The sequence below is a fragment of the Teichococcus aestuarii genome (genome assembly GCF_042651065.1).
In the GTDB taxonomy this organism is placed as follows: Bacteria; Pseudomonadota; Alphaproteobacteria; order Acetobacterales; family Acetobacteraceae; genus Pseudoroseomonas; species Pseudoroseomonas aestuarii.
Genome location: NZ_JBHSCH010000035.1, coordinates 1 through 44,665 on the forward strand (window position 1 = coordinate 1; position 44,665 = coordinate 44,665).

The following is a 44,665-nucleotide window of genomic DNA, read 5'->3' on the forward strand; positions in this document are numbered from 1 at the left end:
CGCGGCGCTGGCCGCCGCCATCGCCCGCGCGCTGGCCCTGCCGGCCGGGGCGCGCGCGGCGGTGGGCGAGGCCGCCCGCGCCATGGTGCGCGCCCGCTACACCACCGCGGCGATGCAGGACGCGACGCTCGCCGTGTACCGGGAGCTGCTCTGAATGGCGCCGCGCATCCTCGTCATCAAGCTGGCGGCGCTGGGCGACTTCGTGCAGGCCTTCGGCCCCTTCGCCGCCATCCGCGCGCACCATCCCGGCGCCCGCATCACGCTGCTGACCACGCCGCCCTTCGCGGGCTTGGCCCGCCGCGCCCCCTGGTTCGACGAGATCTGGGCCGATGGCCGGCCCGACTGGACCGACCTCGCCGGCGTGGCGCGCCTCGCCTGGCGGCTGCGCCGCGCCGGCTTCGACCGGGTCTATGACCTGCAGACCTCCCGCCGCTCCTCGCGCTACCGCCTGTTCACGGGCGGGCGGCCCGAATGGTCCGGCATCGCGCGCGGCGCCAGCCACCGCCACGCCAATCCGGCGCGCGATTCCCTGCACACGCTGGAGCGCCAGCGCGAGCAGCTCGCCATCGCCGGCATCACGCATTTCCCGCCGCCCGCGCTGGACTGGCTGGAGGACGATCTCTCGGCCTTCGCCCTGCCACCCCGCTTCGTCCTGCTGATCCCTGGCGCCTCGCCGGGGCGGCCGGGCAAGCGCTGGCCGGCGGAGCGATTCGCCGCCCTGGCTGCCAGCCTCGGGCGCCCCGTGGCGGTGCTGGGCGGCCCGGCCGAGGCGCCGCTCGCCACCACCATCCTGGCCGCCGCGGCGCCCGGGAGCCTCGACCTCACCGGCCGCACCAGCCTGGCGCAGATCGGCGCCCTGGCGCGGGCGGCGGTGGCGGCGGTGGGCAACGACACCGGCCCCACGCATCTGGTGGCCGCCGCCGGCTGCCCCACCCTGTCGCTGTTCGGCGCCGAGAGCGACCCCGCGCTCTGCGCCCCGCGCGGCCCGGCCACGGCCTTCCTGCGGCACCTGCCGCTGGCGGAGCTGCCCGAGGCGGCGGTGCGCGCGGCGCTGGAGCGGCTGGCGCCGTCCTGAGCGCCCCGGCCGTCAGGGGGTGGGCGAGATCGCCCGCTTCAGGCAGCGCAGGGTGAAGGCCGAGCGGGTGTGGCGCACGCCGGGCAGGCGGTAGAGCTTCTCGCGCAGCAGCGTCTCGTAGCCCGCCGTGCCGCCCACCGCCGCCTTGATCAGGTAGTCGTAGGCGCCGGTGGTCAGGTGGCATTCCAGCACCTCCGGCATGTCCTGCACCGCGCGCTCGAACTGCGCCAGCGCCGCCTCGTCATGCTTCTCGACCATCACCTCGACGAAGACGATGTCGGGCAGGCCGAGCTTCGCCGGGTCCAGCAGCGCCACATAGCCCTGGATCACGCCGGCCTGCTCCAGCCGCTTCACCCGGCTCCAGCAGGGGGAGGGGGAGAGGCCCACCTCCTCGGCCAGCTCGGCATTCGTCAACCGGGCGTTGCGCGCCAGGGCGCGGAGGATGCGGCGGTCGGTCTGGTCCACGGGGCCCTCCCAGGATGGCCTGACCTGAATAGCCGCTGCCGCGCCGGCTGCCACAGTTCGATTCCTGCGCGAAAATCCAAATTCCCGCCATATTTGTCCGGAAATCATGTCGTCATTATCGTAAAAGAGACAAATGGTGGGCCTGGGAGCAATCCCGGGTGCCGTCAGCGTCCAGCGGATTGACAAGTCGTGCGGCCGGGCCGCACGATCACGTAAAGGAGAGGACGGCATGCGCCTGCATGGCTACATCCCGTCAAGCGTCACCTGGCGCGTCCGCATCGCGCTCGCGCTGAAGGGGGTCGAGGTCGAGACCCTGCTGCATGACCTGCCGCAGGATGGCCCCCGCAACCTCGGCCATGTCTCCCTCAATCCGCAGGGGCTGATGCCGATCCTGGAGCTGCCGGAGGGCGGGTCGCTGACGCAGTCCCTGGCCATCGTGGAATGGCTGGAGGAGATGTGGCCGAGCCCGCCGCTGCTGCCACCCGAGCCGGCCCAGCGCGCGCGGATGCGCGCCTTCACCCTGGCCATCGCCTGCGAGACGCAGCCGCTGCACGCCGCGGGCGTGCTGGCGCGGCTGCGCGCCGCCGGCCTGACGGAAGGGCAGGTGCAGGGCTGGGCGCGCCATGCCATCAGCGAGGGGCTGGAGGCCTGCGAGGGGCTGCTGGCCGACAGCCCCGGCCCGTTCTGCTTCGGCGCCCGGGTCAGCCTCGCCGATGTGTTCCTGGTGCCGCAGCTCTACGCCGCGCGGCGCTTCGGCGTGCAGCTGGCCTTCCCCCGCCTGCTTTCCGCCGAGGCCGCCAGCATGACGCTGCCGGCCTTCCGCGACACGATGCCGGAGACACCCGATGCCGCCTGAACCCCGCATCGCCGCCCCCCGCGCGGCGCTGGCGATGGCCGCCCTGCTGCCGGCCCTGCTGGCCGCCGCCACCCCCGCCTCGGCCCAGCTGCGCAGCCTGTCCGTGCCGGCCGAGGCCGGGGTGGTGGTGCCGCCGCGCGGCCAGCCCATGCCCCGGCTGGTGGCGCCGCCCGCCAGGCCGTCCGCCACCCTGGCGCCGCCGGAGGAGGAGTCGCCCGCGCCCGTGCAGCTCCCCGCCGGCGGGCAGGGGCTGGCGGCGCCGCTGATGGGGGCCGCGCTGCCCATGGCCGCCGCCGCGCTGCTCGGCGCCGGCCTCGGCGGGGGCGGCCAGTCCGGGGGCGCACCGGCCCGCACCCGTTGACGGCGTGGCGCCGCGGCGCCAAAGCCTTGCGCATTGCGGCATGGCCCGGGCCATGCGCCGATGGTGACGGAAGGATGGCAGGGCATGGCAACGCGGGACGGCGCGCTGGAACGCGCGGGGCGCTTCTTCGATCAGGGAGGGTTCCAGGATCTGCTGGCGCGGCTGGTCGCCATCCCCTCCACCTCGCAGGAGGCGGAGCATGCGCCGGCGCTGCGCCGCTACCTGGAGGAGGCCATCTCCCCCTGGCTGGAGCGGATGGGCTTCGCCATCAGCCTGCATGAGAACCCCGAGCCCGGCTTCGGCCCGATCCTGATGGCCACCCGCATCGAGGACCCGGCGCTGCCGACCGCGCTGCTCTACGGCCATGGCGACACGGTGGCGGGGCTGGACGCGCAGTGGTCCCCCGGCCTCACCCCCTGGGCGCTGACCGACAAGGGCGACCGCTGGTACGGCCGCGGCACCGCCGACAACAAGGGTCAGCACGCGCTCAACCTCGCCGCGCTGGAGGCCGTGCTGGCCGAGCGCGGCGGCCGCCTCGGCGCCAATGTGAAGCTGGTGCTGGAGATGGCCGAGGAGCGCGGCAGCAAGGGGCTGCGCGCCTTCGTCGCCGCCCAGGCCGAGGCGCTGAAGGCGGACGCGCTGATCGCCTCGGACGGGCCGCGCGTCGAGCCGGGCCTGCCCACCATCGCCACCGGCACGCGCGGCACCTGGCATTGCGACCTGGTGGTGAAGCTGCGCGAGGGCGGCGTGCATTCCGGCCATTGGGGCGGCCTGACCACCGACCCGGCGGTGGTGCTGGCGCATGCCCTCTCCACCATCATGGACCGCGACGGCAAGATCCTGGTGCGCGGCTGGCTGCCCCAGGGTGGCGCGCAGGGCGGCGTGCCGGCGGCGGTGCGCGCGGTGCTGGAAGGCTGCCCGGTGGGCGGCGGCGACGGCGCCGCGACGATCGACGAGGGTTGGGGCGAGCCCGGCCTGACCCCGGCCGAGAAGATCTATGGCTGGAACAGCTTCATCGTGCTGGCCATGACCAGCGGCGTGCCGGCCAACCCGGTGAACGCCGTGGCGCCCGACGCCCGCGCCCATTGCCAGATCCGCTACACGGTGGACAGCGACCCGGCCACCTTCGAGGCCACGCTGCGCGCCCATCTCGACGCGCACGGGCTGCAGCAGGTGCGCATCGAGAACGCCTTCGTCCGCATGCCCGCCAGCCGCACCGCGCCGGACCACCCCTGGGTGCGCTGGGCGCAGGCCAGCATGGAGCGGAGCCTCGGCGGCCGCGTGCAGATCATCCCCAACAGCAGCGGCGGCCTGCCGGGCGACGTGTTCGTCGACCATCTCGGCGTGCCGCTGGTCTGGGTGCCGCACAGCTACAATGGCTGCAAGCAGCACGGGCCGGACGAGCACCTGCTGAAGGCCCCGGCGCGCGAGGGGCTGCTGGCCTTCGCCGGCATGTGGTGGGATTTGGGCGAGCCGGGCACGCCGCCGCGCGGCTGAGGCCGCTCAGGCGGGGCGGCCCGCCGCCCCGCTACGGGTGCAGCTCGACATTGGCGGTGTCGCCCTCCGTCTGGTCGATCACCAGCAGGCGCACCGCCTCGGTGCCCAGGGTCTCGCCGGAATGCCAGTGGTCGAGCATCTCCACCACGATCTCGCCCGGCCCATATTCCCAGCCGCGCCCCTCCGGCGTGCCGACGCGCAGCCGCCCCGCCAGCACATAGGCGAGGCGCTGCTGCGGGTGGCGGTGCACCGGCAGCCGGGCACCGGGCGGGATCTCGTAGATCGAGGCCACCAGCGTCCCGTCCTGCCGCGGAAAGCGCAGCTTCTGGCCGAGCGCGGTGGTGCTGCCGCGATAGATCTCCGTCACCTTCGGCTTCGGCGGGTCGGCCGGCGCCTGCGCGCAGGCCGACAGGGCCAGGGCGGGCAGCAGGGTGGCGGCCACCAGGGCGAGGCCGCGAATCGAAGCAGGGCGCATGCGTTTCCTCCGGGCCGGTGATCCGGCCCTTGCAGCCCAGGCTAGAGCGTTTCTCCGCCCGCGTCCCCCCCCCGGTGTCGTCCCTGGCCCCGTCCCTGGCCTCGCCCCTGGGGCGTCAGCCCGCCGCCTGCTCCATCAGCCAGAACTGGAAGGCCCGCAGCGCCGGCCCCGGCGGGCGGGAGCGCAGCCAGGTGAGCCAGTAGGCGCCGAGCGCCACCTCGGCCGCGAAGGGCCGCGCCAGCCGCCCCTCCCGCAGCTCCAGCGCAAAGAGCCGCAGCGGCAGCAGCGCCACCCCCGCGCCCTGCGCCGCCGCCTCGGCCAGCACCAGCGAGCTGTCCGCCACCAGCCCGCGCGCCGGCGGGCAGGGCAGCTCCTGCGCCGCGAACCAGCGGGACCACTCATCGGCGCGGTAGGAGCGCAGCAGCGTCTCGCCCGCCAGATCCTCCGGCCGCCGCAACCGCGCGGCGATGCCGGGGGCGCAGGCGGGCGAGAAGGGGGCGGCGAAGAGATGCACGGCCTCGGTGCCGTGCCAGGCGCCGTCGCCGAAGCGTATGGCGCAGTCCAGCCCCTCGCCGGCGAGGTCCACCCGGTTGTTGTTGGCCAGCAGCCGCAGGTCGATGAAGGGGTGCGAGGCGCGGAAGGCCGCCAGCCGCGGCAGCAGCCAGCCCACCGCGAAGCTGCCCACCACCCCCACCGTCAGCACCTCCCGCACCTGCCCGGCCTCGAAGCGGTCGAGGCTGCGGGCGATGCGGCGGAAGCCCTCGGCGATCTCGGGCAGCAGGGCGGCGCCCTCATCGGTCAGGGCCAGGCCGCGCGGCAGGCGCCGGAACAGGGCGATGCCCAAGTTTTCCTCAAGGCTCTTCACCTGATGGCTTATGGCCGCCTGGGTGACGTGCAGCTCCAGCCCCGCCTTGGTGAAGCTGAGATGCCGGGCCGAGGCCTCGAAGGCGCGCAGGGCGTTGAGGGGGAGGTGGGTGCGCATGCCGTTTCATGCCCTAGTTTTCCTGGGGTTTCGCCCCAGAACTCCCCGTTTGTCGAGGGGGCATGGCGCCGCCACTGTGCGCCCGCAACGAAAGGAGCCGGGCCAATGACGATCGGGCGGCGGATGATGATGGTGGCGGGGCTGGGCGCGGGCGCGCTGTGGGGCGCGATGCCCTGGCGGGCGGCGGCGGCGGAAGGCCGGCAGGCGGCGCTGGAGGCGCGGCTGCGGGCGATCGAGGCGGAGATCGCCGGGCGGCTCGGCGTGGCGCTGCCGGAGGGGGCCCCCGGCGGGCTGCGCGCCGGGCACCGCGCGGCGGAGCGCTTCCCGCTGACCAGCACCTTCAAGCTGCTGGCCGCCGCCGCCGTGCTGCGCCGTGTCGATGCCGGGCAGGAGCGGCTGGACCGCGTGCTGCGCTTCTCCAGCGCCGACCTCGTCACCTACTCGCCGGTGACCAAGCCGCAGGCCGATGGCCCCGGCATGACGCTGGAGGCGCTCTGCGCGGCGACGGTGACGCTGAGCGACAACACCGCCGGCAACCTGGTGCTCGGCACGCTGGGCGGCCCGGCCGGCCTCACCGCCTTCGCCCGCGACCTCGGCGACCCGGTGACGCGGCTGGACCGCTGGGAGACGGCGCTGAACGAGGCCACCCCCGGCGACCCGCGCGACACCACCAGCCCCGAGGCGATGCTGGGGCTGATCGGGGCGCTGACGCTGGGCGAGGCGCTCTCCGCCGCCTCCCGCGAGCGGCTGATGGGCTGGCTGCTGGGCAACCGGACCGGCGACAGGCGGCTGCGCGCCGGCCTGCCCGCGGGCTGGCGCGCCGCCGAGAAGACCGGCAGCGGCGGGCGCAACACCGCCAACGATGTCGGCCTGCTGCTGCCGCCGGGCGGCCGGGCACCGATCCTGGTGACGGTCTACCTCACCGGCGCCACCGTGCCGGCCGAGGGGCGGGACGCTGCCATCGCGGCGGTGGCGGAGGCGGTGGTGCGGGCCACCGCCTGAAGGGCGGGGGGCACCGCCCCCGCCGGCCTCAGCGCAGGGGCGGGGCGAACATCAGCCCGCCCTGGTCCCACAGGCGGTTGTTGCCGCGCTCCAGCCCCATCGGCCGCACGTTGCGTTCCCACATCTCGCCATAGTTGCCGACGGCGCGGATGGCGGCCAGCGCCCAGCCCTTCTCCAGCCCCATGCTGGGGCCGACCTCGCCCTCCGACCCCAGCAGGCGGCGGATGTCGGGGTTGGCCGAGGCCGCCTGATCCGCGGCATTGCCGGCGGTGACGCCCATCTGCTCCGCCGCCACCAGGGCGAGCTGGGTCCAGCGGACGATGTCCAGCCAGCCATCGTCGCCCTTGCGGATGAAGGCGCCGAGCGGCTCCATCGAGATGAACTCGGGCAGCAGCGTGTACGCCTCCGGCTTGCCCTGGCGGGAGCGGAAGCCGGAGAGGCCGGTCAGGTCGCGGGTGAAGGCGTCGCAGCGGCCGCTGAGGAAGGTGGACTGGATCTGGTTCGGGTCGTCGATCACCACGGGCTGGAAGCTGACGCCGTTCTTGCGTGCCCAGTCCTGCATGATCAGCTCGGTGGTCGAGCCGGGCGGCACGCAGACCGAGGCGCCGTCCAGTTCCTTCAGCGTCTTCACGCCGAGCCTGGAATGCACCAGGAAGCCCTGGCCGCTGTAGTAGTTGGCGCCGGCGAAGACGAGGCCGAGCGCGCTCTCGCGCGTCGTCGTCCAGGTGGTGCTGCCGAACAGCACGTCCACCTCGCCGCTCTGCAGCGAGGGGAAGCGCGTCAGCCCGGTGATGGGGCGGATGGTGACCTTCGCGGCATCGCCCAGCGTGGCGGCGGCGAGCGCCCGGCAGGAATCGACATCCATCCCGCGCCACTGGCCCTGGCTGTCGGGCAGGGAGAAGGGCGGATTGTCGTTCTGCACGCCGCAGACGACGCTGCTGCGGGCGCGGATGCCGGCGAGCGTGCGGGAAGCGGTGGGCGGGTCGGCCGCCGGCGCCGGACCGGCCGCCAGCATCCCGAAACACAGGCCCGCCAGGGCCAGGGCCGTCTTGCGCAGCGTCATGACCAGCCATTCTCCGTGGAAAGAAGGGCAGGCTAGGCCGCGCTCCTCCGGCTGTGAAGCCGGCGCCGCCTCAGGCCTTGCGCAGGCCGAGCAGGGTGATGTCGTCCGCCTGCGGCGCCCCGGCGGCGAAGCCCTCCACCGCCCGCAGCACCGCCTCCACCGCCTGCCGGGCCGGCGCCGTGGCGTGCGGGGCAAGCAGGCCGTGCAGGCGCTCGCGGCCAAAGAATTCGCCCCCGCCATCCTCCGCCTCGGTCACGCCGTCGGTGTAGAGCAGCAGCCCTTCGCCGGGGGCGAGGGCCAGCGCGTCGCTGGCGTAGGCGAAGCCCTCCAGCACGCCCAGGGCGGGCTGCCGGGTCAGCCCCGGCAGCGGCGCCACGCCGCCGGCGGCGGAGAGATGGAAGGGCGGCTCGTGCCCGGCCAGGCACAGCCGGCCCGCGCCGCTGGCCGGGTCGATGATGGCGAGCACAAGGGTGACGAAGGTCTGGTCCTCATTGCCGCGCGCCAGGTCGTCATTGGCGCAGGCGACGATGGCGGCGGGGTCGGGCAGCGCGCCGCCGGCCGAGAGCAGCAGCGCGGTGGCGCGGATCAGCCCGAGGCTGCGCGCCATGGTCAGGCCGGCCGGCGCGCCCTTGCCGGCCACGTCGCCCACCGTCACCAGCAGGGCGCCGGAGGGCAGGCGGAAGGCGTCGTACAGGTCGCCGCCCACCTGCCGCGCCGGCACCATCGCCGCCCAGAGGTCGAGGCCGGGGGGCGCGATGGCGGCGAAGTCGCGCGGCACCAGGGAGAGCTGGGCGGCGCGGGCGCTCTCCAGCTCCGCCTCCAGCAGGGCCAGGCGCTGCTCGGCGAGGCCGCGCAGCCGCTTCTTCTCCAGCACCGCGCCGAGGCGGGCGCGCAGCAGCGGCGGGTCGAAGGATTTCGGCAGGAAATCCTCGGCACCCAGCTCGATGCAGCGGACGATCTTGTCCATCTCAGTCAGCGCCGAGATGACGATGACGGGCGGCGCCGTCCCGCGCCCGGCATGCAGCCGCTCCAGCACGCCGATGCCGTCGAGATTGGGCATCTCGAGGTCGAGCAGCACCACGTCGAAGCGCTGCGCGGCGATGGCGGCGAGCCCCTGCGTGCCGTCCTCGGCCATGGTGACGTTGAGGTAGCCCAGCGCCTGCAGCCGGCGCTGCAGCATCAGCCGGTTGAACGGGCTGTCATCGACCACCAGCAGCGCCACGCCGGCGGCGCCTCCCGCCTCGCCGCTCATGCGCCGCGCCCCGCCATGCTCTCCACCACGCTGCGCGTCTCCGAGGCGAGCTTCGCCAGGTCGATCATGGTCACGGTGATCTCCTCCGCCGCCGTGGCGTTGGACTGGCCGATGCGCGCCAGCGTGTCGACGCGGGCATTGATCTCGACCACCGTCGCCTGCTGCTGCTCCATCGCCACGGCGATGACGCCGGAGAGGCGGGCGCTCTCCGCCACGAAGCGCTCCAGCGTGTCCATGTCCTCGCCCACCGCGGCGGCGGTGCCGCTGCCCTCGCGCGTGCGCCGGCCGGCGACGCGCACGACATCGGCGATCTCCTGCGCCATCTGCTCGGTGCTGGCGGCCAGCGCCCGCACCTCCTCGGCCACCACGGCGAGGCCGCGGCCATGCTCGCCGGCGCGCGCCGCCTCGATCGCGGCGTTGATCGCCAGGATGTTGGTCTGCGTCGCGATCTTGGCGATGGTGGCGGCGATGCGCGTCACCCGCTCGGTGTCGTCGCCCACCGCGTCCACCAGCCCGATCAGGCTGCGCACCTTGGCCAGGTTGGCGGCGAGCAGCGCCTGCGCGTCCTGCGCCCGGTCGTTGGAGAGGGCGGTGGTGCGCGCCACCTCGCCGATCGCCTCCCGCGTCTGGGAGAGCGCCTCGCCCACCTGGCGCAGCTCGGTGAGCTGGGTCAGCGCGCCGTCGCTCACCTGGCCGATGGCGTCCGAGGCCTGGGTGGTGGCGATGGCGGTGCGGCGCGCATTCTCCGCCGCCTGCTCGGTCAGCCGCCGCGTCGCCAGCAGGCTGTCCTTGAACACCAGCACGGCGCGGGCCATGTCGCCGAGCTGGTCGGCACGGCCGGTCTCGGGCACCTCGGCCTCCAGCTGGCCGTGCGAGAGCGCGTCCATCGCGGCGGCGATGCGGGTGACGGGGCGGGCGATCAGCCGCACCAGCACCACCAGCACCAGCAAGCTGACGGCCAGCCCGGCGATGGCCACGGCCAGCACGATGCGCCGGGCCTGCGCCGCCAGCGCCTGCGCCTCCTCCACGCTGCGCGCCCCGCGTTCCTGCACCAGCGCGCGGGCGGCCTGGGCGACGCGGCCATAGGTTGTCATGTGGTCCAGCCATTCCTCGTGCAGCGGGCCGAGCGGCTCGCCGGACGGGCCGAGCAGGGCGGCGCGGATGCGCGCCACCAGCGCCGGCAGGCGGGCGGCCATGTCGCGGCCGCCGCCCAGCAGGGCGGGGTCCAGCTCCTGCCGCAGCAGCGCATCGACGCGGGCGAAGCTTTGCAGGACGGCCGCGCTGCCCTCCTCGACGCGTGGCGCCGCCTCGCGGGGGCGCAGCATGCCGGCCAGCACGCCGGCGAAGCGGGCGGAGAAATCGGCCACGTCGTGCGAGAGGGCGTCCACCGCCGCATCGGCCTGCCGGTCACGCACGCCGATCTGCTCGATCAGGGCGGCCTGGTGCCGGCTGGTGAACAGGGCGGTGCCGCTGAGCAGCAGCACGACGGCCAGCACCAGGGCGGCGATCACCATGGCGCGCGCGCCGATGCGGCCGAACCAGATCGACAGGCGGTCGGGCCCGGCCGCGCCGCCACGCACCGCCCATTGCGGCTGCGGAGCGGCGGGTTGCGGCGCGGAGCCGGCTGACGAGGGTGGCGTGGCGGCCGGCCGGCTGGCGTCCATGCTGCTCCAGGTGGTGGAAAGGCGGTGGATGGAAAGGCGGGGTTGCGTGCGCCCGCCACGCTACTCTCTCGGGCCCCGGGGCGCCAAGCCACGGGCCGGAATTCGGCCGCCGCGGGTTTGACCCGGGGCCTGCACGGGGCGAAGCTTCCCGCAGAGCCAGGGAGGAAACACATGGCCGGATACCCCTTCACCGCCGCCGATCTCGAGGCGCTGCGGGCCTGGGACACCCCCACCATCTGCAACGCGCTGGAGCTGGTGGCGCCGCAGCGGCGCGGCCATGGCTACACGGTGCGGCCGCTGGTGGCGGCCGATGTGACGCTGCGGCCGGTCTGCGGCCTGGCGCGCACCGGCACGATTCGCGCCGCCGCCCCCTCCGGCCGTCCGGCGGAGGTGGACCACGCCGTGCGCACGGGCTGGTACGAATACGTCGCCGAGGCGGCGATGCCGACCATCGTGGTGCTGCAGGACCTGGACGACACGCCGGGCTACGGCGCCTTCTGGGGCGAGGTGCATTCCGCCGTGCACAAGGCGCTGGGCGCGCAAGGCTGCGTCACCAACGGCTCCTTCCGCGACATCGACGCGCTGGCGCCGGAGTTCCAGATTCTCGGCGGGGTGGTGAACCCGAGCCATGCCTATGTCCACATGGTGGCCTATGGCCAGGACGTGTCGGTGCATGGCATGGCCTGCGTGCATGACGCCGTGGTGCATGCCGACCGGCACGGCGCGGTGGTCATCCCGCACGAGGCGGTGCGCCAGATCCTGCCCGCCATCGAGCTGGGGGCACGGCGAGAGAAGGTGATCCTCGACCTGTGCAAGTCCGGCGACTTCTCCGTGGCGAAGCTGCGGGAGGCGCTGGCGCGATCGAAGGAGATCCACTGAGCCATGCCCGCCGCCCTCTGCCGCCTTGGATTCGCACTGTTGATCGCGGGCGCCATGCCCGCCCTGGCGCAGGAGGGGGAGGGCGGCTTCGCCCGCCTTCCGCAGATGGCGCCGGCCCTGGTGGCCTGCCTGCAGGCGGCGCCCGGGAGCGCGGCAACGGCGGCGCTGCCGATGAACCATGGCAGGGCGCTGGTGCGGCTGGAGCGGCCGGATGGCGAGCGGCGGGAATGTGTGGCGGAGCTGGGCCCGGCGGGGCGGCCCGCGCGGGTGGAGAGCGACCGCCCGGTGGGGGCGGCGCCGCCGCTGCCGGGCGAGGGGGAGCGGCGCTTCACGCTGCGCCCCCTCTGCGGGGGCGCGGCCGCCGTGCGGGACGAGGCCGGCACGGCGGCGGGCTGGCTGAACCCTTCCGCCTGCCGCTGAGTGGGAGCGGCGGGCGGGCGGGGTTCGGCCTCCCCTAACTCGGCCCCTTATTCAGCCGGCTGCACCAGGCGCAGCAGGCGGCTGTCGTCGTTCTCCTCGTCCATCTCGATGTCTTCCTCGACCGGCGCGCAGCCGAGGGACATCAGCCGCTCGGCCGCGTCCACTTCCATCAGCGCCTCGAGGATGGTGGACCGGCTGGGCGCGGGGCGCTCCTGCAGGGCGTCCAACAGCAGCGCCTGCGCTGCCTGGATGCGCAGATGCGCCAGAGTCTGAGGATGCTCCATGTCGATCATGTTCGGGACGCCTATGGGGGGGGGAAAGGATGCGAATTCATCCTATGCGCGCTTTCGGGTAACGCACATGCTCCGTTCACGCTTAACACCTAATGTTGATGCGATTGCGTTACGCTTTCTTACAAGGGAAAGTCTTCGCGAGGAGCGGCCAAATTTTTGTGCGTAGCCACATCTTGGAAAGGAAAAAATGAATTCACGGAGTCGGGAGAGGCCCTGTGGTTTTCTCAGTACTTGCGGGGGCTTCTTCTACCGTTTTCTGTGATCAAGGCCGCCGGGCCGCCCACCGCCGGACCGGAGCGCGCCCGGCCAGGGCCACGCTCCGTCGCTCGCCCCGGCCCGTGCCGCTTCAGTCGAGCAGATTGCCGTAGATCCAGCCCAGCTCCGTTCCGTTCGGCAGGAAGACGTGCTGCCAGCCATATTCCTCGCCGGCGATCCGGACCTCGGCGCCCGTCTGCACGGTGCGCACCACCGGCGCCGATCCGGAGGGTGCCGCGCGGACATTCGCATCCATCCGCACCCGTGCAACCCGGCCCATGGCGGGCGCTGGCGCCGCGGGAGCCGTGGCCGCCGGCGGTTCCGGCGCGGCCGGGGGCGGCAGCGGCAGGGGTGGGGGCAGATCGATGGTCGGCACCGGCTCCAGCGCCAGCGGGGCCGCGGGCACGGCGCCGGAGGGTGGCGCGGCGGCCGATGGAGCCGCGCTGGCGGCCGGTGGCGCGGAAGCCGGGGCGGGGGGCGCGGCGCGCTGGGGCTCGGCCACCCGCGCTGGGGCTTCCGCCGTCTGCTGCTGCGGCGCCACCAGCAGATTCACCAGCAGCCAGGCGCCACCCAGGGCCGGGATGACCCCGAGCCAGGCCCATTTCAGCCCGCCCTGGCGCCGGGCGCGCGCCGGGGAGCCTGCGGCCGGAAGCGCCGGGGCGCTCGCCAGCGGGCCCGCCGCACGACGCACGATCCGCGCTCTCTGGTTGCGCGGCGGCGGGGGCGGCGGTGTGGCGGGGGCGCTGAGCTGACGATACGGGTGCAGGCTGCGGTAGGGCCGCTCCGCCAGCACCTCCAGATAGTTCCGGTATGCCGCCACGAAGGCGCCGCCCAGCGCCGTGTTGCTCACCGCGATGGATTTCTCCAGCCCTTCGCCGCTGATGTCGATGCGCAGGTACTGGGCCAGCGGCCGGCCATCCTCATGCCCGACGATCTCCGCATCGCCGGAGGGCGTGTTCTCGACGAAGCGGAAGGAGCCGACATCCATCGCCAGGCGCGTGGCATCCAGCACCCGCTCGCTGCCCTGGAAGCGGCCGGGCAGGAATTCCCAGAAGCCGACGCCCATGAGCAGGACGGTGCTCTCATCCTCGCCGAGGCCAGGCTCAGGGCGCGTTGTGATGGTCAGGTGGCGGGGCAGATGCCGGAAGGCACTGCCGCCGGCATCCGGCCGCGTCACGACCTCGAACACCAGCCCGGCCTTGGCAAGGTCGGCGGCGGTGCGGACGAACTGCCGGAAGGCCTCACGCAGGCCAGGCCGCTCCAGATAGGCGCGCGCATCCTGCAGCAGGGCGATCCGGGCCTCATCCGGCGCATCCGGGGTTCCGGATCTCGCTGTTTCCTTCGCCGGAGCCGGGGTGCGGCCCAGGGGGCGTGGGGAGGGGCTGGGCGGGGGAGGTGCTGCCGCCGGGCCGGGCCGGGCCAGGCCGGGGGCCGGGCCTTGCCCGGCTGGCATGCGCAGGAAAGGCTGCGCCCGATCGCCCTGAGCGAGATCCGCCCTCTCGGGGGAAGTGTTGAGGCGGGGTGACATGCCGTGGAACCTCGCACAGCGCGAGAGCCGGTCAAGTCAATAGGAGGGAACAGAACGAGGATACTGGGGTGTGCAAGGTCACAATTAAGAGGAAACGTAAAGTAGAATAAGGCACGTTCTCTGCACCTCCTCTCGACCGGCAAACGAGAACCTCACGGGGGCGTTATTATTTTAATTTCCTTTCTGGTTGAGGCTTTGCGCGTTTTGCGGGACGCCCGGGATTCCTCCCTGTGGGTTTGACAAGACAATGAAGATAAAGGGTTTTCGCTGGTTTTTCTGCCTCGCCCTCCGCCTCTTTCTTCTTGAGCGATGATGCGGCAGATCCGACGGACGACCAAATATTGAGACGCTCTCGTATTTCTGAACACCCGTGGAGGCGCCGCGAGGCATCACGGGGTTTGAACCGGAAGTGGAGTGTCTGTTAAGGAAAAGTCATGAGGAGTTCGTGCTTCCCGCACGGCGCGATCATGACGATCACGCCGCCATAATCTTCCGGACTGGCCCGTGGTGCCAGGCCCGCCGTCGCGTGCGTCTCCGGGGCAGTTCCTGCCCGGCCGGAAGCGTCCGATGTGCCGTGCCGCGCAGACCAGGGCATCCGCCAGGCCATCCGGCCTGACAGCACTCCCGATTCTTCCGACCTGAATTCCCCCACGGGGCCTGCCTGCGCAGGCCGCGCGCGATGAGGAATGGCCGCATTGTCGAACGAGATCCCCCGTGCCCCGACGGGTGCCCCCGATTCCTCGCCGCATCGTACCGCCGCGCCCTCGCCGGCACCCGCCGCGGGCATCTCGGCGCCACATCCCCCACCCCCGCGGGACGGCGGGACGGACCCCTCGGAGCGCCGTGCCGCGCGCCGCTTCCTGCTCACGGTCCTGGCGCTGATCCTGGCCGGGGCCGGCGTGCTGGCCGGCGGGCACATGGCTCTCGCCCGGATCGGCCGGCTGCCGGACCCGCCGCTGACCGCCACCTGGTGCATCGACGAGAAGCTCGCCGCGCTGCGCGACGTGGCGCTGGAGGACCGCGTCCTGCTCGCCCTCGGCTCCTCCGCCACCTGGCGCAACCTCGACATGCCGCTGATCGCCAGGCAGCTGGGGGATGAGCGCGTCTACAACGCCGCACCCTGCTATCTGCACATCGACCAGACCGCCTTCCTGGCCAGCTTCCTGCTGGACCGGGCGCCCCAGGTGCGGACGGTGATGGTGGTGCTGGCCCCGCGCGACTTCGAATCCTGCCCCGCCGAGGCCACCGCCTTCTTCGACACCGCCCTGGGCGATGCCTACCTCTCCGGCCTGGTGCCGTCCTGGCTGCCCTATGTCACCGGCTTCCGGCCGCTCTACCTGGCCCGCGCCGCCGCCGGCGCTGTCGATGGCGCGCCGCTCAGCCCCGAGGCGGTGGCGGAGGACGGGCTGGGCTCCAGCATCCTGCGCAACCCGCATTCCTGGCGCCCCGCCCCCGCCTTCGACGAGGCCTGCTACGCCGGCCTGGCGGAGCTGGAGCGGGTGGTGGCGTCGCACGGCGCGCGGCTGGTTCTGGCCACCCTGCCGGTGATGCCGGAATGGCGCGACAGCTTCGACCCCGATGGCCGGCTGATCGAGACCTGGATGCGCCGCATGCGCGAGACGCTGCGCCAGCCCGACACGCTGCTGGTCGATGGCCGCGGGCTGCGCTGGACGGATGAGCACTTCGCCGACCCGGTGCACCTGCGCTACCCGCACCACACCGCCTTCACCGCGCTGATCCTGCGCGCCATGGCCGCTTCTCCCCACCAGGGCGCCCCCGCGCCGCAGGCCGGGAGCTGAGGCGCCCATGCTGTTCAACTCGCATGTCTTCGTGCTGGCCTTCCTGCCCATCACCATGCTGGGCTTCTTCCTGCTCGGCCGGCTGCACAGCACCCGGGCGGCGCGGCTCTGGCTCGTTGCCGCCTCGCTGGTGTTCTACGGCTGGTGGAGCTGGCTCTATCTCGGCCTGCTGCTGCTCTCCATGCTGGCCAACTTCACCCTGGGCAACGCCATCCTCTCGGCGCGGGAAGGGGCGCCGGGGCGCGCGCGCGCGCTGGTGGCGGGCGGCGTCGCGGCCAATGTCGCGCTGCTTGGCTGGTACAAATACGCCACCTTCGTGGCCGAGAACGTCACGGCCCTCACCGGCATCGAGTTCGCCGTCGGCGGCGTGGTGCTGCCGCTGGCCATCTCCTTTTACACCTTCCTGCAGATCGCCTATCTGGTCGATTGCGGGCGCGGCCGGGCGGAGCGCTACAGCTTCCTCGACTACGTGCTGTTCGTCTCCTTCTTCCCGCACCTGATCGCCGGGCCGATCGTCCACCACCACGAGCTGATCCCGCAATTCCAGCAGCGGGAGAATTTCCGCTTCCGCGCGCCGGACGTGGCGGCGGGGCTGGCCTTCTTCGCCATCGGCCTGATGAAGAAGCTGCTGATCGCCGACCCGGTGGGGGCGCTGGCCACGCCGGTCTTCGCCGGGGCGGCGCTGGAGGGGGCCGCGCCTGGCCTGGTGGAGTCCTGGACCGCCGCCACCGCCTTCTCGGTCGGCCTCTACTACGATTTCTCCGCCTATTCGGACATGGCGGTCGGCCTGGCGCGGATGTTCGGCATCCGCTTCCCCTACAATTTCAACTCCCCCTACAAGGCCGTCTCGATCATCGATTTCTGGCGCCGCTGGCACATGACCCTGTCGCGCTTCCTGCGCGACTACGTCTACATCCCGCTCGGCGGCAACCGCCGCGGCGCCTCCCGCCGGCACATGAACCTGATGGCCACCATGCTGCTCGGCGGGCTGTGGCACGGCGCCGGCTGGACCTTCGTCATCTGGGGCGGGCTGCACGGCTTCTACCTGCTGGTCAACCATGCCTGGAGCGGCGCCGCGGCACGTGCCCGGGCCGAGGGCCGCAGCCTCGGACTCGGCGCCGCCCCGGCCCGGGTGCTGACGCTGCTGGCGGTGGTGGTGGCCTGGGTGTTCTTCGCCGCGCCCAGCCTCGGCTCGGCGCTGGCGGTGCTGGGCGGCATGGCGGGGCTGAACGGCTTCGCCCAGCCGGAGACGGCGCTGCTGCTGGCCACCGCCCTGCGCGGCCCCGGCGCGCTGGCCGGCGCGATCGGCGGCATGGCCACGCTGAGCTGGGCCATCAGCCTCGGCATGCTGGGCCTGGCGCTGCTGATCATCGCCCTCGCGCCGAACTCGCAGCAGATCGTGGACGGCCGCGCCGCCGAGATCGACGAGCCGCGCCGCTGGCCGCGCCTGCACTTCCGCCCGCGCCTGGTCTCCGCCTGCGCCACGGCCGGCGCCTTCCTCCTCGCCCTGGCACTGATGGCGGACGTCAAGGAATTCGTTTACTTCCAGTTCTGAAGGCGCGCGGTCCCGGTTCTGGCCGTCCGCCGGCCAGGGCGGCAACCGGACCGGGATCAAGGCGTGATGAAGGCAGGGCGAGACGGACGGCACGGCGCGGAGGAGCACCCTGCCAGCCCCGCCCCGGCAGGGCCGAGATCCATCGGCCTGCGCAGCCTGCTGGCGATGGCCTTCGGGCTGATCGGGCTGCTGGCGGCCGGCACTACCGCGCTGGTGGCCTCGCAGGGGGTCTACGCCCAGCTCCGCCAGGATGCGGGCGCGGAACTCGCCGCCGCCGCCGAGCGGGTGGCGGACCTGCTGGACCGTGGCCTGTTCGAGCGCATGCGGGATCTCGAGATCGCGGCGGTTTCCGAGACGCTGCGGAACCCGGGGTACGGCCTGCCGGCCCGGCGCGCCCTGTTGCGGCGGCTGCAGGAGACCTACCCCTACTACGCCATCCTGCTGCAGATCGGGCCCGACGGGCAGATCCTGGCGACGGACCGGGGGCTGCTGGAGGGGCTCGACGTCTCGCAGCGCGTCTACTTCCAGCAGGGCCGCCACAGCACCTTCCTGGGCGATGTGCATGAGGCGCAGCTGATGGCGCCCTACATGCAGCGCTCCGACGATGAGCCGCCGCGTGTCCTGGACCTGGCGACTCCGATCCTGGATGAGGCGGGAAGGCTGAAAGGCGTCCTGGCGGCGCATCTCTCGGTCGACTGGGTGGAGGGAATCGAGCGCAGCGTGATCCAGCCGCTGTTGCAGCGGCACCCCGGCGTGCGGGCGCTGGTGCTGGATTCGCAGGGCAGGGTGGTGATCGGCCCCCGCGGCCCCGGGCGGCGGCAGGCGCCGCTGCTGCCGGAGGAGATCCGGCAGCAATTGCAGAAGGGCCCGGGTAGCCACGTCATCGAGCGGAGGGAGGGTGCGCGGCTCGTCGGCTTCGCCCCGCTCGACGGGCATCGCCATGTGGGCAGCCTCGGCTGGTCCGTGCTCGTCATGCACGAGGCCACGGATGCCTTCGCCCCGGCCGAGGCGCTGCGCTGGCGGCTGCTCGCCATCGGCTTCCTGGCGGCGCAGCTTGCGGCGGCGGTGGGCTGGGTGGTGGCGGGGCGCATCGCCCGGCCGCTGGAGCGGCTGTCCCAGGCGGCGCTGCGGCTGCGCGAGCAGCCCGAGGCCGTGCTGCCCGCGCCCGGCCGCCTGTCCGAGGTGGCGGCGCTGCATGGGGCGCTGGGCGCGCTGCACCGCTCGCTGCGCCAGCGCGAGCAGGAGCTGAGCGACAGCGAGGCCCGGATGCGCGCGGTGCTGGAGCAGATGCCGATAGGCGTGGCCCTGGCCGAGCGGCCCTCGGGGCGGGTGATCTTCCAGAATGCCTGCGCCACCGAGATGCTGCGTCATCCCATCGTCGTGGCGGACAGCGTGGCCGACTATGTGCGCCTGGGGGGGCAGTACCCGGACGGGACGCCGCTGCGGGCCGAGGACTACCCTCTGGCTCAGGCGGTGCTGAAGGGCAGGCCGGTGCAGCATGCCAGCCTCTCCTACCGGCGGGGCGACGGTGTCACGATCTGGCTGTCGGTCAATGCCGCGCCGGTGCGGTCCGCCGGTGATGGCGCGGCGCTGGCCGTGTGCACCTTCGAGGATGTCACCGAGATGCGCGCGGCGGCGGAGCGGCAGCGGCTCCTGGCGCAGGAGGTGGACCACCGCGCCCGCAACGCCCTGGCCGTGGTGCAGGCGACGCTGCGCCTGTCGCGGGCGGACACGCTGCCGGGCTTCGTGCAGTCGCTGGAGGGGCGGGTGGCGGCGCTGGCCCGCGCCCAGAGCAGGCTGGCCGCGGCCGCCTGGAAGGGCATCGAGCTGGGCACGCTGCTGGAGGAGGAGATCGGCGCCGCCGCCCGAGGCATCCCGAAGGTGGCCGAGCGGATCGACCTGCTCGGGCCGCGCCTGGTGCTGGCGGCCGAGATCGCCCAGCCCATCTCCCTGATGATCCATGAGCTGACAGCGAATGCCATGCAGCACGGCGCGCTCTCGCAGCCCGGCGGGCGGATCACGGTGGAGTGGCGGGCCGATGCGGCGCAGGGCATGCTGCGCCTGCGCTGGCAGGAGCAGGGCGGCCCCGCCGCCGGGCCGGAGGAGCCCCGCTCCGGCTTCGGCCTGCGGATGATCGAGGCGACGCTGGGCAACCAGCTCAGCGGCCGTTACCAGTTCGAATGGCGGGAGGAGGGGCTGCTGCTCTCCGCCTGGCTGCCGCTGGCCCGCATCGTCTCGCAGGAGAGGGCGGCCTCCGCCTGAGCGGGGGCAGGGCTGCGCAGGGCGGCCCCCAACCCCCATGGCCCTTCGCGCGGGACGGTCCTAGCCTGGGCGCGTGCCCGACGAAACGAAGCTTCCCGAATCGAAAATCCCCGACCCGCGGGTGATGGCCGCCATCGTGGCCAGCGCCCTGTTCATGCAGAACCTCGACGGCACGGTGGTGGCCACCGCCCTGCCGGCCATGGCGCGCTCGCTAGGCGAGCCGCCCGTCACCATGGGGGTGGCCATCACCACCTATCTGGTGGCGCTGACGGTGTTCATCCCGCTCAGCGGCTGGGTGGCGGACCGGTTCGGCGCCAAGCAGGTGTTCATGGCGGCCATCGCCACCTTCACCGTGGCCTCCGCCTTCTGCGGCCTGGCGGACAACCTGGCCGAGATGGTGGCGGCGCGCGCCCTGCAGGGCCTCGGCGGCGCCATGATGGTGCCGGTGGGGCGGCTGCTGCTGCTGCGCCGCATCCGCAAGGAGGAGCTGCTCTCCGTCACCACCTGGCTGACCATGCCGGGGCTGCTGGGGCCGCTGCTGGGGCCGCCGGTGGGAGGGCTGCTCACCGACCTGATCTCCTGGCGCGCCGTGTTCTGGATCAACATCCCCGTCGGCATGCTGGGGCTGCTGCTGGTCTGGCGCATCATCCCGGCCCTGCCGCCGAGCCTGCCGCCGCCGCCCGACCTGCGCGGCCTGACCCTGGTGGGCACGGCGCTCGCCGCGCTGATGGCCGCCTTCGAGACGCTGGGCCGCGGCCTGCTGCCGCCCGGCGTGCCGGAGGTGCTGCTGGCCGCCGGCTTCGGGCTCTCGGCGCTGGCGGTGTGGCACTGCCGGCGCACGCCGAACCCGGCGCTGGATTTCAGCCTGCTCGCCATCCCGAGCTTCCGCGCGCCGCACACGGCGGGGCTGGTGTTCCGCATCGGCGCCGGCGCCGTGCCCTTCCTGGTGCCGCTGACGCTGCAGCTCGGCTTCGGCGCCAGCGCGGCGCAGAGCGGCATGGTGAGCTTCGCCACCGCCCTCGGCGCCTTCGCCATGAAGCCGATGGCGCAGTTCGCGCTGCGCCGCTTCGGCTTCCGCAACGTGATGATCTGGAACGCCGTCTGCGCGGCGCTGACCATCGCCGCCTGCGCCGCCTTCCGCCCCGGCTGGCCGATGGCGGCGGTGTTCGTGGTGCTGCTGCTGGGCGGGCTGTTCCGCAGCCTGCACTTCACCACCCTCAACACCCTGGCCTATGCCGACGTGCCGCAGGAGAAGCTCTCCGCCGCCACCAGCCTCTACAGCACGGCGCAGCAGCTGCCGCTGGCGCTCGGCGTGGTGGTGGCCTCCGCCTCGTTGCAGGTGAGCATGGCCTTCGCCGGGCGCGACGCCGCCGCCATGCCGGACTTCACCGCGGCCTTCCTGGTGGGCGCGCTGCTGACCCTGCTGGCGGCGCCGCTCTCGGTCAGCCTGCCCCGGGACGCGGGGGAGGGGATCGTCAGCGGCCGGAGGCGCTGAGGCGCGCATGCGCCGCTTCGGCAACCAGCGCGGTGGCCAGGCCGAACAGCACATGCATGCCGAGCCGCTGCGCCGCCAGGGCGGGGCCGGCCCGCCGCTCGCCCTCGGTGATGCCGAGGCGCGGCGCGATGCCGGCGATGCCCACCGCGTAGAGCCCGGCCCCGTAGGCGGCGCCGAGCAGGGCGGGGGAGCCGTGCGGAAGCTGCGCGCGCAGGGCGCCGTAGCCGGCGCCGAAGGCCAGCGAGGCCATGCCGTGGCCGGATTGCTCCAGCAGCGTCGTGCCGGCCTCGCCCAGCCGCCCGCGGGCGCCGGCCATGCGGTCCAGCCAGTCCTCGCCGCGCCGGTCCAGCGTGTCGTGCAGCAGGCCGGCATGGCGGCCGCCCTTCATCGCCACGGACGTCGCCACGCCGCCGGCCAGGCCGCCGAGCAGCCCCGCCACCATCCACCGGATCATCCCGCCGCCTTTCCCGCTCCGCGGCCCGGGAGGCGGGCCGCCACGGGGGGTGAACGCGCGGCCGGGCGCCGCGGATGCGGCGGCCCTATTCCGCCGGCTGGTGCGCCCCGGCCGGGCCGCGACTGAAGCGCCGCGCCAGCCCCTCGAAGGCGAGGTAGAGCACCGGCGTCACGAACAGGGTCAGCGCCTGCGAGACGGCGAGGCCGCCCACCACGGCGAGGCCCAGCGGCTGGCGCAGCTCGGCCGCCGCGCCCCAGCCGGCGGCGATCGGCAGCGCGCCCGCCGCCGCTGCCAGAGTCGTCATCATGATCGGGCGGAAGCGGATGATGCTGGCCTCGCGCACGGCGGTCAGCGGGTCCTCGCCGGCGCGCTGCCGGGCCAGCGCCACGTCCACCACCATGATGGCGTTCTTCTTCACCAGCCCGATCAGCAGCAGCACGCCGATCACCGCGATGACGGACAGCTCGAGCCCGAACCACCACAGCGTGGCCAGCGCCCCCAGCGCCGCCGGCGGCAGGCCGGAGAGGATGGTGAGCGGGTGCACCAGCGACTCGTAGAGCACGCCCAGCACCAGGTACATGATGAGCACGGCGGCCAGCAGCAGCATGCCCTGGCCCGCCAGCGCCTGCTGGAAGATCTGCGCCGTGCCGGCATAGCCGGTGACGATGGTGGGAGGCAGGCCCAGCTCCCGCTCCACCTGGGCGATGGCCTGGGTGGCCTGGCCCAGCGCCACACCCGGCGGCGTGTTGAAGCCGATGGTGACGGCGGGCAGCTGCCCCTGGTGCGCCACGGTGAGCGGACCCACGCGCCGCTCGATGCGGGCGATGCCGGCCAGCGGCACCAGCCGCCCGCTGCTGCTGCGGAGATAGATCTTGGAGAGGCCGCTCTCGTCCTGCTGGTCGCGCGGCAGCGCCTCCAGGATGACCGAGTAGCTGTCGGACGCGCCGAAGATGGTGCTGATCTGCCGCGCGCCATAGGCCGAGTAGAGCGCCTGCCGCACCTGGTCCACCGTGACGCCGAGCGCCGCGGCGCGGTCCCGGTCCACATTCACCGAGAGGATGGGGGCGGCCATCTGCAGGTCGGTGTTCACGTCCTGCAGCTCGGGCAGGCGGCGCAGCGCCGTGGCCATGCGCTCGGACCAGTCGTACAGCTCCTCCGAGCGCAGCCCCTGCAGCGTGTACTGGTAGAGGGTGCGGGAGGAGCGGGCGCCGAAGTTCAGGTTCTGGATCGGGTTGAAGTAGACCCGCATGCCGGGGATGCCGCCTGTCTGCCGGCGCAGCTCCTGGATCAGCGCGCCGATCGGCGCCCGCTCGGCGCGCGGCTTGAGCTGCACGAACATGCGCCCCTGGTTCAGCGCCTGGCTGTTGCCGCCGATGCCGACGATCGAGTTCACCCGCTCCACCGAGGGATGGGCGCGGATGATCTCGGCCACGCGCTCCTGCCGGGTCGCCATGTCGTCGAAGGAGGCATCCTGCGGCCCCTCGGTGCCGACGCTGAGCAGGCCGGTATCCTCCACGGGGAAGAAGCCCTTGGGGATGCTCACCGCCAGCCAGACGGACAGGCCGATCGAGGCCAGGAAGGTCAGCCACACCAGCGGGCGGAAGCGCAGCGATTTGTCCAGCATCCAGCCATAGCCGCGCTCCACCGCCTGGAAGCCCTTTTCCAGCGCGGCGTCGAAGCGGCTGGGCTTGCCATGGGCGGGCAGGCGGCTGGCCATCAGCGGCGTGAGCGTCAGGGAGACCACGCAGGAGACGATGACGGCGAGCGAGACCGTGGCGGCGAAGGCGTTGAACACCCGCCCCACCACGCCGCCCATCAGCAGGATCGGGATGAACACCGCGATCAGCGAGAGGGTGATGGAGATGATGGTGAAGCCGATCTCCTTCGCGCCGCGGATGGCGGCGGCGAAGGGCTGCATCCCCTCCTCCATGTGCCGGACGATGGCCTCCAGCATCACGATGGCGTCGTCCACCACCAGCCCGACGGCCAGCGTCAGGCCGAGCAGGGTGATGTTGTCGATGCCGTAGCCCAGCGCGTACATCAGCCCGAAGGTGCCGGCGAGCGAGATCGGCACCGCGATGCCCGGGATCAGCGTGGCGCTGACCTTGCGCAGGAACAGGAAGATGACCAGCACCACCAGCCCGATGGCGATCATCAGGTGGTGCTGCACGTCGTGCACCGCGTCGCGGATCGAGACGGAGCGGTCCAGCATCACGGTGATCTCGGCGCCCGGCGGCAGTGCGGCCTGGAGGGCGGGCAGCGCCGCCTTCACGCCATCGACCACCTCCACCGTGTTGGCGTCCGGCTGGCGCTGCACGGCCAGCGTCAGGCCGCGCGTGCCGTTCATCCAGGCGGCGATGCGGTTGTTCTCCACCCCGTCGACCACCGTGGCCACATCCTGCACGCGGATCGGCGCGTTGGGCCGGCCGCCGATGATGAGGCGGCCGAATTCCTGCGCGTCCTGCAACTGGTCGTTGGCGCGGAGCGTGAGCTGCTGGCGCGGGCCGTTCAGCGTGCCGACGGGGGTGTTGGAGTTGGCCGCCGCGATGGCGCGCTGCGCCTCGTCGAAGCCGAGGCCAAGCGCCGCCACCCGGTCCGGGTCGAGCTGCACCCGCACGGCGTATTTCTGCTCGCCATAGGTGATGACCTGCGCGACGCCCGGGATGCGGGAGAGGGCGGGGGAGATCAGCACCGCCGCCACCTCGTTCAGCCGGTAGAGCGGCACGTCGCCGCCGCGCAGGTTCAGCAGCACCACCGGCGCGTCGGCCGGGTTGGATTTGCGGAAGCTGGGCGGCGTCGTCATCTCCGCCGGCAGGCGCCGCTGGGCGCGGGAGAGGGCGGACTGCACGTCGAGCGCCGCCGCGTCGATGTCGCGGCCGAGCACGAATTGCAGCGTGATCTGGGTGGTGCCCTGGCCGCTGGTGGAGGACATCTGGTCGATGCCGGCGATGGTGGAGAATTCGCGCTCCAGCGGCAGCGCCACCGAGTTGGCCATCGTCTCCGGGCTGGCGCCGGGCAGGCTGGCGCTGACCGAGATGACGGGAAAATCGACCCGTGGCACGGCCGCCACGGGCAGCTGAAGATAGGCCACGATGCCGGCGATGATCGCCGCCACGGCCAGCAGCCCGGTCATCACCGGGCGGCGGATGCAAAGCTCGGAGAGGTGCATCGCGGCGGGGCCTTCAGCTCTGCGGGGGGCGGGGCGGGGTGGCGCGGCCGGGGCGCTCGGCCACGCGGGCGCCGTCGGAGAGGAGCTGCGTGCCCTCGATCACCACCTTGTCGCCGGCGGCGATCTCGGCCTCCAGCACGGCGCGGCCGCCCACCACGCGGCGCATCGTCACGGCGCGGCGGCGGGCGCGGCTCTCGGCATCCACCACATAGACGTAGCGGCTGCCCTCGCTGCCGGTCTGCACGGCCTGCACGGGCACGCTCAGCGCGTCCGGCTCCACCCGCGGCACCAGCACCACGTTGACGTACTGCCCCGGCCACAGCGCGTTGTCGGGGTTGGGGAAGCGGGCCTTGAGCTGCACCGTGCCGGAGGTGGTGTCCACCTGGCTGTCGACGAAGACGAGGCTGCCGCGCACCGGCGGGTGGCGGTCCCCCGGCGGGTGGGCGGTGACGGGCGGCTCGCCCTGGCGCATCGCCTCCTTGATCTCGGGCAGCCAGCGCTCCGGCACGGAGAACTGCACCTGGATCGGGTCGGTCTGGGTGATGGTGGCGAGCGGCGTGCTCTCGCCCGCGCGCACCAGGTTGCCCTCGGTGATGGGCAGGGCGCCGAGGCGGCCATCCAGCTCGGCGCGGATGGTGGCGTAGTCCAGCGTCAGCCGGGTCTGCGAGATCAGCGCCTCGCCGGCCTTCACATTGGCCTCGGCCGCGGCGGCGTCGGCCTGCGCCTGCTCGTAGCGCTGGGCGGCGGCGAAGCCCTCGCCGCGCAACGCGGTGTAGCGCGTGGCGTCCGAGCGGGCGCGCAGCGCCAGCGCCTTGTCGCGCGCCAGCTGCGCCTCCTGCTGGGCGAGCAGCGCCTGGGCCATGCGGGAATCAAGGGTGAACAGCACCTGACCCCGCTCGACGCGCTGGCCTTCCTGCACGTGCAGCTTCTGGATCTGCCCGTCCACCCGGCTGCGGACGGAGACCGTGGCCTCGGCCACCACATTGCCGTTGGCGGTGATCTCCAGCGGCACCGGGCCGCGCTCGGCGGCGCTGACCACGACGGGAATGGCGGGAGGCCCTGCCGGCGCCTGGGCATGGAGCGGCGCGGGCATGGAGAGAATTGCCAGCCCGGCGCTGAACGCGCCCGCCAGCAGGGGGAAAAGCGAACGCGGTGACTGCATGGACCGGGACGGTAGGGCCGTTGCGCACCGCCGCAAAGCATCCGTTACACGACGCAACAAAAATTTGCATCCAGACGACGAAACCCGCCAGGCCAGGGGCCGGGCGGGTTGTCGCCGTTCAGGAAGGCGGCGGATGCGCGGGGCATGCCGCCTTGAAACCGGTCCCTGGCCAGCCCGTCCTCCCGAGGGGAGGGACGCCCGCCAGGGCAGGGGGCTCAGAAGCCCTCGCGCTCCAGCCGCTTGCGCTCGACCTTGCGGGCGCGGCGAACGGCCTCGGCGGCCTCGCGGGCGCGGCGCTCGGAGGGCTTCTCGTAGTGGCGGCGCAGCTTCATCTCGCGGAAGACGCCTTCGCGCTGCAGCTTCTTCTTGAGGGCCTTGAGGGCCTGATCGATATTGTTGTCCCGAACGACGACCTGCACGCTGTGCGGTATCCTCTATGAGCAGGCCTGGTCAGCTCTCTGGGCAAACCAGGTTGTGTGAAAACGAAAAGCACGAAGCGACGGGCCAACCGCGCCCGTGCCTTCCTGCAAGGTCCGCGGCGTTTAGCACGGGCCGCGCGCAGATTGAAAGCCCTTCCCGCCGCGCCCCTGCCTCCCAATTCTAGGACTCCCGCAACGGAGACCGCGCATGGCCATCCTGAAAATCGCCCGCATGGGCCACCCTGTGCTGCTCCGCGCCGCCGAGCCGGTGGCCGACCCAACCAGCTCCGAGGTGCGGCGGCTGGTGCAGGACATGGCCGAGACCATGCTCGATGCCGGCGGCCTGGGCCTGGCGGCGCCGCAGGTGCATGTTCCGTCACGCATTTTTGTCTGGCGCAACGGCGACAGCGTGGCCGCGCTGATCAACCCGGAGATCGAGCTGCTGACGCCGCCGGACCAGCGCGGCTGGGAGGGCTGCCTCTCCATCCCCGGCCTGCGCGGCAATGTGGAGCGCGCCGCGCGCATCGCCTTCCGCGGCCTCGACATCGAGGGCGACTCGGTGGAGGGCGAGGCGGAGGGCCTGCTCGCCCGCGTGATGCAGCACGAATACGACCACCTGAACGGCGTGCTCTACCCGATGCGCATGAGCGACCTCGGCCTGTTCGGCTTCACCGACGAGCTGAGCCGGGCCGCCGTGGCGCAGCACAGCGCCGCCGCCCGCGCCGAGGGAGTGGCCGCCCGATGAGCCTGGAGCGCAGCGCCGAGCGCGACGAGGCCCTGCGGGCCATGCTGCCGCATGTGCCCCGGCTGGGCTGGAGCCGGGCCGCCCTGCGGGCCGGCCTCGCCGCCACGGGCGGCAACCCCGATGCCGCCGCCTGGCTGTTCCCGCGCGGCCCGGTGGGGATGGTGGAAGCCTGGGCCGACCTCGCCGACCGCGGCATGGCCGAGGAGGCCGCCACGCGGGGCATCGAGTCCCTGCGGGTCTCGCAGCGCATCCGGGCGCTGGTCGCGCTGCGGCTGGAGCGGCAGGCGCCGCACAAGGAGGCGGTGCGCCGCGCCGTGGCACTGCTGGCGCTGCCCTGGAACGCCCCCGCCGCCGCCCGCGCCACCGCCCGCACGGTGGACGCCATGTGGCTCGCCGCCGGCGACGCCTCGGCCGACATCTCCTTCTATACCCGACGCGCGACGCTGGCCGGCGTCTATGCCGCCACCCTGGCCTACTGGCTGCAGGACCCGGACCCGGAGCGGCAGGCCACGCTCGCCTTCCTCGACCGCCGGCTGGCGGAGGTGGCCCGCCTCAACCGCCCCCGCCGCGCCGCCTGAGCCGGCGGAAGGGCAGGGCAGGCCGGGCGGCAGTCCTGCCTGCCCGGCCGGGGGGGGTGGATTCGCGTTTTGCGGTGGACATTCCGGCCCTGTCGCGGCACAGCCCGGCGCCTGGTCTCTACTGCCGCAGGATCCCCTCCCGTGACCCAATCCCCTCCCGCGCCGCTGGTCGGCATCATCATGGGCAGCCGTTCGGACTGGGAGACGATGCGCCACGCGGCGGAGACGCTCGGCCGGCTCGGCATCGCGCACGAGACGCGGGTGGTCTCCGCCCATCGCACGCCGCAGCGGCTCTATGACTATGCCACCGGCGCCGCCGGACGGGGCCTGCGCGCCATCATCGCCGGCGCGGGCGGCGCCGCCCACCTGCCCGGCATGGCGGCGGCGATGACCCGCCTGCCGGTGCTCGGCGTGCCGGTCGAGAGCCACGCGCTGAAGGGCATGGACAGCCTCCTCTCCATCGTCCAGATGCCGGCCGGCATCCCGGTGGGCACGCTGGCCATCGGCCGGGCGGGGGCGGTGAACGCGGCGCTGCTGGCCGCCGCCATGCTGGCCACCACCGACGAGGCCCTGGCCGCGCGGCTCGACGCCTTCCGCGCCGAGCAGACCGCCGCCGTGGCGGAGGAGCCGGCATGAGCCCGAAGCCCGGCTTCCCGCTGCCGCCCAACAGCACCATCGGCATCCTGGGCGGCGGGCAGCTCGGCCGCATGTCGGCCCTGGCCGCCGCCGAGCTGGGCTATCGCTGCCACATCTACGCGCCGGAAGCGGACAGCCCGGGGATGCAGGTGGCCGCCGCCCGCACCGTGGCCGGCTACGAGGACCCGCAGGCGCTGGCCGCCTTCGCCGCCGCCGTCGACGTCGTCACCTTCGAGTTCGAGAACGTCCCCGCCCGCACGCTGGAGATCCTGGAGCCGCTGGTGCCCTGCCGCCCCGGGCGCAAGGCGCTGGCCGTCTGCCAGGACCGGCTGCAGGAGAAGGCGTTCTTCGGCGAGGCGGGCGTGCCCGTGGCGCCCTGGCGCGCCGTGCACAGCCTGACGGAGCTGGAGGCGGCGATCGGCGAGATCGGCCTGCCGGCGGTGCTGAAGACCACCCGCCTCGGCTATGACGGGCGCGGCCAAGCGGTGATCCGCGCGCCGGAGGAGGCCGCGGCCGCCTTCGCCCGGCTGGAGCCGAAGCCGCTGATCCTGGAAGCCTTCGTGCCCTTCACGCAGGAGATCTCGGCGGTGGCCGCGCGCGGCGCGGAGGGCGCCACGGCGGTCTATGACGCGGTGGAGAACCGCCACCACCACCACATCCTGGACCTGTCCTTCGCCCCGGCGCGCATCCCGCAGGCTGTGGCCGAGTCGGCCCGGGCGCACGCGGCGCGTGTGGCGGCGGCGCTGGAACTCGTGGGCGTGCTGGCGGTGGAGTTCTTCCTGCTGGCGGATGGCCGGCTGCTGGGCAACGAGATCGCCCCGCGCCCGCACAATTCCGGCCACTGGACGATGGATGCCTGCCAGGCCAGCCAGTTCCACCAGCACATGCGCGCCGTGGCCGGCCTGCCCCTGGGCAGCCCGCGCCGCCATTCGGACGCGGTGATGCGCAACCTTGTGGGCCCGGAGGGCATGGCGAAGCTGCCGCTGTTGCAGGGCAGCCCCGACATTTCCGTGCATCTCTACGGCAAGGCCGCGGCGCGCGAGGGCCGCAAAATGGGCCATGCGAACCGGATTTTCCCCCTGGGAAGCCTTGAGACGGCCGGAGACGCGGCGCTGCTCTCGGACCTGTGACCAAAATGCCCACCCCGCCTGTGGCGCCGCTGCCACAGCGTGGCGGAAACTCCGGAGCCTGTGCTGCACACCGGCGAAGGTAGTGCTAATTGAAGTCACACGCGGCGCCGGACTCGAGGGATGACCTTCGCGGATGAGCGCAGCGAGCATGCCTCTGGTGGATCGAGGAGAATTCTAATGAGCCTCAAGAAGGCGCTTCTGGCCGCGACCGTTCTGGCGCTGCCGCTCGCGGCTCAGGCGCAGCCTGTCACGGGCGTGTATGTCGGCGCTGGCGCTGGCTATAACTACCTGCAGGATTCGGACATTTCCGTCTCCGGCGGCGGCGTCCTGGGCACGGCCCGTGGCCCCTCGCGCAAGCTCGACGGCGAGTTCGACAACGGCTTCGGCGGTGTCGTCAGCCTGGGCTACGGCTTCGGCAACGGCGTCCGCGCCGAGATCGAGGGCAACTACCGCGAGAACGACGTCTCGTCGCTGTCCACCAATGCCGGCCCGCTGCCGGGCATCGGCGGCACGGCCCGCAGCTACGGCGTGATGGCGAACGCCCTGTACGACTTCAACCTGGGCCTGCCGATCGTCCCCTACATCGGCGCTGGCGCCGGTTATGTGTGGCACGACTACGACACCGTCCGTAGCCGCGGCAACGCCGGCAACGCCGCGCTGAACAGCGTGACGATCGACGACGAGGAAGGCACCTTCGCCTTCCAGGGCATCGTCGGCGCCGCCTTCCCGATCGCCGCCGTCCCCGGCCTGGCGATCACCGCCGAGTACCGCTTCCTCGGCACGCTGCAGCCCGAGTTCACCGCGGTGTCCCGCTCGGTGACCGGCGCCGCGACCCGCACCAAGGTCGAGGTGGACAACTACAACCACTCCGCCTTCATCGGCCTGCGCTACGCCTTCAACCAGCCGGTGCCGGCCGCGCCCGTGCCGGTCGTGGCCCCCGCGCCCGCCGCTGCCCCGGCCCCGGCCCGCACCTACCTGGTGTTCTTCGACTTCGACCGCGCCGACCTGACGGACCGCGCCCGCCAGATCATCGCCGAGGCCGCCCAGAACAGCAGCCGCGTGCAGGCGACCCGCATCGAAGTGGCCGGCCACGCCGACCGCTCGGGCTCGCCGCAGTACAACCAGCGCCTCTCGCAGCGCCGCGCCGACGCGGTCGCCGCCGAGCTGGTCCGCCTGGGTGTTGCCCGCTCCGCCATCACGGTCCAGGCGTTCGGCGAGAGCCGCCCGCTGGTCCCGACGGCCGACGGCGTGCGCGAGCCGCAGAACCGCCGCGTCGAGATCGTCCTGCGCTAATCCCGCAGAACGGTTCCGCACGGAACGAGAGGGGGGCGCCGCGAGGCGCCCCTTTTTTCGTTCGCCTGGCGCTTCCGCGCCCAGGCATGAAAAAGGCGCTGCCGGCTGGCAGCGCCTTTTTCTGTCTCCGATACCCGGGCGGGAATCAGCGCGTTGCGGCGGCGACCTGGGTCTGGCGCGGCGCCTGGGCCGTGCGCACCGGGCAGGCAGCCGGGCTGTAGGGGTTGGGCACGGCCTGGCCGCTGGAGAGCGCCGCCAGCCCGGCCAGGTCGGGCTTCGCCGCCAGCGCCTGCTGGAAGAGCGGCGCCGCGTTCTGGCAGAAATGCGAGCCCTGGCGGATGCCTTCCTGCGACTGGGCATTGGCCAGGGTGGTGATGAACTGGTCGAGCTGGCGCTGGCCGCCCGCGCCATGCACGCGCCGGAAATGCGCCGCCACCTGCCGGTAGGCCTGGCCCAGCTCACGCTGGTTACGGGTCACGAAGGCGTTGTAATGGTCGTGCTGCCCGCAGGAGAGCGCCACCACCATCAACTGGCTCTGCAGCGCCCGCACCGAGAAGGCGGTCTGCTCCGCCGGCTGCAGGCAGGTCTGCGCCGCCACGGGCGAGCTGACGGCCAGCGCCAGGGCGCCGGCCAGGATCGTGCGGATTTTCGTCATCGCGGCCGGGACCCCCATCCCGAAGCTGGTCGGGGCGGTGGCCCCGTTACGGGATCATATCAGAAGCGGGATCGGGCGCGATAGGGCAAAGCGGTTTGTTCACAACCGCTTCCGGCCAGGCTTGAAGATGCCGGATGAGGCGCGCCCCAGGCGCGCGGGGCTCAGGCGATGATGTCGGGCACCAGCCGGCTTTCCAGCCAGGCGATCTCGTCCTTCAGCTTGAGCTTGCGCTTCTTCAGCCGCTGGAGCTGAAGCTGGTCCAGAAGGGAGGTCTCCAGGCGCGCGATCACGGTGTCCAGGTCACGATGCTCGCTGCGGAGCTCGTGCAGGCGGCGGAGCAGGCTTTCACGGTCGGCCAGGATGAGCCTCATGGGTTGTCGGTTTGAGTCGCATCTGGGTGGGAAAGCGCCATATCATGTCCGGGCGTGGTCGCCCAGCATGGTCTATCGGTCGCCGGGGCTGCCAGGGTCATGGCAGGGTCGCGAAGAGACCGGGACAGCGAAGCCCACGCCTCGGGGGCCCACCGGCGGCCCGATCGTCGCCGGTTCCAGGCTTCCCGGGTCAACCCTGGCTGGAGGATAGCGCGCCGATGATGCAACAGCCCCGCCTGCGCAGCCTGCAGGAGCGTCACGCCACGCTCGAACGGCAGATCGCCGAGGAGGGAAATCGCCCGCAGCCCGATCCGGGGGCGCTCTCGCGCCTGAAAAGGGCCAAACTCCGTCTCAAGGAAGAGATGCACAGGCTGAGCGCCGGCCGCTGACCACGGCGTTTGGCGAAAGGGTGCCCCCGTGGCCATGATGCCACGGGGGCATTTCGTATGTCGGCTCCGTGACGCTTCGGCTCGCAATCCGTGTTCCGGGCCCTAGGTAAAGGGGACAACCAGGGCCTATAAGCCCGCGACCCCCACAAGGAGCACGTTGCACGGCATGGAAGCCTCGGACATCACGCGGGTGCAGACCTATCTGCGTCGCCTCTTCGGCACGGAGCGCATCAACATCCTGCGCCCGGCCAGGCCCGGCCTGTCCGTCGAGGTGGCGGTGGAGGACGAGGTCATCGGCACGCTGCATCGCGATACCGAGGATGGGGAAATCTCCTATTCCCTCCACCTGACCATCCTGGAGGAAGACCTGCCGCCCGCGCCGAAGGCGGACAAGGCGCCGCCGCGCCGCCGCGCCTGAGGCGCGGAGCCGGCCCGGCAGGGCCGGGCCAGGCGAGGAGGGCGGGGCAGGAGGGCGGCGATGGGGCATGGCCCCGCCCGCCGCCGGGGATCAGGCGGCGTCCTCGTCCTCACCCAGCGCCGCCGGCGCGGCCGGGTTGCCGCCCGCGGCCAGCACCGCCGCGTTCAGGTCGGACTGGCTGCACAGGCCGAGGATCACCGGGTCGCGCGGCTTGATGTTGGCGCTGTTCCAGTGGGTGCGGTCGCGCACCTTGGCGATGGTATCCTTGGTGGTGCCGAGCAGCTTGCCGATCTGCGCCTCGGAGAGCTGCGGGAAGTTGCGCAGCAGGAAGGCGATGGCGTCCGGCCGGTCGTTGCGCTTGGAGACGGGGGTGTAGCGCGCGCCCTTGCCGCGGCTCTTCGGCACCGGGCTGGCGGTCTCCATCAGCCGCAGCCGGGCATTCGGGTCGGCCTCGCAGCGGGCGATCTCCTCGCGCCGCAGCTGGCTGTTCTGCACCGGGTCGTAGCCGACGATGCCCTGCGCGACCTCGCCATCGGCGATCGCCTGCACTTCCAGCGGATGCATGCCGACGAAGTCGGCGATCTGCTCGAAGCTCAGGGACGTCTTCTCGATGAGCCACACAGCGGTGGCCTTCGGCATCAGCGGCAGGGTCATCGGAAACCTTACAAGTCTGTCGGGCGGGTCGCGCGGCCACGCCCCGGATGCCGTTGCATATAGAGAGGGGGAGGGAGAGGGTCAAAGCCCGAGCGCATCGGCCGGCCTGAACGCTTGGCGAGAATGTGGCCGGCACCGCATGCTTGGCGCTGCCCGGGCCGCCCCATATCGTCCAGGCAGAGGACGAGCTGGAGTTCAGGGCATGACCAAACGACGTCTTGCGGTGGTGTTCGGCGGGGCGGGCTTCATCGGCCGGCACCTAGTTCCGCGCCTGGCGCGGCAGGATTACGAGGTGCGGGTGATCACCCGCAACCCGGAGGCGGTGCGGCCGATGATGACGCAGGGCCGGCTGGCCCAGGTGGTGCCCTGGGCCACGGATCTGCGCTCGGACGCGGCGCTGGCGCGGGCGGTGGAAGGGGCCACGCTGGTCGTCAACCTGATCGGCATCCTGGCCGAGAAGCGGCGCGGCGACTTCCAGCGCCTGCAGGGCGAGCTGCCGGGCCGCATCGGCCGCGCCGCCGCGGCGGCGGGGGTGGAGCATGTGGTGCATGTTTCCGCCATCGGCGCCGACCCGAACAGCGAAAGCGCCTATGCCCGCAGCAAGGCGGCGGGCGAGGCGGCGCTGCGCACGGCCTTCCCCCGCGCCGTGATCCTGCGGCCCTCCATCATCTTCGGGCCCGAGGACCAGTTCTTCAACCGCTTCGCCAATATGGCGCAGCTGCTGCCCTTCATGCCGGTGGTCTGCGGCGCCACGAAGTTCCAGCCCGTCAATGTGGGCGATGTGGCGGAGGCCATCCTCGCCGCCACGCGCCGGCCGGAGGCGGCGGGCCGCACCTATGAGCTGGGCGGGCCGCGCGTCGCGAGCTTCCGCGAGCTGATGGGCTATGTGCTGGAGGTGACGGGCCGGCCGAAGCGCCTCGTCGCCCTGCCGGACGGGCTGGTGCGGCTGCAGGCCCGGCTGGGCGAGTTCCTGCCCAGCCCGCCGCTGACGCGCGACCAGCTCGCCCAGCTGCGCCGCGACAATGTCGTCTCGCCCGGGGCCGAAGGGCTGGAGGCGCTCGGTATCGTGCCGCAGGCGATGGAGGCGGTGGTGCCGGGCTATCTGGCGCGCTTCCGGCCCGGCGGGGGGCGGCGGTCGGTCATCCCCTCCTGATTGACCGAATCGGACCTATTGGTCGGAACGGTTTCTCGTGACCCGGCCTTTTCCGATACCCGGGCTATTTTAAAGGTAAGCATCGCTGACTTTTCGGCGCGAATAGGACTCGCGCATGGTCCCTGACTATGGCAAAGCTGCGTCGGCCGGGGTGAAAGCCCCGCCCGGCGCCCCTGCGCCGTGGCGGCGAGCGCCCTCGGTCCCTAGTCCGACCTGCCTGCCGAAGGACCCGTGCCCATGGCCGAGCGCATGCTGCAATTCGTCCGCCTTTCGCAACAGACGCCGGACAAGCGCTCGGCCGAGGCACGACGGCAGGATTTCGGCGAGATCTACCAGCGCTTCAGCGCCGAGCGCGCCAGCGCCCAGGCCAGCCGTTGCAGCCAGTGCGGCGTGCCCTTCTGCTCCATCCACTGCCCGCTGAACCAGCACATCCCGGACTGGCTGAAGCTGACGGCCGAGGGGCGGCTGGAGGAAGCCTACGAGGTGAACGCCGCCACCAACACCTTCCCCGAGATCTGCGGCCGCGTCTGCCCGCAGGACCGTCTCTGCGAGGGCAACTGCGTCATCGAGAAGGGCTTCGACAGCGTCACCATCGGCGCGGTGGAGAAGTACATCACCGACACCGCCTGGGAGCAGGGCTGGGTGAAGCCGCCGACGCCCACGCGCGAGGTGGCGCATTCCGTCGGCATCGTCGGCGCCGGCCCGGCCGGGCTGGCGGCGGCCGAGCGGCTGCGGCGGCGCGGCTGGCAGGTCACGGTCTATGACCGCTACGACCGCGTCGGCGGGCTGATGATCTACGGCATCCCCAACTTCAAGCTGGAGAAGGAGGTCGTGCTGCGCCGCCACGCGCAGTACGCGGAGGGCGGCATCGAGTTCGTGCTGAACTGCCAGATCGGCCGCGACATCACCCTGGCGGAGCTGCGCGCGAAGCACGACGCGGTGCTGATCGCCACCGGCGTGTACAAGGCGCGTGACATCGGCGGGCCGGGCGCCAATTTGGGCGGCATCGTCCCGGCCCTCGATTACCTGACCGCCTCCAACCGCCAGGGCCTCGGCGATGCCGTGCCGGACTTCGAGAGCGGCGCGCTGAACGCGGCCGGCAAGAAGGTGGTGGTGATCGGCGGCGGCGACACGGCGATGGATTGCGTCCGCACCGCCATCCGCCAGGGCGCCGAGAGCGTCACCTGCCTCTACCGCCGCGACAAGGCGAACATGCCCGGCTCCATGCGCGAGGTGAACAACGCCGAGGAGGAGGGCGTGCGCTTCGCCTGGCTCTGCGCGCCGGAGGGTTTCGAGGGGGAGGGGCATGTCTCGGCGGTGCGCGCGGTGCGGATGCATCTTGGCCTGCCCGACGCCACCGGCCGCCAGCAGGTGGAGCCGATCCCCGGCAGCGCCTTCGCCGAGCCGGCCGACCTCGTCATCAAGGCGCTGGGCTTCGACCCTGAGGACCTGCCCACCCTGTTCGGCGAGCCCGGCCTGACGGTCAGCCGCTGGGGCACGCTGACGGTGGACCGCCGCAGCATGATGACGAACCTGCCGGGCGTCTTCGCCGCCGGCGACATCGTGCGCGGCGCCAGCCTGGTGGTGTGGGGCATCCGCGACGGCCGCGACGCGGCCGACCAGATCGAGAAGTACGTGGCGGCCAAGAGCGCGCCGGCGATGGCGGCGGAGTGAGCGACATGACCCAGTTCGAGAACGGCGAGGCCTTCGCCGAGACCTATGCCCGCAGCGCCGCGCTGCTCTCCGGCAGCGCGCATGTGGACGTCATGGAGCACGATGCCTGCGGCGTCGGCCTCGTCGCGGCGCTCGACGGCAAGCCGCGGCGCGACGTGGTGCAGGCCGGCATCGACGCGCTGAAGGCCGTCTGGCACCGCGGCGCCGTGGACGCCGACGGCAAGACCGGCGACGGCGCCGGCATCCATATCGAGATCCCGCAGGATTTCTTCGCCGAGGTGGTGGAGCGCGGCGGCGACCGGCTGCGCCCGGGCCGCATCGCGGTGGGCCAGGTCTTCCTGCCCAAGACCGACCTCTCGGCGCAGGAGCGCTGCCGCCAGATCGTCGAGACCGAGATCCTCAACGCCGGCTACAGCATCTATGGCTGGCGCCAGGTGCCGATCGACGTCTCCTGCATCGGCGAGAAGGCCAATGCGACGCGGCCCGAGATCGAGCAGATCCTGATCTACGACCCGGAGCAGCGCGACATTGCGACGATGGAGCGCGACCTCTACGTCATCCGTCGCCGGATCGAGAAGCAGGCCCTGCTGGCCCAGGTGCCGGAGCTGTACCTGTGCAGCCTCTCCGCCCGCTCGATCATCTACAAGGGCATGTTCCTCGCCGAGAACCTGACCGACTTCTACCCCGACCTGCTGGACGAGCGCTTCGTCAGCCGCTTCGCCATCTACCACCAGCGCTACAGCACCAACACCTTCCCCACCTGGCGCCTCGCCCAGCCCTTCCGGATGCTGGCCCACAACGGTGAGATCAACACCGTCCACGGCAACATCAACTGGATGAAGAGCCACGAGACGCGGCTCGCCCACAGCCTGCTCGACCCCTTCATGGAGGACATCAAGCCGGTGGTGCAGGCGGGCGGTTCCGACACCGCCACGCTCGACAACGTCTTCGAGCTGCTGGTCCGCGGCGGGCGCGACGCGCCGATGGCCAAGGCCATGCTGATCCCCGAGAGCATCGGCAGCAACGCCACCATGCCGGCGGCGCACCGCGACCTGTTCATGTACTGCAACGCGGTGATGGAGCCGTGGGATGGCCCGGCGGCGGTGTGCGCCACCGACGGACGCTGGGCCATCGCCGGCCTCGACCGCAACGGGCTGCGCCCGATCCGCTACACCGTCACCAGCGACCGGCTGCTGATCGTCGGCTCCGAGACCGGCATGGTGAAGGTGGCGGAGAGCGAGATCGTCGCCAAGGGCCGCGTCGGTCCCGGCCAGTGCATCGCCGTCGATCTCGACGAGGCGCGCTTCTACGGCGACACCGCGCTGAAGGACCTGCTCGCCGCCCGCCACCCCTTCGGCGACTGGGTGAACCGCACCACCCGCATCGACGACATCGTGCGCGCCGAGGTGGACGAGGCGCCGGCGCTCTCCGGCGAGGCGCTGCGCCGCCGCCAGCTCGCCATGGGCGTGACGCTGGAGGACCTCGAGACCATCCTGCACCCGATGGCGGAGGAGGCGGCCGAGGCGATCGGCTCGATGGGCGACGACACGCCCATCGCCGTGCTCTCCAACCACTATCGCGGCCTGCACCACTACTTCCGGCAGACCTTCGCGCAGGTGACCAACCCGCCGATCGACAGCCTGCGCGAGACGCGGGTGATGACGATCAAGACCCGCCTCGGCAACCTGGGCAACATCCTCGACGAGGACCCGACCCAGTGCGACATGCTGATGCTGGACAGCCCCGTGCTCTCCAACGCCGAGTTCGCGGCGATGCGCGGCTACATGGGCGACACCGCCTGCGAGGTGGACAGCACCTTCCCCGTGGCGGAGGGCGAGGCCGGGCTGCGCCGCGCGCTCGAGCGCATCCGCCGCGAGGCGGAGGAGGGGGTCCGCTCCGGCTGCGCCCATGTCATCCTCACCGATGAGAAGCAGGGCCCCGAGCGCGCCGCCATCCCGATGATCCTGGCGGTGGGCGCGGTGCACACGCATCTGGTGCGCCACTCCCTCCGCACCTTCACCAGCCTGAACGTGCGGGCCGGCGAGTGCATGGACGTGCACTACTTCGCGGTTCTGATCGGCGCCGGCGCCACCACGGTGAACGCCTACCTGGCGCAGGAGAGCATCGCCGACCGGCACCGCCGCGGCCTGTTCGGGCAGAAGTCGCTGAAGGACTGCGTGGCCTCCTACCGCAAGGCGGTGGACAAGGGGCTGCTCAAGATCATGTCCAAGATCGGCATCTCCGTCCTCTCCTCCTATCGCGGCGGCATGAACTTCGAGGCGATCGGCCTCTCCCGCGCGCTGGTGGGCGAGTTCTTCCCCGGCATGCAGAGCCGCATCTCGGGCATCGGCCTCTCGGGCATCGCCCGGCGGGTGCTGGCGATGCACGGCAAGGCCTGGCAGGGCGACACGCCGGTGCTCTCGGTGGGCGGCCTCTACAAGCTGCGCCGCCGCGGCGAGGCGCACGCCTTCGAGGGCAGCCTGATCCACATGATGCAGCACGCGGTGGAGACGGACAGCTACCAGACCTTCAAGCGCTACTCGGACGCGGTGCGCAAGCTGCCGCCCGTGGCGCTGCGCGACCTGCTCGACTTCCGCGCCGAGACGCGCAGGCCCATCGCCATCGAGGAGGTGGAGAGCATCACCGAGATCCGCAAGCGCCTCGTCGCGCCCGGCATCTCGCTCGGCGCGCTGAGCCCCGAGGCGCATGAGACGCTCTCCATCGCCATGAACCGCATCGGCGCCCGCTCGGATTCCGGCGAGGGCGGCGAGGACGCGGCCCGCGCCCGGCCGCGCGCCAATGGCGACAACGCCAACTCCGCCATCAAGCAGATCGCCTCGGGCCGCTTCGGCGTCACCGCCGAGTACCTGAACAACTGCAAGGAGATCGAGATCAAGGTGGCGCAGGGCGCCAAGCCCGGCGAGGGCGGGCAGCTGCCCGGCTTCAAGGTCTCCGGCATCATCGCGAAGCTGCGCCACGCCACGCCGGGCGTCACCCTGATCAGCCCGCCGCCGCACCATGACATCTACTCGATCGAGGATCTGGCGCAGCTCATTTACGACCTGAAGCAGATCAACCCCGAGGCGACGGTCTGCGTGAAGCTGGTGTCCCGCTCGGGCATCGGCACCATCGCAGCGGGGGTGGCCAAGGCCAAGGCGGATGCCATCCTGGTTTCCGGCCATTCGGGCGGCACCGGCGCCTCGCCGGTCTCCTCCATCAAGTATGCCGGGCTGCCCTGGGAGATGGGGCTGTCCGAGACGCACCAGGTGCTGCTGCTCAACCGGCTGCGCCACCGGGTGAAGCTGCGCACCGATGGCGGCCTCAAGACGGGGCGCGACGTGGTGATCGCCGCCATGCTGGGCGCCGAGGAATTCGGCATCGGCACCGCCTCGCTGGTGGCGATGGGCTGCATCATGGTGCGGCAGTGCCACTCCAACACCTGCCCCGTCGGCGTCTGCACCCAGGACGAGGCGCTGCGGCAGAAGTTCGAGGGCACGCCGGAGAAGGTCATCAACCTGTTCTCCTTCATCGCCGAGGAGATCCGCGAGATCCTGGCCGGGCTCGGCTTCCGCCGGCTGGAGGAGGTGATCGGCCGCACCGACCTGCTGAAGCAGGTCAGCCGCGGCGCCGAGGACCTCGACGACCTCGACCTCAACCCGCTGCTGGTGCAGGCCGATGCCGGCCCCTATGCGCGCCACTGCACGCTGGAGGGCCGCAACGAGGTGCCGGAGACGCTGGACGCCGACATGATCCGCGACGCCGCCGCGCTGTTCGAGCGGGGCGAGAAGATGCAGCTCGCCTACAACATCCGCAACACGCACCGCGCCATCGGCACCAAGATCAGCAGCAAGATCGTCCGCAAGTTCGGCATGGAGGGGCTGCAGGCCGGGCACCTGACGGTGCGGCTGCGCGGCTCGGCCGGGCAGTCGCTCGGCGCCTTTGCCGTGCGCGGGCTGAAGCTCGAGGTGCTGGGCGACGCCAACGACTATGTGGGCAAGGGCCTCTCGGGCGGCACCATCGTGGTGCGGCCGGCGCCCTCCTCGCCGCTGGTCTGGAACGAGAACGCCATCGTCGGCAACACCTGCCTCTATGGCGCGACGGCGGGCGAGTTCTTCGCCGCCGGCCAGGCGGGGGAGCGCTTCGCCGTCCGCAACTCCGGCGCCACGGCGGTGGTCGAGGGCGTCGGCGCCAATGGCTGCGAGTACATGACCGGTGGCGTGGTGGTCATCCTCGGCAGCGTGGGCGACAATTTCGGCGCCGGCTTCACCGGCGGCCAGGCCTTCGTCTATGACGCGGATGGCACCTTCGAGCAGCGCCTGAACCCGGACACGCTGCTCTGGCGCCGACTCGGCTCGGCCCATTGGGAAGGGGTGCTGCAGGCGCTCATCGCCCGCCACGCGGCCGAGACCGGCTCCCGCCACGCGGCGCGGCTGCTGAACGACTGGGACAGCGAGCGCGGCCATTTCTGGCAGGTGGTGCCGAAGGAATATGCCCGCTACCTGCCGCAGCCGATGGAGGCCGTGGCGATCGCGGCGGAATAATGGCCAAGATTGCGTGACCGGCGGCTGAAAGGCCGGTTACGCGCTCACGATTTCGTGAGTACCATCTTTGCGACAGGGGGGGCGGCGTGCGATAAGCGCCGCCCCTTCCAGTTCCGGCGCGGTGCATGCGAATCCTCTACCATCTGCCTCTCTCCCCCTATGCGCGCAAAGTGCGTCTGGTCCTGAGTGAGAAGCGCATTCCGTTCGAGCTGCGGGTCGAGCGGGTCTGGGAGCGGCGGGAGGAATTCCTGCACCTGAACCCGGCCTGCACCGTGCCGGTGCTGGAGGAGGAGAACGGCCTCGTCCTGGCCGACAGCTACGCCATCTGCGAGTATCTGGACGAGGCCTATCCGGACCTGCCGCTGCTCGGCCGCACGCTGGGGGAGCGGGCGGAGGTGCGCCGCCTCGTCGCCTGGTTCGACGGCAAGTTCGCCCGCGAGGTGACGGAGAACCTGCTCTACGAGAAGCAGATGAAGCGGCTGCTCGGCCGCGGCAACCCGGATGCGGCGGCGATCCGCGCCGGCTACGCCAACCTCAAGCCGCATCTGGACTATCTCGGCTGGCTGGCCGAGACGCGGCTCTGGCTGGCCGGCAACGCCCTCTCCCTGGCCGACCTCGCCGCCGCCGCGCATCTCTCGACGCTGGACTATATCGGCGACCTCGACTGGTCGCTGAACGAGAGCGCCAAGGACTGGTATGCCCGGGTGAAGTCCCGCCCCGCCTTCCGCTCGCTGCTGGCCGACCGGGTGAGCGGCGTGAACCCGCCCGTCCACTACGCTGACCTCGACTTCTGAGGAACCGCGCCGGGGGAGGGGCTTCCCCCCCCCGGCGCCGCCTCAGGGCACCACCCCCTCGGGCAGTGTCAGCACATGGTCGAGGATGCCGCCGGCGGTGGTGATCCAGACCTCGTCCCGCTCCGCCACGATCCGCTCCAGCGCCCCGCGCAGCGCCCGCAGCCGGTAGGGCTGCCCGACCAGGTAGGGGTGGAGCGCGATGCCCATCACCTGCGGCTGCCCGTCCCGCGCCACCTGCCGCAGCCTTTCCTCGAAATCGGCCACGATCATCGCCGCGAACTGCTCCGCCCCGTCCTTGCGGGCGACGATGGCGGGGATGTCGTTCACCTCCTGCGGGTAGGGGATGGCGAGCAGCCGCCCCGCCCGTGTCCGCATCCAGATGGGCTGGTCGTCGGCGCACCAGTTCAGCGTGTAGCGGTAGCCGGCCTCGGCCAGCAGGTCCGGGGTGAAGGCGCTCTCGGCGATCCAGGGGGAGAGCCAGCCGCGCGGCGGCGCTCCCTCGGCGGCGGCGATGGCGGCGGTGGAGTCCGCGATCAGCAGCGCCTCGGCGGCCTCGCCCAGGGTGTTCTGCCGCTCGCTGTTGGTGCGGCCATGGCCGGCGATCTCGTCGCCCCGCGCGCGGTGGGCGGCGACGAGCTGGGGGGCGTAGTCATACATCGCGCTGTTCAGCAGCACGGTGGCGGGCAGCGAAAGCTCGTCCAGCATGTCCAGCATCCGCCAGGCGCCGACGCGGTTGCCATAGTCCCGCCAGGCGTAGTTCAGCACGTCCGGCTGCGGGCCGCCGCCGCCATTGGGCCCGGGCGCCAGCTCCGCCCCCAGCCCCTGCCCGAAGGCGAAGTGCTCCAGGTTGAGGCCGAGATACACCGCCAGCCGCCTCTCTCCCGGCCAGGCATAGGCGGGGCGGCCGCGCCAGGGGTGGTAGTCGTAGCGGCCGTGGCTGGGCAGCATGGAATCGTCTCCGCAAAAGCACAGCAAAACACAGCCCCGCTTAGCAAGGGGCAGGCCACATGCCTGCGCGGTTCCCCCTGCGCGTGAAAACCGCTAGAACCCGGCCATGTCCAAGCCCCCGCCGGCCGAGGCGGCCCGGGCCCGCGCCCTGCTCTCCGCGACCGCCCGTGCGGGCCGGGCGCGGCTGGCGCGACCCATCCTGCTCGGCCTTGCCTCGATCGCCTGCGGCATCGCCCAGGCCTGGCTGATCGCCACCGTGCTGGCCGCGCTGCTCGGCCATGGCGATGGCGGCTGGGCCGAACTGGCCGGCGCCGCCTCGCTGGCGCTGCTCGCCACCGGCCTCACCGTGGCGCAGGAGCGCGCGCAGGCCGATGCCGGCGCCAGCGCCCGCGCCGGGCTGCGCCGCCGCGCCGGCGCCGGCCTGCTGCGCGCCGGCCCCGCCGATGAGCGCCCGGTGGGCGAGCGCGCCGCCCTGGTGGTGGACCGCATCGAGGCGCTGGACGGCTATTTCTCCCGCTGGCTGCCCGCCGCGGCGCTGGCCGCCGCCGGGCCGCTGCTGATCGCCGTCGCCGTCGCCACCGAGGACCCGCTGAGCGGCGTGATCCTGTTCGCCGCCGGCGCCATGGTGCCGGTGGGCATGGCGCTGACCGGCATCGGCGCCGCCCTGGCCAGCCGGCAGCAGTTCGACGCGCTGCAGGCGCTCTCGGGGCGCTTCCTCGACCGCATGCGCGGCCTGCCGCAGCTGGTGCTGTTCCGCCGGCAGGAGGCCGAGGCGCAGTCCCTCGGCGCCGCCGCCGACGAGTTGCGCCGCCGCACCATGCGGGTGCTGCGCGTGGCCTTCCTCTCCGGGCTGGTGCTGGAGGTGATCTTCGCCGCGGTGCTGGGCTGCCTCGCCTGGCGGCACGGCAACCTGCTGGTGGGCGGCCACCCGGACCCGCAGGCGGCGCTGTTCTGCCTGCTGATGGTGCCGGGCTTCTTCGCGCCGCTGCGCGCCTTCTCCGCCGCCTATCACGAGCGCATGTCGGCCAACGGCGCCGCCGCCGCCCTGGCCCCGCTGCTGGACGGGCCGGATGAGGAGGACGGGCTGCAACTGGCGGAGATTCCGCCCAGCGTGGTGGTCACCTTCGAGCATGTCGGCCTGACCTACGACCCGGCACGCGGCCCGGCCCTGACCGACCTCTCCTTCCGCGTGCTGCCGGGCGAGGCGCTGGTGCTGGCCGGTCCCTCCGGCTCCGGCAAGTCCTCCGTGCTGCGGCTGCTGATGGGCTTCCGCGCCCCCGATGGCGGGCGCATCGCGCTGAACGGGCGGGACGCCACCACGCTGCGCCCGGCCGAGCTGCGCCGCCTCTCCGCCTATGTCGGGCAGAAGGCGCACCTGTTCCGCGCCAGCATCCGCGAGAACATCCTGCTCGCCCGCCCCGAGGCGACGCCGGCCGAGGTGGAGGCGGCCGCCCGCGCCGCGCATGTCACGGAATTCGCCACGGCCCTGCCCGAGGGGCTGGAGACGCTGGTGGGCGAGGGGGGCTATGGCCTCTCCGGCGGGCAGGCGCAGCGCGTGGCCATCGCCCGCGCCTTCCTGCGCAACACGCCGCTGGTGCTGCTCGACGAGCCCACCGCGCATCTGGACCCCGGCACGGAGGCGCAGGTGCTGGACAGCCTGCGCCGCCTCTGCGCCGGGCGCACCGCCATCATCGCCACCCATTCGCCGGCGCTGCGCGCCCGCTTCAGCCGCGCACTGGAACTCGAGCAGGGCCGCGCCATCCTCTCCCGGATGGCCGGGGAATGAGCGCCATGCGGCAGGACCTGACCCGTGTGCTCGGCCTGTGGCGGGCGCGCCGCGCCTGGCTGCTGGCCGGCGTGGCCATGGCCGTGCTGGCGGCGCTGGCGGGAGTGGCGCTGCTGGCCTTCGCCGGGCGCGGCGTCTCTGAGGGGCTGCGGACCGGCGCGCTGACCGGCGCCGCCATCGGCTCGCTGCTGCTGCTGCGGCCGCTGATGGTGCTGCGCCCCGGCGCCCGCTACCTGGAGCGGCTGGTCACCCATTCCGCCACCTTCCGCGCCCTGGCCGACACCCGCATCTGGTTCTTCCGCCGGCTGGCCGAGCGCCTGCCCGCCGGCCTCGGCCTGCGCGGCGCCGGCGACCTGCTGGGCCGCCTCGTCTCCGATGTCGAGGCGCTGGACGGGCTGTATCTGCGCGCCCTGGTGCCGGGCGCCGCCGCCATCGCGGTGGTGCTGGCGGTGGCGGTGCTGCTGGGCGCCGCCGAGCCGGCGCTGGCCGCCATCGCGGCCCTGCTGCCGCAGCTGGAG

Annotated in this window: 39 protein-coding genes and 1 pseudogene; 24 read left to right on the plus strand and 16 right to left on the minus strand. The window is 72.6% G+C overall.

The annotated features are described in order from the left end of the window. The first annotated feature begins 154 nt into the window (after window positions 1–154). Window positions 155–1,075, plus strand: a complete 921-nt coding sequence (locus ACFOY6_RS14060; protein ID WP_379651345.1) for a glycosyltransferase family 9 protein — start codon at window positions 155–157, stop codon at window positions 1,073–1,075. A gap of 12 nt (window positions 1,076–1,087) precedes the next feature. Here ACFOY6_RS14060 and ACFOY6_RS14065 read toward each other — a convergent pair whose 3' ends face one another. Then, window positions 1,088–1,540, minus strand: coding sequence for an Lrp/AsnC family transcriptional regulator (locus ACFOY6_RS14065; RefSeq protein ID WP_109518278.1), 453 nt, complete (start codon window positions 1,538–1,540; stop codon window positions 1,088–1,090). 229 nt (window positions 1,541–1,769) lie between these two features. Here ACFOY6_RS14065 and maiA point away from each other — a divergent pair, with 229 nt between their 5' ends. From maiA to ACFOY6_RS14080, 3 genes are all read left to right on the plus strand, one after another. Continuing rightward, on the plus strand, window positions 1,770–2,396 hold the full coding sequence (gene maiA, locus ACFOY6_RS14070; protein WP_109518279.1) for a maleylacetoacetate isomerase: 627 nt from the start codon (window positions 1,770–1,772) through the stop codon (window positions 2,394–2,396). Then, window positions 2,386–2,757 (plus strand): hypothetical protein, encoded by a 372-nt coding sequence (locus tag ACFOY6_RS14075; RefSeq protein WP_109518280.1) that lies wholly within the window; start codon window positions 2,386–2,388, stop codon window positions 2,755–2,757. Before maiA ends, ACFOY6_RS14075 begins: the two co-directional genes overlap by 11 nt. A gap of 84 nt (window positions 2,758–2,841) precedes the next feature. Further along, window positions 2,842–4,254, plus strand: a complete 1,413-nt coding sequence (locus ACFOY6_RS14080) for a M20 family metallopeptidase (protein WP_379651348.1) — start codon at window positions 2,842–2,844, stop codon at window positions 4,252–4,254. Window positions 4,255–4,285: 31 nt separating this feature from the next. On the opposite strand, the gene ACFOY6_RS14085 is transcribed toward ACFOY6_RS14080, so the two are convergent. Then, a complete protein-coding gene (locus tag ACFOY6_RS14085; protein ID WP_379651350.1) occupies window positions 4,286–4,729 on the minus strand; it encodes a cupin domain-containing protein in 444 nt (147 codons plus the stop codon). A gap of 115 nt (window positions 4,730–4,844) precedes the next feature. Beyond that, window positions 4,845–5,711 (minus strand): LysR family transcriptional regulator, encoded by an 867-nt coding sequence (locus tag ACFOY6_RS14090; RefSeq protein ID WP_379651352.1) that lies wholly within the window; start codon window positions 5,709–5,711, stop codon window positions 4,845–4,847. A gap of 105 nt (window positions 5,712–5,816) precedes the next feature. Between ACFOY6_RS14090 and bla the strand changes: the two genes are divergently transcribed. Continuing rightward, a complete protein-coding gene (bla, locus tag ACFOY6_RS14095; protein ID WP_379651354.1) occupies window positions 5,817–6,713 on the plus strand; it encodes a class A beta-lactamase in 897 nt (298 codons plus the stop codon). A gap of 28 nt (window positions 6,714–6,741) precedes the next feature. On the opposite strand, the gene ACFOY6_RS14100 is transcribed toward bla, so the two are convergent. From ACFOY6_RS14100 to ACFOY6_RS14110, 3 genes are all read right to left on the minus strand, one after another. Further along, entirely contained in the window at window positions 6,742–7,776 is a 1,035-nt protein-coding gene (locus ACFOY6_RS14100; RefSeq protein WP_379635229.1) for an amino acid ABC transporter substrate-binding protein, read from the minus strand. Between the two features lie 70 nt (window positions 7,777–7,846). Then, on the minus strand, window positions 7,847–9,028 hold the full coding sequence (locus ACFOY6_RS14105) for a PP2C family protein-serine/threonine phosphatase (protein ID WP_109518286.1): 1,182 nt from the start codon (window positions 9,026–9,028) through the stop codon (window positions 7,847–7,849). Then, on the minus strand, window positions 9,025–10,692 hold the full coding sequence (locus tag ACFOY6_RS14110) for a methyl-accepting chemotaxis protein (protein ID WP_379651357.1): 1,668 nt from the start codon (window positions 10,690–10,692) through the stop codon (window positions 9,025–9,027). Before ACFOY6_RS14110 ends, ACFOY6_RS14105 begins: the two co-directional genes overlap by 4 nt. A gap of 171 nt (window positions 10,693–10,863) precedes the next feature. On the opposite strand from ACFOY6_RS14110, the gene ACFOY6_RS14115 reads away from it, so the two are divergent. Together ACFOY6_RS14115 and ACFOY6_RS14120 are read left to right on the plus strand one after the other, a co-directional pair. Then, on the plus strand, window positions 10,864–11,571 hold the full coding sequence (locus tag ACFOY6_RS14115; RefSeq protein ID WP_379651359.1) for an RraA family protein: 708 nt from the start codon (window positions 10,864–10,866) through the stop codon (window positions 11,569–11,571). Window positions 11,572–11,574: 3 nt separating this feature from the next. Continuing rightward, window positions 11,575–11,991, plus strand: a complete 417-nt coding sequence (locus ACFOY6_RS14120; RefSeq protein WP_379651361.1) for a hypothetical protein — start codon at window positions 11,575–11,577, stop codon at window positions 11,989–11,991. Between the two features lie 47 nt (window positions 11,992–12,038). Here ACFOY6_RS14120 and ACFOY6_RS14125 read toward each other — a convergent pair whose 3' ends face one another. Both ACFOY6_RS14125 and ACFOY6_RS14130 read right to left on the minus strand, forming a co-directional pair. Next, entirely contained in the window at window positions 12,039–12,284 is a 246-nt protein-coding gene (locus ACFOY6_RS14125; protein WP_379651363.1) for a hypothetical protein, read from the minus strand. Window positions 12,285–12,630: 346 nt separating this feature from the next. Then, window positions 12,631–13,992 carry an SH3 domain-containing protein gene (locus ACFOY6_RS14130; RefSeq protein ID WP_379651365.1) on the minus strand — a complete coding sequence of 454 codons (1,362 nt, stop codon included), beginning with the start codon at window positions 13,990–13,992 and terminating at the stop codon, window positions 12,631–12,633. A gap of 770 nt (window positions 13,993–14,762) precedes the next feature. Between ACFOY6_RS14130 and ACFOY6_RS14135 the strand changes: the two genes are divergently transcribed. The 4 genes from ACFOY6_RS14135 (at window position 14,763) to ACFOY6_RS14150 (ending at window position 21,178) form a co-directional block, all read left to right on the plus strand. Beyond that, the gene (locus tag ACFOY6_RS14135) at window positions 14,763–15,866 is read left to right on the plus strand and encodes a hypothetical protein (RefSeq protein WP_379651367.1); all 1,104 of its coding nucleotides are present in this window, start codon (window positions 14,763–14,765) and stop codon (window positions 15,864–15,866) included. Window positions 15,867–15,873: 7 nt separating this feature from the next. Further along, window positions 15,874–17,421, plus strand: a complete 1,548-nt coding sequence (locus ACFOY6_RS14140) for an MBOAT family O-acyltransferase (protein WP_379651369.1) — start codon at window positions 15,874–15,876, stop codon at window positions 17,419–17,421. Window positions 17,422–17,487: 66 nt separating this feature from the next. Further along, on the plus strand, window positions 17,488–19,683 hold the full coding sequence (locus tag ACFOY6_RS14145; RefSeq protein ID WP_109518294.1) for an HWE histidine kinase domain-containing protein: 2,196 nt from the start codon (window positions 17,488–17,490) through the stop codon (window positions 19,681–19,683). 73 nt (window positions 19,684–19,756) lie between these two features. Next, a complete protein-coding gene (locus tag ACFOY6_RS14150) occupies window positions 19,757–21,178 on the plus strand; it encodes an MFS transporter (RefSeq protein WP_245906555.1) in 1,422 nt (473 codons plus the stop codon). Here the strand turns inward: ACFOY6_RS14150 and ACFOY6_RS14155 are convergent. The 4 genes from ACFOY6_RS14155 to rpsU all read right to left on the minus strand — a co-directional run bounded on the left by ACFOY6_RS14155 (window position 21,159) and on the right by rpsU (window position 26,382). Continuing rightward, a complete protein-coding gene (locus ACFOY6_RS14155) occupies window positions 21,159–21,632 on the minus strand; it encodes a hypothetical protein (protein ID WP_379651372.1) in 474 nt (157 codons plus the stop codon). The two genes, ACFOY6_RS14150 and ACFOY6_RS14155, sit on opposite strands and share 20 nt — an antisense overlap. A gap of 85 nt (window positions 21,633–21,717) precedes the next feature. Then, complete coding sequence (locus tag ACFOY6_RS14160; protein WP_379651374.1) at window positions 21,718–24,801, minus strand: efflux RND transporter permease subunit; 3,084 nt, start codon at window positions 24,799–24,801, stop codon at window positions 21,718–21,720. Window positions 24,802–24,814: 13 nt separating this feature from the next. Next, a complete protein-coding gene (locus tag ACFOY6_RS14165) occupies window positions 24,815–25,894 on the minus strand; it encodes an efflux RND transporter periplasmic adaptor subunit (RefSeq protein ID WP_245906557.1) in 1,080 nt (359 codons plus the stop codon). A gap of 284 nt (window positions 25,895–26,178) precedes the next feature. Further along, window positions 26,179–26,382, minus strand: coding sequence for a 30S ribosomal protein S21 (rpsU, locus tag ACFOY6_RS14170; protein ID WP_007006360.1), 204 nt, complete (start codon window positions 26,380–26,382; stop codon window positions 26,179–26,181). A 208-nt stretch (window positions 26,383–26,590) separates the two neighbouring features. Between rpsU and def the strand changes: the two genes are divergently transcribed. The 5 genes from def (at window position 26,591) to ACFOY6_RS14195 (ending at window position 30,764) form a co-directional block, all read left to right on the plus strand. Beyond that, a complete protein-coding gene (def, locus tag ACFOY6_RS14175; RefSeq protein ID WP_109518298.1) occupies window positions 26,591–27,127 on the plus strand; it encodes a peptide deformylase in 537 nt (178 codons plus the stop codon). Beyond that, window positions 27,124–27,705 (plus strand): COQ9 family protein, encoded by a 582-nt coding sequence (locus ACFOY6_RS14180; protein WP_379651377.1) that lies wholly within the window; start codon window positions 27,124–27,126, stop codon window positions 27,703–27,705. The genes def and ACFOY6_RS14180 overlap by 4 nt, the downstream gene beginning before the upstream one ends. Window positions 27,706–27,885: 180 nt before the next feature. Further along, the gene (gene purE / locus ACFOY6_RS14185) at window positions 27,886–28,341 is read left to right on the plus strand and encodes a 5-(carboxyamino)imidazole ribonucleotide mutase (RefSeq protein WP_379636135.1); all 456 of its coding nucleotides are present in this window, start codon (window positions 27,886–27,888) and stop codon (window positions 28,339–28,341) included. After that, window positions 28,338–29,471, plus strand: a complete 1,134-nt coding sequence (locus ACFOY6_RS14190; protein ID WP_379651379.1) for a 5-(carboxyamino)imidazole ribonucleotide synthase — start codon at window positions 28,338–28,340, stop codon at window positions 29,469–29,471. The genes purE and ACFOY6_RS14190 overlap by 4 nt, the downstream gene beginning before the upstream one ends. Before the next feature lie 177 nt (window positions 29,472–29,648). Then, window positions 29,649–30,764 carry an OmpA family protein gene (locus ACFOY6_RS14195; RefSeq protein ID WP_109518301.1) on the plus strand — a complete coding sequence of 372 codons (1,116 nt, stop codon included), beginning with the start codon at window positions 29,649–29,651 and terminating at the stop codon, window positions 30,762–30,764. 145 nt (window positions 30,765–30,909) lie between these two features. On the opposite strand, the gene ACFOY6_RS14200 is transcribed toward ACFOY6_RS14195, so the two are convergent. Both ACFOY6_RS14200 and ACFOY6_RS14205 read right to left on the minus strand, forming a co-directional pair. Beyond that, window positions 30,910–31,419, minus strand: coding sequence for a hypothetical protein (locus ACFOY6_RS14200; protein ID WP_379651381.1), 510 nt, complete (start codon window positions 31,417–31,419; stop codon window positions 30,910–30,912). A 161-nt stretch (window positions 31,420–31,580) separates the two neighbouring features. Continuing rightward, on the minus strand, window positions 31,581–31,781 hold the full coding sequence (locus tag ACFOY6_RS14205) for a YdcH family protein (protein WP_109518332.1): 201 nt from the start codon (window positions 31,779–31,781) through the stop codon (window positions 31,581–31,583). A gap of 230 nt (window positions 31,782–32,011) precedes the next feature. Between ACFOY6_RS14205 and ACFOY6_RS14210 the strand changes: the two genes are divergently transcribed. Both ACFOY6_RS14210 and ACFOY6_RS14215 read left to right on the plus strand, forming a co-directional pair. Beyond that, entirely contained in the window at window positions 32,012–32,179 is a 168-nt protein-coding gene (locus tag ACFOY6_RS14210; protein ID WP_379651383.1) for a YdcH family protein, read from the plus strand. A 166-nt stretch (window positions 32,180–32,345) separates the two neighbouring features. Next, entirely contained in the window at window positions 32,346–32,597 is a 252-nt protein-coding gene (locus ACFOY6_RS14215; protein ID WP_109518303.1) for a DUF3126 family protein, read from the plus strand. A gap of 90 nt (window positions 32,598–32,687) precedes the next feature. Here the strand turns inward: ACFOY6_RS14215 and ACFOY6_RS14220 are convergent, their stop codons facing one another. Beyond that, window positions 32,688–33,251 (minus strand): DUF1013 domain-containing protein, encoded by a 564-nt coding sequence (locus ACFOY6_RS14220; protein ID WP_109518304.1) that lies wholly within the window; start codon window positions 33,249–33,251, stop codon window positions 32,688–32,690. 202 nt (window positions 33,252–33,453) lie between these two features. Here ACFOY6_RS14220 and ACFOY6_RS14225 point away from each other — a divergent pair, with 202 nt between their 5' ends. From ACFOY6_RS14225 to fzlA, 4 genes are all read left to right on the plus strand, one after another. Next, window positions 33,454–34,404 carry a complex I NDUFA9 subunit family protein gene (locus ACFOY6_RS14225; RefSeq protein WP_379651385.1) on the plus strand — a complete coding sequence of 317 codons (951 nt, stop codon included), beginning with the start codon at window positions 33,454–33,456 and terminating at the stop codon, window positions 34,402–34,404. A 237-nt stretch (window positions 34,405–34,641) separates the two neighbouring features. Beyond that, window positions 34,642–36,078, plus strand: coding sequence for an NAD(P)-dependent oxidoreductase (locus tag ACFOY6_RS14230; protein ID WP_379651387.1), 1,437 nt, complete (start codon window positions 34,642–34,644; stop codon window positions 36,076–36,078). A 5-nt stretch (window positions 36,079–36,083) separates the two neighbouring features. After that, window positions 36,084–40,619, plus strand: a complete 4,536-nt coding sequence (gene gltB / locus ACFOY6_RS14235) for a glutamate synthase large subunit (protein WP_379651389.1) — start codon at window positions 36,084–36,086, stop codon at window positions 40,617–40,619. 125 nt (window positions 40,620–40,744) lie between these two features. Then, window positions 40,745–41,413 carry an FtsZ-binding protein FzlA gene (gene fzlA / locus ACFOY6_RS14240; protein ID WP_109518308.1) on the plus strand — a complete coding sequence of 223 codons (669 nt, stop codon included), beginning with the start codon at window positions 40,745–40,747 and terminating at the stop codon, window positions 41,411–41,413. Between the two features lie 42 nt (window positions 41,414–41,455). Here the strand turns inward: fzlA and ACFOY6_RS14245 are convergent, their stop codons facing one another. After that, window positions 41,456–42,361 carry a polysaccharide deacetylase family protein gene (locus tag ACFOY6_RS14245; protein ID WP_379651391.1) on the minus strand — a complete coding sequence of 302 codons (906 nt, stop codon included), beginning with the start codon at window positions 42,359–42,361 and terminating at the stop codon, window positions 41,456–41,458. A 106-nt stretch (window positions 42,362–42,467) separates the two neighbouring features. Here ACFOY6_RS14245 and cydD point away from each other — a divergent pair, with 106 nt between their 5' ends. Then, on the plus strand, window positions 42,468–44,147 hold the full coding sequence (gene cydD / locus ACFOY6_RS14250; RefSeq protein WP_379651393.1) for a thiol reductant ABC exporter subunit CydD: 1,680 nt from the start codon (window positions 42,468–42,470) through the stop codon (window positions 44,145–44,147). Next, window positions 44,144–44,665, plus strand: a pseudogene (locus ACFOY6_RS14255) (thiol reductant ABC exporter subunit CydC); the annotation flags it as partial. The gene cydD and the pseudogene ACFOY6_RS14255, both read left to right, overlap by 4 nt.

Excerpts from the sequence above, each read along its gene's own strand:
- def (WP_109518298.1), top strand. The coding sequence starts at position 26,591 with ATGGCCATCCTGAAAATCGCCCGCATGGGCCACCCTGTGCTGCTCCGC.
- ACFOY6_RS14100 (WP_379635229.1), bottom strand. The coding sequence starts at position 7,776 with ATGACGCTGCGCAAGACGGCCCTGGCCCTGGCGGGCCTGTGTTTCGGG.
- ACFOY6_RS14140 (WP_379651369.1), top strand. The coding sequence starts at position 15,874 with ATGCTGTTCAACTCGCATGTCTTCGTGCTGGCCTTCCTGCCCATCACC.
- fzlA (WP_109518308.1), top strand. The coding sequence starts at position 40,745 with ATGCGAATCCTCTACCATCTGCCTCTCTCCCCCTATGCGCGCAAAGTG.
- ACFOY6_RS14110 (WP_379651357.1), bottom strand. The coding sequence starts at position 10,692 with ATGGACGCCAGCCGGCCGGCCGCCACGCCACCCTCGTCAGCCGGCTCC.
- ACFOY6_RS14080 (WP_379651348.1), top strand. The coding sequence starts at position 2,842 with ATGGCAACGCGGGACGGCGCGCTGGAACGCGCGGGGCGCTTCTTCGAT.
- ACFOY6_RS14225 (WP_379651385.1), top strand. The coding sequence starts at position 33,454 with ATGACCAAACGACGTCTTGCGGTGGTGTTCGGCGGGGCGGGCTTCATC.
- ACFOY6_RS14130 (WP_379651365.1), bottom strand. The coding sequence starts at position 13,992 with ATGCCAGCCGGGCAAGGCCCGGCCCCCGGCCTGGCCCGGCCCGGCCCG.
- ACFOY6_RS14200 (WP_379651381.1), bottom strand. The coding sequence starts at position 31,419 with ATGACGAAAATCCGCACGATCCTGGCCGGCGCCCTGGCGCTGGCCGTC.
- maiA (WP_109518279.1), top strand. The coding sequence starts at position 1,770 with ATGCGCCTGCATGGCTACATCCCGTCAAGCGTCACCTGGCGCGTCCGC.
- ACFOY6_RS14245 (WP_379651391.1), bottom strand. The coding sequence starts at position 42,361 with ATGCTGCCCAGCCACGGCCGCTACGACTACCACCCCTGGCGCGGCCGC.
- ACFOY6_RS14115 (WP_379651359.1), top strand. The coding sequence starts at position 10,864 with ATGGCCGGATACCCCTTCACCGCCGCCGATCTCGAGGCGCTGCGGGCC.
- gltB (WP_379651389.1), top strand. The coding sequence starts at position 36,084 with ATGACCCAGTTCGAGAACGGCGAGGCCTTCGCCGAGACCTATGCCCGC.
- ACFOY6_RS14220 (WP_109518304.1), bottom strand. The coding sequence starts at position 33,251 with ATGACCCTGCCGCTGATGCCGAAGGCCACCGCTGTGTGGCTCATCGAG.
- ACFOY6_RS14085 (WP_379651350.1), bottom strand. The coding sequence starts at position 4,729 with ATGCGCCCTGCTTCGATTCGCGGCCTCGCCCTGGTGGCCGCCACCCTG.
- ACFOY6_RS14105 (WP_109518286.1), bottom strand. The coding sequence starts at position 9,028 with ATGAGCGGCGAGGCGGGAGGCGCCGCCGGCGTGGCGCTGCTGGTGGTC.
- bla (WP_379651354.1), top strand. The coding sequence starts at position 5,817 with ATGACGATCGGGCGGCGGATGATGATGGTGGCGGGGCTGGGCGCGGGC.
- ACFOY6_RS14120 (WP_379651361.1), top strand. The coding sequence starts at position 11,575 with ATGCCCGCCGCCCTCTGCCGCCTTGGATTCGCACTGTTGATCGCGGGC.
- ACFOY6_RS14145 (WP_109518294.1), top strand. The coding sequence starts at position 17,488 with ATGAAGGCAGGGCGAGACGGACGGCACGGCGCGGAGGAGCACCCTGCC.
- ACFOY6_RS14190 (WP_379651379.1), top strand. The coding sequence starts at position 28,338 with ATGAGCCCGAAGCCCGGCTTCCCGCTGCCGCCCAACAGCACCATCGGC.
- ACFOY6_RS14090 (WP_379651352.1), bottom strand. The coding sequence starts at position 5,711 with ATGCGCACCCACCTCCCCCTCAACGCCCTGCGCGCCTTCGAGGCCTCG.
- cydD (WP_379651393.1), top strand. The coding sequence starts at position 42,468 with ATGTCCAAGCCCCCGCCGGCCGAGGCGGCCCGGGCCCGCGCCCTGCTC.
- ACFOY6_RS14060 (WP_379651345.1), top strand. The coding sequence starts at position 155 with ATGGCGCCGCGCATCCTCGTCATCAAGCTGGCGGCGCTGGGCGACTTC.
- ACFOY6_RS14215 (WP_109518303.1), top strand. The coding sequence starts at position 32,346 with ATGGAAGCCTCGGACATCACGCGGGTGCAGACCTATCTGCGTCGCCTC.
- ACFOY6_RS14195 (WP_109518301.1), top strand. The coding sequence starts at position 29,649 with ATGAGCCTCAAGAAGGCGCTTCTGGCCGCGACCGTTCTGGCGCTGCCG.
- ACFOY6_RS14160 (WP_379651374.1), bottom strand. The coding sequence starts at position 24,801 with ATGCACCTCTCCGAGCTTTGCATCCGCCGCCCGGTGATGACCGGGCTG.
- ACFOY6_RS14210 (WP_379651383.1), top strand. The coding sequence starts at position 32,012 with ATGCAACAGCCCCGCCTGCGCAGCCTGCAGGAGCGTCACGCCACGCTC.
- ACFOY6_RS14155 (WP_379651372.1), bottom strand. The coding sequence starts at position 21,632 with ATGATCCGGTGGATGGTGGCGGGGCTGCTCGGCGGCCTGGCCGGCGGC.
- ACFOY6_RS14180 (WP_379651377.1), top strand. The coding sequence starts at position 27,124 with ATGAGCCTGGAGCGCAGCGCCGAGCGCGACGAGGCCCTGCGGGCCATG.
- ACFOY6_RS14075 (WP_109518280.1), top strand. The coding sequence starts at position 2,386 with ATGCCGCCTGAACCCCGCATCGCCGCCCCCCGCGCGGCGCTGGCGATG.
- ACFOY6_RS14230 (WP_379651387.1), top strand. The coding sequence starts at position 34,642 with ATGGCCGAGCGCATGCTGCAATTCGTCCGCCTTTCGCAACAGACGCCG.
- ACFOY6_RS14125 (WP_379651363.1), bottom strand. The coding sequence starts at position 12,284 with ATGATCGACATGGAGCATCCTCAGACTCTGGCGCATCTGCGCATCCAG.
- ACFOY6_RS14165 (WP_245906557.1), bottom strand. The coding sequence starts at position 25,894 with ATGCCCGCGCCGCTCCATGCCCAGGCGCCGGCAGGGCCTCCCGCCATT.
- purE (WP_379636135.1), top strand. The coding sequence starts at position 27,886 with ATGGGCAGCCGTTCGGACTGGGAGACGATGCGCCACGCGGCGGAGACG.